The organism is Pseudotabrizicola sediminis (assembly GCF_004745575.1).
Classification (GTDB): Bacteria; Pseudomonadota; Alphaproteobacteria; order Rhodobacterales; family Rhodobacteraceae; genus Pseudotabrizicola; species Pseudotabrizicola sediminis.
Map to the genome: position 1 here is coordinate 56,983 of NZ_RPEM01000011.1, position 46,609 is coordinate 103,591.

The window sequence follows — 46,609 nt, forward strand, 5'->3', positions numbered from 1 at the left end:
GCCGTCTGCGCCCCGGCATCTATGACCGGTTCGAGGCGGGCGCTTGGGTCTATGTCGGGGGGTGCGCCTGATGCGGTATCCGATAGCGTCCCACTTCGGCGTGATGGCACGGCCTTGTCATCGCCTATCAGCTGCCGCAGCGCCTATCTCCTTGGCATGGAATGCCAAGGAGGCCCTGATGAAACTGATCCCGATGACGATTGCCGCCCTGATGCTGGCCGCACCTGCCTTTGCGCTGGTGCCGATCAATCAGGAAAAGACCATCAACGACACGCTGCGCAGTGGGTTCATTGCCGACGCGATTGCCGACAATTGCCCGACGCTGCAACCGCGCCGGTTGCGCGCACTGAATGAGCTGTTGAAGCTGCGCGAGTATGCCTTGTCGCAGGGCTATAGCGCGACCGAGGTCCGCGCCTTTGTCGAAGACAAGACGGAAAAGGCGCGCGGCAAGGCCGAGGCGGCGACCTGGCTGGCCAGCAAGGGCGCTGTTCCGGGCAAGACGGACGCCTATTGCGCGGCGGGCGAGGCCGAGATTGCACGCGGCAGCCTTGTCGGCGCATTGCTGAGGTCAACCAGATGACCGGGGCAGAGAGATTCCGCCGGGCGCAGTGCCCGGCACAGAACACGGCGCTTGGGTGGGTGATCCACCCCGGTGTCACGATGGCTGCGGAGTAAGCAGATGACGAACCTGAAAAAGATCAGCATTGACGGCATCGAGGTCGAGGTGGATGGCGCGATGACCATCATCCAGGCGGCCGAGGTGGCAGGCGTGGAAATTCCGCGTTTCTGCTATCACGAACGTCTGACGATTGCGGGCAACTGCCGAATGTGTCTGGTCGAGGTTGTGGGCGGCCCGCCGAAACCGGCGGCCAGCTGCGCGATGCAGGTGCGCGACCTGCGCCCCGGCCCGAATGGCGAAACGCCGGTGGTGAAAACCAACAGCCCCATGGTCAAGAAAGCCCGCGAGGGCGTGATGGAATTTTTGCTGATCAACCACCCGCTGGATTGCCCGATCTGCGATCAGGGCGGCGAGTGTGATCTGCAGGATCAGGCCATGGCCTACGGCGTCGATTTCAGCCGCTACCGCGAGCCGAAGCGGGCGTCCGAGGATCTGAATCTTGGCCCGCTGGTCGCCACCACGATGACCCGTTGCATTTCCTGCACCCGCTGCGTGCGCTTTACGTCCGAAGTCGCGGGCATCACCCAGATGGGCCAGACCGGTCGGGGCGAGGATTCCGAGATCACCAGCTATCTGAACGAGACGCTGAACAGCAATCTGCAGGGCAATATCATTGACCTGTGCCCGGTTGGCGCGCTGACCTCGAAACCCTATGCGTTTACCGCCCGCCCGTGGGAGCTGACCAAGACGGAATCCATCGACGTGATGGATGCGCTTGGCAGCAACATCCGGATCGACACCAAGGGGCGCGAAGTGATGCGCATCCTGCCCCGCAACCATGACGGCGTGAATGAGGAGTGGATTTCCGACAAGACCCGCTTCATCTGGGACGGGCTTCGCCGCCAGCGGCTGGACACGCCTTATATCCGTGAAAACGGGCGCTTGCGCAAAGCGGGCTGGGGTGAGGCGCTGGCCGCTGCTGCCGCTGCGATGAAGGGCCGCAAGGTAGCAGCGATTGTCGGCGATCTGGCCCCGGTGGAGGCTGTGTTCAGCCTCAAGCACCTGGTCGAGGGTCTGGGTGGCCGCATTGAATGCCGTACAGATGGCGCGAAGCTGCCCTCGGGCAACCGTTCGGCCTATGTCGGCACGGCGGCGATTGAAGACATCGACACGGCGAAGGCGATCATCCTGATCGGCACCAATCCGCGTGACGAGGCGCCGGTGCTGAACGCCCGCATCCGCAAGGCATGGAGTGCCGGGGCCGATGTGACGCTGATCGGTGCGGCGGTCGATCTGACCTATGATTATGCCCATGCCGGTGATGACCGGGCCGCGCTGGTCAAGGCGGCGTCTGAGGCAGAGCAAACCGAAGGCGCAGTGGTGATCGTGGGGCAGGACGCCCTGAACGAGGCCGACGGTGAAGCGGTCCTGTCGCAGGCCATGAAGCTGGCAGAGGCGATGGGGGCCAAACTACTGGTGCTGCACACCGCTGCGGCCCGGGTTGGCGCGATGGATGTGAATGCGGTCACCGATGGCGGCATGAGTGCGGCTTTGGACGGCGCGCAGGTCGTTTACAACCTTGGCGCGGATGAGGTGGAAATCAAAGCCGGGCCTTTTGTGATCTATCAGGGCAGCCATGGCGACCGGGGGGCGCATCGTGCCGACCTGATCCTGCCGGGGGCTGCCTACACCGAAGAGGGCGGGCTGTTCGTCAACACCGAAGGCCGCCCGCAACTGGCGCTGCGCGCCGGGTTTGCGCCGGGCGAGGCCAAGGAAAACTGGGCGATCCTGCGGGCGCTGTCGGCAGAGCTGGGGGCGACCCAGCCATGGGACTCGCTGGCCGGATTGCGCCGGGCGCTGGTGGCGGCGCATCCGCATCTGGGGCAGGTCGATCAGGTTGCCGACAATGGCTGGACGCGCATTCCGCTGCGCGACCCGGCAAAGGCCAGCTTCCGCCTGCCGGTGCAGGATTTCTACCTGACCAACCCGATTGCGCGGTCATCGCAGGTGATGGCGGAAATGTCCGCGCTTGCCAAATCCCGCACTGAAACCCCGTTGGCAGCAGAGTAGACGATGCTCCACACGCCCATCCTTGCCAGCCTGACAGCCGCTTTTGTGGCCCTGTCGGCTTGTGCCGGGACCGCTCCCGTGGCACAGGGCGGCAGCAATCCCTCTTACCAGGGCATTCAGACCGTGCTGCTACAGGATGACATGGTCAGCTTTCGCGTCGCCCTGCAGGGCGCGCGCGGGAATGACGATGTCGAGGCTTATGGCCGCTGTGCCGCTGCACAATATGCGCTGATCCGCGGGTACGGCTTTGCGCGCCATGTGCGCACCACGGTGGCGCAGAGCGGAGAGATATGGCGGGGGGACGCGGTCTATCTGATCTCGGCCGCGCTGCCACCCGGGCTGAAAACGATCGATGCCGAAGTCGCGGTGCGCGATTGCGGGGCGCTCGGGATACCGACGATTTGAAGATGAGAGGCTGAGAATGTCTGACTTTCTGACAACGCCAATGGGCACGTTGGTTCTGATCGCGGCGCAAAGCCTGCTGATCGTGGGCTTCGTGATGATCAGCCTGTTGTTTCTGGTCTACGGCGACCGCAAGATCTGGGCCGCGGTCCAGATGCGACGCGGCCCCAACGTGGTGGGGGCCTTTGGCCTGCTGCAATCGGTGGCCGACGCGCTGAAATATGTGGTCAAAGAAATCGTGGTGCCGGCAGGGGCCGACCGCCCGGTGTTTTTCCTGGCACCCATGCTGTCCTTCGTGCTGGCGATTTTGGCGTGGTCCGTGATCCCGTTCAATGATGGCTGGATTCTGGCCGACATCAACGTGGCGATCCTGTTTGTCTTCGCGGTGTCGTCGCTGGAGGTGTACGGCGTGATCATGGGGGGCTGGGCGTCCAACTCCAAATATCCGTTCCTCGGGTCTTTGCGGTCGGCAGCGCAGATGATTTCCTACGAGGTGTCGCTGGGCCTGATCATCATTGGCATCATCATCTCGACGGGTTCGATGAACTTTTCGGCCATCGTTGCCGCGCAGGACGGGGCTTACGGGCTGTTTTCGTGGTACTGGCTGCCGCATCTGCCGATGGTTGTTTTGTTCTTCATCTCGGCCTTGGCCGAAACCAACCGCCCGCCGTTCGATTTGCCAGAGGCAGAGTCGGAACTGGTGGCCGGGTTCATGGTGGAATATTCCTCGACGCCCTACCTGTTGTTCATGGCCGGTGAATACATCGCCATCTTCCTGATGTGCGCGCTGATGAGCCTGCTGTTTTTCGGCGGCTGGCTGTCGCCCATTCCGGGGTTGCCTGATGGCTTCTTCTGGATGTTCATCAAGATGGCGTTCTTCTTCTTCCTGTTCGCCATGGTGAAAGCCATCGTGCCGCGCTATCGCTACGACCAGCTGATGCGGATCGGCTGGAAGGTGTTCCTGCCGCTGTCGCTAGGGTGGGTCGTGCTGGTGGCCTTCCTTGCAAAATTCGAAGTATTGGGCGGCGCCTGGGCCCGCTGGACGATTGGGGGCTGAGAATGGCAAACATCGACTGGAACCGCGCGACCCGGTATTTCCTGCTGCAGGATTTTCTCAAGGGGTTTGCTTTGGGGATGAAGTACTTTTTCGCGCCGAAAATGACTCTGAACTATCCGCATGAAAAGGGGCCGCTGTCGCCCCGCTTCCGTGGCGAACACGCGCTGCGCCGCTATCCGAATGGTGAGGAACGCTGCATCGCCTGCAAGCTGTGCGAGGCGGTGTGTCCCGCGCAGGCCATCACCATCGACGCCGAGCCGCGTGAAGACGGCAGCCGCCGCACCACGCGCTATGACATCGACATGACCAAATGCATCTATTGCGGTTTCTGTCAGGAAGCCTGTCCGGTGGATGCCATTGTCGAAGGCCCGAATTTCGAATTCAGCACCGAAACCCGTGAGGAGCTGTTCTACGACAAGGAAAAGCTGCTTGATAACGGCGCGCGTTGGGAGTCGGAGATTGCCCGCAATCTCGAACTCGACGCGCCCTACAGGTGATCGCCATGACCGAAGCCTACACCAAGATGCTGCAACAGATGATGGAGCAGGGGCAGAAGATGGCAAGCGCCTTCATGCCCGGCATGGACACCATCGACCCCAAGGCCTTTGAAAAACTGTTCCCGGCGATGCCGAAGGAACTGCTGGAAATGTGGTTCGGCAAGACCTTCAACCCCGAAGGTCTGGACGCCCGCACCCGGTTTCTGGTGACCATTGCCGCCCAGACCGTGCTTGGCCCGATCGGCGAGCCGCAATTGCGGATGACCATCAAGAACGGCCTCGCCGCCGGGGCCAAACAGCGCGAGATCGCGGAAGTGATCTGGCAGATGAGCATGTTCGGTGGGTTGCCCGCCACGCAAAAGGCGCTGGAAATTGCCCAGAGCGTCTTTGCCGAGACCGAGGAGAGTGACACATGACTGTCGCGGATTACGCCTTTTATGCCTTTGCCATCGTTGTGGTGGCGGCGGGGCTGATGGTGACCATCAGCCGGAACCCGGTGCATTCGGTGCTGTGGCTGATCCTGGCCTTTCTGTCGTCAGCCGGGCTGTTCGTGCTGCTGGGGGCGGAGTTTGTGGCGATGCTGCTGATCATCGTCTATGTCGGCGCGGTGGCGGTGCTGTTCCTGTTCGTGGTGATGATGCTCGACATCGACTTTGCAGCACTCAAGGGCGAAATCGCGCGATATATGCCGCTGGGTCTGCTGATCGGCGTGGTGCTTTTGATGCAATTGTCGCTGGGCATCGGGGCCTGGGTGCAGGCTGAAGGCGCTTTGGGGCTGCGGCAGGCGGTTGCGCCTGCGATGGAGCAGGTGGAAAACACCCGCGCGCTGGGGCTGCTGATCTATGACAAGTACCTGCTGCTGTTCCAGTTGTCGGGGTTGATCCTGCTGGTTGCGATGATCGGGGCCATCCTGCTGACGCTGCGTCACCGCAAGGACGTGAAACGCCAGAACGTGCTGCACCAGATGTGGCGCGATCCGGCAGTGGCGATGGAGCTGAAAGATGTGAAGCCGGGGCAGGGCCTATAAGGGCGCTGTGCCGGGGCTGGTGGGGGCACAGCACCCACCCTACGGAACGATAAAACGGGCGCGAAAGTCGCCTACGAGGGAACGGAACATGGTTGGTCTGGAACATTACCTGACAGTCGCGGCGGCTTTGTTCGTCATCGGCATCTTCGGCATCTTCCTCAACCGGAAGAATGTGATCGTCATCCTGATGTCGATCGAACTGATGCTGCTGGCGGTTAACATCAACATGGTCGCGTTTTCAAGCTATCTGGGCGATCTGGTGGGGCAGATTTTCACCATGTTCATCCTGACCGTGGCGGCGGCCGAGGCGGCGATTGGCCTTGCGATCCTGGTGGTGTTCTTCCGAAACCGCGGAACGATCGACGTCGAAGACGTCAACGTGATGAAAGGCTGACCCCATGGCAACGATCATCCTTCTTGCGCCCTTGGTCGGCGCGCTGATCTGCGGCTTTGGCTGGCGCATCATCGGCGAACGGGCCGGGCAGATCATCGCCACGGCGCTGGTGTTTCTGGCGGCTTTCCTGTCCTGGATCATCTTCCTGACCTTTGATGGCGAGATGTACCGCGTGGTGCTGCTGCGCTGGATTGAATCCGGGTCTTTGGGCAGCGAATGGGCCATCCGGGTGGACCGGCTGACCGCGATCATGCTGGTTGTGGTGAACTCGGTTTCGGCCCTCGTGCACCTCTATTCCTTCGGCTACATGGCGCATGACGACAACTGGACCGAGCGTGAGCATTACCGGGCGCGGTTTTTTGCGTATCTCTCGTTCTTCACCTTTGCCATGCTGATGCTGGTGACATCTGACAACCTTGTGCAGATGTTCTTCGGTTGGGAAGGTGTGGGCGTGGCCTCTTACCTGCTGATCGGGTTCTACTACAAAAAACCGAGCGCGAATGCCGCTGCCATCAAGGCCTTTGTGGTCAACCGCGTCGGTGACTTCGGATTTGCCCTTGGTATCATGGCGCTGTTCTTCCTGACCGACTCGGTCCGTTTTGATGAGGTGTTTGCTGCGGCTCCGGCCCTTGCAGACACCAGCATCCGGTTTCTCTGGGCCGACTGGAATGCGGCGAACCTGATCGGGGTGTTGCTGTTCATCGGTGCCATGGGCAAGTCGGCGCAGCTTTTCCTGCACACCTGGCTGCCCGACGCGATGGAAGGCCCGACCCCGGTGTCGGCGCTGATCCACGCGGCGACCATGGTGACGGCGGGGGTGTTTCTGGTCTGCCGCATGTCGCCGGTGTACGAATATGCGCCAAGCGCCATGGTGATGATCACCGTTCTGGGGGCTGCGACCGCCTTTGTCGCGGCCACGATTGGCCTTGTGCAGAACGATATCAAGCGCGTGATCGCCTATTCGACGATGTCGCAGTTGGGCTACATGTTTGTGGCCGCTGGCGTGGGCGTCTACTCGGTGGCGATGTTCCACCTGTTCACCCATGCATTTTTCAAAGCGATGCTGTTCCTTGGGGCCGGGTCCGTGATCCATGCCACGCATCATGAACAGGACATGCGCAACTACGGCGGCCTGCGCAAAAAGATTCCCTATACCTTTGCGGCGATGATGATCGGCACGCTGGCGATCACCGGCGTGGGCATTCCGCTGACCCACATCGGCTTTGCCGGTTTCCTGTCCAAGGATGCGGTGATCGAGTCTGCCTTTGTCGGCAATCAGGGTGCGTTCTGGCTGCTGGTGGTTGCTGCGGGGATGACCAGTTTCTATTCCTGGCGGCTGATGTTCCTGACGTTCTATGGCACCAACCGCGCAGGAACGGTGGGGCATGGCCACGGTCACGGTCACGGCCATGATGACCACCACCACGAACCGCATGAAAGCCCGACCATCATGCTGATCCCGCTGGGGGTTCTGGCGCTTGGTGCGGCGTTTTCGGGGATGATCTGGTACAGCGTGTTCTTCGGCGACGAAGACAAGGTGCGCGACTGGTTCGGGATGGACGCGGCGCATCATCAGGCGGAAGAGCCCGCCGTTGCCCCGGTTGCGGGTACGGCTGCCCCGGCCCCGGTACAGGGCGCTGGTGTTGCCACTGAAGCCGCACCGTCCGAGGGCGCTGTGATTGCGACCGACGCCGCCCCGGCAGAGGACATCCATGTCGCCCGCGTCGCGCCAAAAGGTGCCATCTTTATCGGCCCGGAAAACACCGTTCTGCATGATGCGCATTATGTGCCGAAATGGGTGAAGGTCAGTCCCTTCATCGCCATGGTCCTGGGCTTTGCCTTGTCCTGGCTGTTCTACATCAAGAACCCGTCACTGCCCGGCCGTCTGGCTGCCAACCAGCGCCCGCTGTACCTGTTCTTGCTGAACAAATGGTACTTTGACGAGCTTTATGACTGGGTCTTCGTGCGTCCCGCCAAATGGCTGGGGGGCTTCCTGTGGAAGCGCGGCGATGGTGCGGTAATTGACGGGTCGATCAACGGCGTGGCGATGGGGCTGATCCCCATGCTGACCCGCCTCGCCGGTCGGGCGCAGTCCGGCTATGTGTTTCACTATGCCTTCGCCATGGTGCTCGGGGTTGTCGCCCTGATCAGCTGGCTCACGCTGTCTGGCGCGCAGTAAGGGGGCGAAAGAGAACTTATGGACAACCTGCTTTCCATCATCACCTTCATCCCCGCAGTGGCCGCCGTCATCATGGCGTTGTTCCTGCGCGGTGATGACGCTGCTGCGCAACAGAATGCCAAATGGCTGGCCCTGCTGGCCACGGCAGCCACCTTCCTTGTGTCGCTGTTTCTTCTGGCCGGGTTTGACCCTGCCAATACCGGCATGCAGTTTGTCGAGGAATACGACTGGATCCTTGGCCTGCAATACAAGATGGGCGTCGACGGCATCTCGGTGCTGTTCGTGATGCTGACGACGTTCCTGATGCCGATCACCATCGCGTCGTGCTGGACCGTGCAAACCCGCGTCAAGGAATACATGATCGCTTTCCTGATGCTGGAAACCCTGATGCTGGGGGTGTTCTGCGCGCTGGATCTGGTGCTGTTCTACCTGTTCTTCGAGGCGGGTCTGATCCCGATGTTCCTGATCATCGGCATCTGGGGTGGCAAGGAACGCATCTATGCCGCGTTCAAGTTCTTCCTGTACACCTTCCTCGGCTCGGTGCTGATGCTGGTGGCGATGATCGCCATGTATTGGGATGCGGGCACGACCGATATTCCAACACTGCTGACCCACAACTTCACGTCAGAGACGTTCAGCCTGTTCGGCATCCCCATCATCGGCGGTCTGCAGACCATGCTGTTTCTGGCGTTCTTTGCCAGCTTTGCCGTCAAGATGCCGATGTGGCCGGTGCACACCTGGCTGCCCGACGCCCATGTGCAGGCACCGACCGCCGGGTCGGTGGTGCTGGCGGCGATCCTGCTGAAAATGGGGGGCTATGGCTTCTTGCGGTTTTCGCTGCCGATGTTCCCGGTTGGGTCGGATGTGATGGCGCCGCTGGTGCTGTGGATGTCGGCCATTGCCATTGTTTACACCTCTCTGGTGGCGCTTGCGCAGTCTGACATGAAAAAGCTGATCGCCTATTCGTCGGTGGCCCACATGGGCTATGTGACGATGGGGATCTTTGCCGCCAATCAGCAGGGCATTGACGGCGCGATCTTCCAGATGATCAGCCACGGTTTCATCTCGGGTGCGCTGTTCTTGTGCGTCGGCGTGATTTATGACCGGATGCACACGCGTGAGATTGACGCCTACGGCGGGCTGGTCAACAAGATGCCGGCCTATGCGATGATCTTCATGTTCTTCACCATGGCCAACGTGGGCCTGCCGGGCACGAGTGGTTTCGTCGGCGAATTCCTGGTGCTGGTGGGGATCTTCCAGGTCAACACCTGGGTCGCCGCCGTTGCCACCTCTGGCGTGATCCTGTCGGCGGCCTATGCGCTGTGGCTCTATCGCCGCGTCGTGATGGGAGAGCTGATCAAAGAGGCGCTCAAGTCGATCACCGACATGACCCGCCGCGAAAAGGCGATCTTTGCGCCGCTGGTGGTGATGACCCTGCTTCTTGGCATCTACCCGGCACTGGTCACCGATATTATCGGCCCCAGCGTCTCTGCCCTTGTGACCGATTATCAGGCCGCGATCCCCGCTTCGGGTGCATCGCAGCTTGCGCAGCAGTGAAGGAGCGGGGACCATGACCGCAGTCGATTTCAACACTATCCTGCCGGAATTCCTTCTGGCAGCCTTCGCGCTCGGGGCGCTGATGTTCGGGGCTTACGGCGGCAAGGACAAGACCGCCGCCACGCTGGTCTGGGCCACGTCAGGCCTGTTCATCGCCCTGGCGCTGTTCATCGGCTTTGGCACCACGGGCGAGCGGATGGCCTTTGGTGGCTTGTTTACCGATGACCCCTTTGCCCGCTTTGCCAAGGTGATCATCCTGGTCTCTGCCGCCTGCGTCATGCTGATGTCGCAAGACTATATGCAGCGCCGCGATCTGTTGCGCTTCGAGTTTCCCATTCTGGTGACCCTTGCCGTGATCGGCATGATGGTCATGGTCTCGGCAGGCGATCTGATGACGCTGTACATGGGCCTGGAGCTGCAGTCGCTGTCGCTGTACGTCGTGGCTGCCATGCGCCGCGACAGCACGAAATCGTCGGAAGCCGGTCTGAAATACTTTGTCCTTGGCGCGCTGTCGTCGGGCCTGTTCCTGTATGGCGCGTCGCTGGCCTATGGTTTTGCCGGCACCACGCAGTTTGCGGGCATCCTGTCGACGCTGGGTGGGGATACCCCTGCCGGTCTGACCATCGGTCTGGTGTTCATGCTGGCCGCGCTTGCCTTCAAGGTATCGGCTGCCCCGTTCCACATGTGGACGCCGGATGTGTACGAAGGCTCACCCACCCCGATCACCGCGTTTTTTGCCACCGCGCCCAAGGTCGCGGCCATGGCGCTGATCGCGCGGCTGGTGCATGACGCTTTTGGCGCCATTCCGGGGGAGTGGACGCAGGTGCTGGCCGCCCTTGCCGTGGTGTCTATGTTTCTTGGCGGCATCGCCGCGATCGGGCAGCGCGACATCAAGCGCCTGATGGCCTATTCCTCGATCGCCCATATGGGCTATGCGCTGGTCGGTCTTGCCTCCGGCACGGCCGAGGGGGTGCAGGCCATGCTGATCTACATGGCGATCTACGTCACCATGAACGTCGGCACCTTTGCCTTCATCCTGTCGATGGAACGCGATGGCCGCCCGATCACCGATATTCAGTCGCTGAACATGTTCTCCAAAAACGAACCGCTCAAGGCGCTTGCCCTGCTGGTGCTGATGTTCAGCCTTGCCGGTGTGCCGCCGATGCTGGGCTTTTTCGGCAAGTTCTATGTGCTGAAGGCGGCGGTCGATGCGGGCATGGTCTGGCTGGCGGTGGCGGGGGCTGTGGCCTCGGTCATTGGGGCGTTCTATTACCTGCGGATCGTGTTCTTCATCTACTTCGGCAAAGACGGCGAACCGGCGACCAGCAACATGGCCCCGGTGCAATGGGTGATGATGGTCGGCGTGGCGGTCATCATGGTGCTGGGCATCGTCAACCTGTTCGGGATCGAGCCTGTTGCGGCCCTCGCGGCCGAAGCCCTTGTCAGATAAGTCTTGGCCCGCAGGCGTCGGCCGCACCCTCCTGCCAGAGGTTGACAGCACCAACGCCGAGGCCTTTCGAAGGGCCCCGCAACTTGCGGGGCCCGAGTGGATTCTGGCTGCCACGCAGACCGCAGGGCGGGGCCGCCGCGCGCGGCCCTGGGCCAGCCCGCGCGGCAATTTCTATGCCACCTATGCGATGCACAGTGCCGAAGCGCCGCAAACACTGGCGTTGCGCAGCTTCGTCGCCGCCCTTGCCCTGCATGACGCGCTCAGCGTGGTGACCGGCACGCCGCAGGCGCTTGCGCTGAAATGGCCCAATGATGTGCTCTTGTCGGGCGGCAAGGTGGCGGGCATCCTGCTGGAATGCCAGAGCACAGGTCAACATGGGGTGGCGCAGGGCCGCCAGACCCTTGCCATCGGCATCGGCGTCAACCTGATCGGCCACCCGGATGTGGCGCAGGTCGAGGCAGGGGCCACCCCCCCGGTCTCGGTCCTGTCGGAAACCGGTCAGCGCCGTACCCCCGAGGCTTTTCTTGATGCGCTTGCTGCGGCCTATGCCCGGTGGGAAACCACCTTCACGACACAGGGCTTCGCCCCGATCCGCGCCGCCTGGCTGGCCCGTGCCGCCCGTCTGGGCGAACCCATCCGCGCCCGCACCGGCACTCATGACCGGCACGGCATTTTTGACAGCATCGACGACCGTGGCAATCTGATCCTGCGCACGCCGCAAACCACCCTTGCCATCCCCGCTGCCGAGGTGTTCTTCTGAACCTTGACGTCATCTCCTGTTCCCAAATATCCCACGGGGGTCCGGGGGTGTGAAACCCCCGGTCCTGCCGCCTCCGCAAGACCAAACGCCCGGAACCACGCGCATGCTCCTCGCCATCGACTGCGGCAATACCAACACCGTGTTTTCTGTCTGGGATGGCGTGCGCTTCATCGCAACCTGGCGGATCGCGACAGATCACACCCGCACGGCGGATGAGTATTTCGTCTGGCTGTCATCGCTGATGGTGATGACCAAAACCGAAGCGACCATCTCGCAAGCCATCATCTCCTCCACCGTGCCGCGCGTGGTGTTCAACCTGCGGGTGCTGTGCGACCGCTATTTCGGCTGCCGTCCGCTGGTGGTGGGCAAGCCGGAGTGTCGGCTGCCGGTGCCGCCGCGGGTGGATCAGGGCACGACCGTCGGCCCCGACCGGTTGGTCAACACCGCAGGTGCGCATGACCGGCATGGCGGGGATCTGATCGTGGTCGATTTCGGCACCGCGACCACCTTTGATGTGGTCGATACCGATGGGGCTTACGTCGGCGGTGTCATCGCGCCCGGCGTGAACCTGAGCCTGGAGGCGCTGCATATGGCCGCCGCTGCCCTGCCGCATATTGATGTGGCCAAACCGGCCAAAGCCATCGGCACGAATACGGTGGCCTGTATGCAATCCGGGGTGTATTGGGGGTATATCGGGCTGGTCGAAGGCATCGTGCGTGAAGTGCGCCGCGAACGCGACCGTCCCACCAAAGTTATCGCAACCGGGGGGCTGGCCTCCTTGTTCGCACAAGGCACCGATTTATTTCACAAGATCGAGGATGATCTGACCATGCATGGCCTCGTCCTGATCCACGACTTCAACAAGGAAACTGCATGTCTGTGAACCGTCTGATCTATCTTCCCCTCGGTGGCGCGGGTGAGATCGGGATGAACTGCTATGTCTATGGCTACGGCCCGGAAGGGCGCGAGCGTCTGATCGTCGTCGACCTTGGGGTGACCTTCCCCGATATGGATGGCAGCCCCGGTGTCGACCTGATCATGGCCGATATCTCCTGGCTTGAGGCGCGGGCCGACCGGATTGATGGCATCTTCATCACCCACGCGCATGAAGACCACATCGGTGCGCTTGGCCTGCTGTGGCCAAAGCTGAAATCCCGCGTCTATGCCCGCCGCTTCACCGCAAACATCGGCAAGCTGAAGCTGGACGAGATGGGCCTGCCGCTGGATGTCATCACCACGGTCGATCCGCGCCCGGCGGTGGTGCAGGCCGGCCCGTTCGAGGTGCAGTTCGTGCCCGTCAGCCATTCGATCCCCGAGGCGAGTGCGCTGGTGATCGACACGCCTGCCGGCCGCATCTTCCATTCTGGCGACTTCAAGATCGACCACAACCCGATCGTGGGCGAGCCATGGGATGACGAGGCGATCAAGGCCATCGGCGAAGAGCGCCCGGTAAAGGTGCTCATGTGCGATTCGACCAATGTGTTTTCCACCCATCCGGGCCGGTCGGAATCCACCCTCGGCACGGCCTTGCGCGAGTTGATCTCGTCGCGCGGCGGGATGGTGGTGGCGACCACATTCGGGTCGAACGTCGCGCGGTTGAAAACGCTGGCAGAGGCTGCGCGCGCGTCTGACCGCTCGATCTGCGTGCTGGGCCGGTCGATGCGGCGGATGCTGTCGGTGTCGGAGGAAACCGGCGTGCTGACCGGCTTTCCGCGTCTGGTCTCGCCGGAAGAGGCCCTGGACATTCCGCGGGGCAACCTGATGCTGCTGGTCACCGGCAGCCAGGGCGAACGGCGTGCCGCCTCGGCGCAGCTGTCACGCGGCAAGTATCTTGGGCTGCAGATGAAAGAGGGGGATACCTTCCTGTTTTCGTCGAAGGTCATTCCCGGAAACGAACGCGGCGTGCTGAAAATCATGAACGCGTTCTCGGAAATGGGTGTTGATGTCGTGGATGATTGCAACGGCCTGTATCACGTGTCGGGCCATGCCAACCGCCCCGATCTGGAGCATGTGCACCGCCTGCTGCTGCCCGACATGCTGATCCCGATGCATGGCGAACACCGCCACCTGCGCGAACATGTCAAGATCGCGACTGCGGCGGGAATCGCCGCCGAAGTTGCCACCAATGGCATGATGATGGACCTGACCGGCGAGGTGCCGACGGTGGTCGAATACATCGAAACCGGTCGGTTGTATCTGGATGGCAATGTGCTGATCGGGTCGATGGATGGCGTGGTGCGCGACCGGATCCGCATGGCGCTGAACGGGCATGCCATGGTCACGGTCATTCTGGACGAGGCGGACGAGCCGCTGGGGGAAGCTTGGGTGGAACTGTCGGGCCTGCCCGCTGTGGGTCGCGGAGAGCGCAATCTGGCCGAAACGCTGGAAACCGATCTGTCGGCCTATCTTGAAACCGCCGGGGCCAAGGTGCTGCGCGATGATGCAAAGCTGGACGAGGCGCTGCGCCGGATCGTGCGTCAGGTGTCGATGGAAGAAATCGGCAAGAAGCCGGAAGTGACGGTGGTGGTCAGCCGGTTGCAGGCCGAATAGGCCGGCAGCCTGCGGCACCACACAGAAAAAGGCCCTGCATCGCTGCAGGGCCTTTGTTTATCGTGATGATGCAAAAGGCGCTCTGCCTCAGCCATCCGTGCCGGTGGCTGGTTCATCTTCGGCATCATCCGCAGTGACAGCGGTGATCTTGAAGCTGCGCAGAATGAAATCGGGCACATGATCGCCCATGCCGACAACCGAATGCTCGCGCCTGTCACGCCCGCCATCGCGACGATCATCGCGGCGGTCGTCACGACGGTCACGCGAGGGCGGCGCGTCTTCCCGGCGGTCGCTGCGGCGCTCTTCGCGGGGTGGCGCTTCACTGCGACGCTCTTCCCGCGCGGGGGCGTCATCGCGACGTTCAGACCGACGCTCGTCGCGGCGTGGGGCAGGTGCTGCCGGGGCTTCGGCAACCACGTCCACGGCGACGGCCACGGGCTGTGCAATCGGCTCCATGCTGGCGGGGGCGGCACTTTCGTCGCGCTTGGGCTTGCGGTTGCGGTCGCGCTCACGCGGTTTGCCGCGCCCTTCGCCGCGCGCTTCGCGCGGCTTGTCAGAGGATGATTCGTCCAAGCCAGTCAGCGCCCCTTCGGGCACCACGCCGCGCGGGATCGGCTGTTTCACCAGCGATTCGATGGCCGACAGGTATTTGTCGTCGTTCGGCACGGCGATGGTATAGGCCTTGCCCAGACGCCCGGCGCGGCCGGTGCGGCCGATGCGGTGCACGTAATCTTCGGGGTGTGACGGCACGTCGAAGTTGAACACATGGCTGACCGCCGGAATGTCCAGGCCGCGCGCGGCCACGTCAGACGCCACCAACAGGTGCAACGACCCATCGCGGAAGGCATCCAGCGTCTTCATTCGCTGCGACTGTTCCAGATCGCCATGGATCGGGGCGGCGTTGAAGCCATGCGCCTTCAACGACTTGGCGACCACATCCACATCCATCTTGCGGTTGCAGAAGATGATGGCGTTGGTGCAGCTTTCGCCTTCACCCTTGATCAGGCTGCGGAGCACCGCGCGCTTTTCGGTAAAGCTGCGGTCGCGGCGGGTGGGGGTGAACTGGATCAGCGCCTGTTCGATGGTGGTCGAGGCAGAATTCTGCCGCTCGACCTGCACCCGGGCCGGGTTGGTCAGGAAAGTGTTGGTGATCCGCTCGATCTCGGGTGCCATGGTGGCGCTGAAGAATAGCGTCTGGCGGCTGAACGGGGTCAGCTGGAAAATACGCTCGATATCGGGGATAAAGCCCATGTCGAGCATGCGGTCGGCTTCATCGACGACCATGATCTCGACGCCGGTCAGCAGCAGTTTGCCCCGCTCGAAATGGTCCAAGAGGCGGCCCGGTGTGGCGATCAGCACATCGACGCCGCGGTCGATAAGCTTGTCCTGCTCGCCAAAGCTCACGCCACCAATCAGCAGCGCCTTGGTCAGTTTGGTGTGCTTGGCATAGGTGTCGAAGTTTTCGGCGACCTGGGCGGCCAGCTCGCGCGTGGGGCACAGCACAAGGCTGCGCGGCATCCGCGCACGGGCCCGGCCACGGCCAAGCCGGGTGATCATCGGCAGCGTGAAGCTGGCGGTTTTCCCGGTGCCGGTCTGGGCGATTCCCAACACGTCGCGCCCTTCAAGCGCGAAGGGGATCGCCTGTTCCTGAATGGGGGTAGGGGTTTCATAGCCGGTATCAATAACGGCTTGCAGAACGCGCGGGTCCAGCGCGAGGTCAGAGAATTTTAGCATCAGCGTCCTTTGGATGTGGGATCGGCCCACAAATCATGAAAAGGGACGCATGCAATCCGGCGCCCCGGCAATGGCCCGCCGTATGCGAGCTCGTCATCCTTTAACGCAAAACCCGCCTCAGGTCAATGTGGCGGTTTTTAAGGCAGCCGACGCAACCAAAACCCTGATTTTGCGTTAATGGGCCACGCGCGATTAGCACCAACCGCCCGCGCATGCTACGCTTGATCTGCGCCACGGGCGCACAGCCGATTGAAAGGGCCCTTATGCTGATCCGTTATGGTTATGATTTCACCCTGTTCTGCGCGGTGGAAACCCCGGTTGTGACCATGGTCAGCGCCCGCCCCGAGCGGAGCGGTGACATGGAGCGGCCCGAGGTGCACACCCGGTCCCCCGACGTGCCGGAAGAGGTGTATACCGACAGCTTTGGCAACATCTGTCGCCGGTTCACCGCACCTGCCGGTACAATACGCCTGCAGGGTGAAGGATTCATGTATGACAGTGGTGCGCATGATCCCGTCACCCCCGACGCGGTCGAGCATCCGGTGTCAGACCTGCCGGATGAGGCGCTGATGTATCTGCTGTCCTCGCGCTATTGCGAGGTGGACAAGCTGAGCCAGGTCGCCTGGGACCAGTTCGGCCATCTGGCTCCGGGATGGAGCAAGGTGCAGGCAATCTGTGATTACGTCCACAGTCAGATCCGGTTCAACTATGCCGATGCCCGCAACAACCGGACCGCCTTTGACGCTTGGCAAGAGGGCAGGGGCGTGTGCCGTGATTTCGCCCATCTGGCGATCACGCTGTGCCGTGCGATGAACATTCCGGCGCGCTATGTGAACGGCCAGTTGGGCGATTTCGGCATTCCCTATACCGCCGACCCGATGGATTACGCGGCGTGGATGGAGGTCTATCTGGGCGGGGCATGGCACACCTTTGATCCACGCAACAACAAGCGGCGGATCGGGCGCATCGTGATCGCCTATGGGCGTGACGCGGTGGATGTGCCGATGATCACTTCTTTCGGGCCGCATGAGCTGCGGAACTTCAAGGTGATCACCGATGAGGTGACCGACAGCAACATGTCGCAGACCGCGGCGCAGTAGGGGGGCATCTGCCCCCCGTCTTTACACCATCATTTCCTTGGTCGCGGTCAGCCGCAGTTCGGGGTAGTCGCGCACAACGCGGTCGATATCCCACTGCAACCGGGTCAGAAACACCACGTCGCCATCGTGATCGGTCGCCATGTGTTGCTTGTTGATGTTGGTCATGCGTTCAACCTCGGCCTTCGGCCCCTGCACCCAACGGGCGGAGGAGAACTGGCTGCCCTCGAACCGGACGGGAAGGGAATATTCCGCCTCGATCCGGCTGGCCAGCACGTCGAACTGCAGCGCACCCACGACACCAACGATAAAGCCCGATCCGATCATCGGCTTGAACACCTTGGCGGCCCCTTCTTCGGCGAATTGCATCAGCGCCTTTTCCAGGTGCTTGGCCTTCATCGGATCGCCCGCGCGCACGCCTTGCAGCAGTTCGGGGGCAAAGGAGGGGATGCCGGTAAAGCGCAGCGCCTCGCCTTCTGTCAGTGCATCGCCGATGCGCAATTGCCCGTGGTTCGGGATGCCGATGATATCGCCGGCCCAGGCCTCTTCGGCCAGTTCGCGGTCTGCGGCGAGGAACATCACCGGGTTGGCAATCGCCATCTGTTTCTTGCTGCGCACATGGGTCAGCTTCATGCCACGCTCGAAATGCCCCGATGCAAGACGCACAAAAGCCACGCGGTCGCGGTGCTTTGGGTCCATGTTGGCCTGCACCTTGAACACCACGCCGGTCACGGCGGTTTCTTCCGGGGCGACCTTGCGGGTGGCGGTGGGTTGCGGTTGCGGTTCTGGGCCGAATTTGCCGATGCCGTCCATCAGTTCCTTGACGCCGAAGGAGTTGATGGCCGACCCGAACCAGATCGGGGTCATCGAGCCATTGAGCAGCGCTTCGCGGTCAAAGGCGGGCAGCAGTTCCTTTGCCATCTCCAGCTCTTCGCGCAGCTTCGCAAGCGCTTCCGCAGGCACATGCTCGGCCAGAAGCGGATCGTCCAGCCCGTTGATCTGAATGGTCTCCGCCACCCGGTTGCGGTCGGCGCGGTCCATCAGTTCCAACCGGTCATTCAGGATATCATAACATCCCAGAAAATCGCGCCCCGACCCGATGGGCCATGAGGCGGGCGACACATCGATGGCCAGATTTTCCTGAATCTCGTCGATGATCTCGAACGTATCGCGCGCTTCACGGTCCATCTTGTTGCAAAACGTCAGGATCGGCAGGTCGCGCAACCGGCACACTTCGAACAGCTTGCGGGTCTGGCTTTCCACGCCCTTGGCCCCGTCGATCACCATCACGGCGGCATCAACGGCGGTCAGCGTGCGGTAGGTGTCTTCGGAGAAATCCGAGTGGCCGGGGGTGTCGACCAGATTGAAGCGGAACTCGCGGAAATCGAAGGACATGGCGGAGGCCGAAACCGAAATCCCGCGCTCCTGCTCCATCTTGATGAAGTCAGACCTTGTGCGCCGCGCCTCGCCCTTGGCGCGGACTTGCCCGGCCATCTGGATCGCGCCGCCAAACAGCAGGAACTTTTCGGTCAGCGTGGTTTTGCCGGCATCGGGGTGGGCGATGATGGCGAAGGTGCGCCTGCGGGCGATCTCGGGCGGAAGGGAGGGGCGATTGTTCAACATGACCGCGCGTTTATCGCAAAGCGAGGCGCCCGTCCATTGCCTGCGAGGGTCAGGGGCAGCTACTTGTCCTCGCTCCCACGGCGGCGCGGGGAATATAGGGCGGCACGTCCCACCTCATCCAGAAACTGGCGGCTGGCCTCGGTTCCGAAATGCTGCACTTGGGCAAGTCCGGGAAAGCGGGCCTTCACATCTTCGGCCATGCCTTCGGGAAGGCGCGACAGGGTGGCGTCATTGACCATCAGGCTTTCGGCAGGCACCCCTTCGGCATAGATGATCTCGTGCTGGTCAAACACCAGCGAGAAATAATCGACAAAGCCGCCGACACGCTGGAAGACCCGTTCATCATCCACCAGATGCCGGGCCTGCACCAGAAGCTCTGACGTTTGCAGCCCGGCCCGTCGCTGCCGCTGATAGAGGAAAATCCGGTGGTGCGGGCTGACGATCAGATCACCGGCATTGCCCAAAGTGCCCGAGGTGATCACCACCGGCGCAAAGGCCCCTTGTGCCCGCAGCGTGGCGCGGCCCAGCCAGCGCACCGGCTGCGGGCCGTGGTCGCGGGTCAGCACCTTGTCGCCGGGGCGCAAAGCCTCGATCGGTTGCTGGCGGCCATCGGCAAGGGTGATCATGGTGCCGCGCGCAAAAGAGACACAGAGCAGATCGGCCAGCCGCGCCGCCTCGGGAGCCGCGTCGATGGCAACCAGCGTATAATCGGCAGCAGCCGACATCGGCGACATTGGCAGCACCACGCGGGTGCCGCTGTCAAGCTGCATCAGCAAAAGGTCGATCTTGTCGCCATCGGGTGCGATCAGCGTATAGCGCGCCTCTAGCCGCAAACCGTCACCGGGCGGGCCGATCTGGCTGCCCGGTGCCACGCATTGACCGCCTTCGGCAGGCGACAGGATCAGCCGCAGGGGCTGTGCATCGGCCTCCAGCGCGTAGATGTCGCCTTCGCATACGTCTTGCGGGCCGGCCAGCCCGTCACCGCTGTTCACCCCGTGAATCACATAGATGCTATCGGCCAGAAACACCTGACAGGCATGGCCGGGAAGCGGGGAAGGGTCGGGGAAAGCGGGGGTCATGCTGTGCCGGTCCGTTGTGTCAGTCGATGGCTGCCCCCACAGGCCACAGCCCTTGGCTTAGCCCGAAGCGCCCCCTTGCGTCAACGCGTCACCGGCTGCTAGGCACAAGGCAACAACCATTGAGAGGGGGCGGATATGGATCTGGGGATCAAGGGCAAGCGGGCACTGGTATGCGCGGGATCAAAAGGGCTGGGGCGTGGCTGCGCCGAGGCTCTGGCCGCCGCCGGGGTCGACCTGGTGCTGAACGCGCGCGGGGCCGAGGCGCTGGAGGCGACCGCCGCCGCCATCCGTGCCGCGCATGGGGTGACGGTGACCACCGTTGCCGCCGACATCACGACGGAAGCTGGCCGCGCTGAGGTGCTGAAGGCGGCCGGGGCGGTCGATATTCTGGTGACCAACGCCGGTGGCCCGCCGCCGGGCGTGTGGAGCGACTGGACCCGCGATGATTTCATCAAGGCGCTGGACGCCAATATGCTGACGCCGATCGCGCTGATGACAGCCCTGTTGCCGGGCATGATCGAGGCGGGCTGGGGCCGGGTGATCAACATAACCAGCCAGTCGGTGAAGGCACCGATTGCACAGCTGGGCCTGTCGAACGCCGCCCGCACCGGGCTGACCGGATATGTCGCGGGCACCGCGCGGCAGGTGGCCCCGCAGGGGGTGACGATCAACAATCTGCTGCCGGGCATTCATGATACCGACCGGGCAACCGCGCTGGACGCAGGCGTGATGAAAGCCGAAGGAATTTCGGCAGACGAGGCCCGCGCCCGCCGCGCCGCCACCATCCCGGCGCGCCGCTATGGCACCGCTGCCGAATTCGGCGCGGCCTGCGCATTTTTGTGCTCGGTCCACGCCGGGTTCATTGTGGGCCAGAACATCCTGCTGGACGGTGGCGCCACCAACGCCACCATCTGAGCGGGCGGACCGGTCTGATCTGATGGAGCGCGCAAGCGCGCGCGTTTTTTGTCTCGTCACGCAGCTGCGCCGCGTCTCCTCGGGGGGGCTCCGGCGGGGGTATTTGAGGACAGGCAATGGGCCGGGGCCTGCTCTTGCATGGGCAGCAGTGGGCTGTTAGGGCACGTTGACGGAAACGCCAGGATACCATGCTGCCCACACCGCCCCGCCTTGTTGTCGATCATCTGAGCCGGTTCTTTGCGGGGCGGGCGGTGGTGGATGATGTCTGTCTGGAAGTGGCGGCGGGGCAGGTGACTTGCCTTTTGGGGCCATCGGGCTGCGGCAAATCCACCACCTTGCGGATGATCGCCGGGGTGGACCGGCCAGACGGCGGGCGCATCCTGATCGACGGGACCGAGGTGGCGGGGCCGGGGCGGCATGTGCCGCCCGAGCATCGTTCGGTCGGGCTGATGTTTCAGGATTTCGCGCTGTTCCCGCATCTGACCGTCACCGAAAACGTAGCCTTCGGGTTGAAGGGCGACCGTGCGGCGCGGATGCGGCGGGTGGACGAATTGCTGGAGCGGGTGACGCTGAGCGGGTTCGGCAAAAAGCATCCGCATGAGCTGTCGGGCGGCGAGCAGCAGCGGGTGGCCTTGGCGCGGGCACTTGCGCCACGGCCAAAGGTCATGCTGATGGACGAGCCGTTTTCGGGGTTGGACAACCGCTTGCGCGACGGGATCCGAGACACCACGCTGGATATTCTGAAGGATGAGGGTACCGCCGTGGTGCTTGTCACCCATGAGCCGGATGAGGCGATGCGGATGGCCGATGAGATTGCGCTGATGCGCGGCGGGCGCATCATGCAAAGCGGCGCGCCCTACAACATCTACAACACGCCGGTGGACAAGGCGGCGGCGGCGTTTTTCAGCGATATCAACGTGATCCGCGGCACGTCGCGCGGGGCGCTGACGGAAACGCCGTTTGGGGCCTTTCTGACGCCGGGGCAGGCGGATGGCGCGGCGGTGGATATCGTGATCCGGCCGCAGCACCTGAAGATCGACTTCGACCGTGCGGGGCGCGGCCCCAGCCCGACGCCGCTGGAAGGCACCCCAGCCAGTGGCACGGTGATCCGCGCGCGCTATCTGGGGCGCGAAAGTCTGGTGGAGTTCCGCATGGCGTTCGACGGATCGACCCTGACGGCAAGTGTGCCGGGGGTGTTCCTGCCAAAGCCCGGCACCACGCTGTGGCTGATGATCCGGCGCGACAAGTGTTTCGTGTTTCCCGCGAAATAGCGGCGGTCAACTGTCGTCTGCCATCAGCCTGCGGTAATCGGCAAGGCTGCGGCCCGGCTCTTCGGCAAAGGTCTCTCCGGTCTCGGCAAGCGCCATGATCCGGTCGACGCGAAAGCTGCGAAAACCGTGGCGCTGGTCGCACCACGCCGCCAAAGTCCAGACCCGCCCGGTCAGATCCAGCGCCAGCGGGCGGATGTCGCGGTGGGTTTCCCGCCCTTGTGCGTCAATATAGGTCAGGGTCAGACGCTCCCGGGCCTTGATCGCGCGGCGCAGCAAGGGCACATGCGCCGGGGCGCGGTTGGCCTCTTTGCCGGTGAACACGAACAGATCATCATCGCCGGCCTCGGGCGGGGCCGGGGTGACGCTGGCGATCTTGGTCGCCAGCATGCGTGCCGCCCGCGCCAGTGCCGGATCGGCCCCGTCGGCCACCAGCCGCACGCCCGCCCGCAGGGCATCGAGTTCCGCCCCGGTCAGGATCATCGGCGGCAGGGTGATGGGCGCGCGCAGGATATACCCCACACCCCGCTCGCCCTCGACCGGCAGGCCAGAGGCCATCAGCGTTGCCATGTCGCGCCAGATCGTGCGCACCGACACGCCCAGAGTACCGGCCATTTCGCCCGCGCGGTGCAGCCGCCCGTCGCGCAGGATCTGGATCAGGTCGAACAGGCGGTCGGTGCGGCGCATGGGGTCGGTCCTGCTGGGGGCAACTGACATATAGCTGTCAGGTATCTGCGGGGAAAGCCCCGGTGTGGCCGCTGAATCAGGCTAGGAACCGAAGGCTTGCAGGGGTAGGGATGACAGCAGGCGACAGGGGGCGACATGCCGCCCCGGTCAGCAGGAGGATTTGACATGCTGAACAACATCGGCCTTCCCGGCCTTCTTCTTATCGCGGTTGTGGTGCTGGTCCTGTTCGGGCGCGGCAAGATCTCGTCCCTGATGGGTGAGGTCGGCAAGGGCATCACCGCCTTCAAGAAAGGGGTGAAGGACAGCTCGGAAGAGATTGAAAACACATCCAACACGCCGCCCGTGACGCCGGTGCGCGACGTGACGCCCGAGACGGAACGGGACAAGGTCTGACCCGCCCGGCCTGCATCAGCGGAACCGTCTGACCAAAAAGGAAGCCCCGCGCCATGTTCGACCTCGGCATGTCCGAATTGCTTGTCATCGGGATCGTCGCGCTGATCGTGATCGGCCCCAAGGATCTGCCCGGGCTGTTCCGCAGTCTTGGCCAGTTCACCGGCAAGATGCGCGGCATGGCCCGCGAGTTTTCGCGCGCGATGGAAGCGGCGGCGGATGAGTCCGGCGTCAAGGATGTGGCCCGCGATCTGAAAAACGTTACCTCAGCCAAGTCGATGGGGCTTGAGGCAGTGAAGGATGCGGCATCCAAGTTTGAAAAATGGGACCCACTGAAGAATGCGGCCCGTCCCAGCGTGGTGACACCAAAGCCTGATCTGCAGCCTGATCCGCAGGCCGTGCCTCCGGCAGTTCCGCCCTCTGCCCCCGCGATGGGGCCAGAGACACAGGCGCTTGTGGCGGCCAAGGCCGAACGTCAGGCGATCGTGAAAGACGCCGCCGAGAAACTGAAAGCCGCCAAACCGAAAAGAGCAGCGGCCCCGGACCCCGCGCCAGCCCCGGAACCGGGCAAGAAACCCCGCGCGCCGCGCAAACCGAAATCCGACAAGATCCCCAAGGCCGAAGCATGACCAAGTCAGACGAGATCGACGACAGTTCTGCCCCCCTGATCGAGCATCTGGCCGAATTGCGCAACCGCCTGATCTGGGCGGTGTCTGCCTTTATCGTGGCGATGGTGCTGTGCTTTCTGGTGGCCGAGCCGATCCTGGGCTTCCTGCTGCGCCCGATTGAAGACGCGATGCGGGCCTTGGGCAACCCCAACCCGATCATGCAATACACCGCGCCGCAGGAGTATTTCTTTACCCTTATCCATATCTCTGTGGTGGCGGGTCTGGCTTTGTCGTTTCCGGTCATCGCCTACCAGCTCTGGCGGTTTGTGGCACCTGGCCTTTACCGCAATGAAAAGAACGCGTTTCTGCCGTTCCTGATCGCCTCACCGGTGCTGTTCATTCTGGGGGCGGTGTTTTCGCATTACATCGTGACACCGCTGGCGATGAGCTTCTTTCTGGGCTTTGCCGATGCCACTTCGGTGGTCTCGGCCCTGTTGCCGGCGATTTCGGATGCCCCCATCGCCGATGTGCCGGTGGCGACCCCGTTGACCGATGCGGTGGAACGTCAGGGTATCGACATCGTGTTTCAGGGCAAGGTGAATGAAACGCTGGATATCTCGCTCAAGCTGATCATCGCCTTTGGCCTGTGCTTTCAGCTGCCGGTGCTGCTGACGCTGATGGGCAAGGCGGGGCTGGTGTCTTCGGCCGGTCTGGCGGGTACGCGCAAATATGCGGTGGTGATGATCCTGCTGACCGCAGCCCTTGTGACGCCGCCCGATATCATGAGCCAGCTGATCCTGTTTCTGGCGGTCTATCCGCTGTACGAGGTGTCGATCTTCCTGATCCGCAGGATCGAGAAAAAGCGCGAGGCTGAACTGCGCGCGCAAGGGCTGTGGGAAGACCCTGAGGCGGATGAGGAAGACCACAAGGCATGACGACAGACACGCTGGCCCGCATCGCTGCCGCATTGGAACGGCTGGCCCCGGCCCCGCAACCGGCCCCGGATTTCACCGCCGCTGACGCATTTGCGTGGCACACCGACCCCGACCGGCTGGAGCCTGTGGCGCGGGTGGCGCGGGTGGATCTGTCGCTGCTGATCGGGGTGAACCGCGCGCGCGATACGCTTTTGGACAACACCCGCCATTTTGCGCGCGGCTTGCCCGCCAACAATGCGCTGCTGTGGGGCGCGCGTGGCATGGGGAAATCATCCTTGGTCAAGGCGATCCATGCGGCGGTGCTGGCCGAAGGGCTGCCGCTGAAAATCGTGGAACTCTCGCGTGAGGATCTGCCCTCGGTACAGCGCCTGCTGGCCCTGCTGCGCGCATCGGATGCGCGGTTTATCCTGTTCTGCGATGACCTGTCTTTCAGCCACGACGACCAGCATTACAAATCCCTCAAAGCCGTGCTCGATGGGGGCATGATGGGCCGGCCTGACAATGTGCTGCTTTATGCCACGTCAAACCGCCGCCACCTGATGCCGCGCGACATGATCGAAAATGAACGCTCAACCGCGATCAGTCCGTCCGAGGCGGTGGAGGAGAAGGTCTCGCTGTCTGACCGTTTCGGCCTCTGGCTCGGGTTTCACCCTTGCTCTCAGGATGATTACCTTGAAATGATCCGGGGCTACTGCGCCGCTTACGGCGTATCGGTTCCCGAAGACCGGCTGCGGGCCGAGGCAATCGAATGGCAAGCCACACGCGGCGCGCGCTCGGGCCGGGTGGCCTGGCAGTTCTTCTGCGACCTCGCCGCGCGCGAAGACATCCGGTTCTGAACGCGGTAATCCCGCGCTCTTTGCTCATGTTCTGGCTCTGAATATCCCCGCCGGAGGCTCCGACGGGGATGACTGGCGTGCCTATTGCAGGAAGGCGACCGGATCGGTGCTGTCCACCCCGCGCCGCACTTCGAAATGCAGGAAGGACGGTGTTCCGGCGCGCACCTTGGCGATGTTCTGGCCGCGACTGACCGTATCGCCCTTCTTCACAGTGATCGCGTCCACCCCGGCATAGACCGTCAGCAGATTGTCGGCATGGCGCACCACGATGATCGGGGTCTGCGCCGTGTCGGTGGTGATCGCGGCGACGGTGCCGGCAGCGGCAGCCTTGACGGGCGTGCCGGCGGCGGCAGAAATGTCGATCCCATCGTTGCGCCCCTTGGCATAGGGCCGGATGATCGAGCCTTGCACCGGCATCTGCATCCGGGTCGACGTCGTGGCCTGCGATCCCAGCTGGGGCGAGGCGGGGGTGTCTTTGGGTTTGGCTGCGGCAGGGGCGGTCTGTTCGGCTGGCAGCGGCCGGGTGGCCGAGGGCGGTGTCGGCGTGGCTGAACCGGCCCCGGGCGGGGAAACGGCCTGTGTGGTGGCGGGCGGCGTGGCACTGGCCACCGGGATGATCAGGTACTGCCCTTCACGCACGTCAAGGTTCGGTCCCAGCCCGTTCCATTCCCCCAGTGCCTTTGCCGAGATGTTGTAGCTGCGCGCGATGGAAAACGCGGTTTCCCCGCGCCGCACCTGATGCCGCACGGGTTCGCCCCCGGTGGCCGGGCGCGTGGTCGCGGGCGGGGTCGGTGTGCCGACCCGGTCGAGCGCGGTGGTGGCAATGCTGGAGACATCGACAGGCGAAGGGGCCACGCCTGTGCCGACAGACATGCCGCCATCGGCCACACGGCGCGGCAGGGCCACGATCTCGCCCTCGCGCAGCAGGTCGGTCGGCATGATCGCGTTGTATTGCGCCAGTTCCTGCGCGCCGATGCCGACACGCGCGGCAACCGAAGCCACCGTATCGCCGCGCCGCGCCACGGCTACCTGATAACCGGGGTAAGAGATCACGCCGCGCCCATCGGGCGCAGGCCGCCGTTCCGTCGCGCTCAGGGCGGCATCCGCCGTGGTTAGCACGCCGGGGCCATTGCGCATGTCCCAGTCCATCCCGTCAAACGGGTTGCCGCCGGTTGTGGGCGTGCAGGCAGACAGCGCGGCAAGCGCGCCGCCCAGCCACAGAATGTGCAGGCGGGGGCCAGTCGGGGCCGGGAAAGTGCGGGTCATGCTCTGCCTCATTTGCTTGTCAGACGGTGTGCCCCGCCCTTTGTTACGCCGCTTAATCTGCGCCAAGACCTTCGATCAGCGGTACGAAACGCACCGGGCGCAGTTCTTCATAGTCATAGCCGCTGATGCCGCGGGTCACTTTGATCAGGCTTTGCACCGTATCGGACTGTCCGACCGGAAGCACCATGATACCCCCAACCTTGAGCTGCGCCAAGAGGGGGCCGGGCGGGTCTTCGGCGGCGGCGGTCACGATTATGCGGTCAAACGGGGCCTGATCGGGCAGACCATGGCTGCCATCGGCGGTAAAGGCGGTGATATTGACCAGCCCGAGGCTTTGGAACACGCCCTGCGCCTCGCGAACCAGACGGCGATGCCGGTCCACTGTATAGATGCGCCGCGCCAGATGCGCCAGGATTGCCGCCTGATAGCCCGACCCGGTGCCGATTTCGAGCACGGTATCACGCGGCTGCACGTTCAGCGCCTGGGTCATCAGCCCCACCACCGATGGCTGGCTGATGGTCTGGCCGCAGGCAATCGGCAGCGGCATGTCATCATAAGCGCGGTCGGCGAAATGGCCGCGCACGAACAGGCCACGGTCCACCCGTTCCATCGCCGTCAGCACGCGGGCATCGGTGACGCCCCTTGATCGCAGCCCAAACAAAAAGCGCATCTTGCGTTCGGCGTCCGACTCCTCCGGGCCGCCGTGTCCCATCATGCCAGCTGCGCTTCCAGCCGCGCCAGCAGGTCATGCGCGGTCAGATCCGCGCGCATCGGGGTGATGGAAATCCACCCGTCAAGGTTCACTGCCGCATCGGTGCCGGGCAGGGTGGCGGTGTGCTGCGGCCCACCCTTGATCCACAGATAGCGCCGCCCGGTGGGGGAGATCTGCGGCTCGCACGAAAACGACGTGTCACGGCGAAAGCCGATGGCCGCCACCTTGGTGCCTTGCACCTTGTCGGCGCCACAGGGCGGGAAGTTCACGTTGTAGAACACCCGGAAATCATCCTGCGTCCAGATACCCTTGTCCAGCAGCAGCCGCACGACCGCAGCCCCGTGCACGACCGCCGCCTGAAACGGCGTGTCCAGATCTTCGGTGCCGCGCCCCATATATTGCGACAGGGCAATGGCCGGAATACCCTGCAACGCCGCCTCCATCGCGCCGCCGATGGTACCGGAATAAAGCGTGTTTTCCGCCGCGTTGTTGCCCCGGTTCACGCCCGACAGCACCAGATCAGGCTTGGCCCCATCGAGCACATCATAGATCGCCGCCAGCACACAATCGGCCGGGCTGCCTTCGGCCGCATAGCGCCGGTCGGACAGGCGCGCGATCATCATAGGGTGCGAATAGCTGATGCAATGGCCGACGCCCGATTGCTCAAACGCCGGGGCGACGGTCCAGACCTCACCTTCCGGCCCCGCAATCTGTTGCGCGATAGCGGTCAGAACCTCCAGCCCCGGAGCGTTGATGCCGTCGTCATTTGTGATCAGAATGCGCATGAAATGGTCCTTTCCCCCTGCTTAGACGAGGCAGGCACAGGCGGCAAGCACTTGCGCCTGCTTTGCTTGACTTCCGCCTGCCGGCATTGTCCGCTGGCCACAACGAAAGGCAGTTTGCATGGATTTGACCCCACAGGACATCACCGGTCTGACCCGGTTCCGCCACGATCTGCACCGCCACCCCGAGGTATCGGGGTTTGAGGCGCAGACGGCGCAGCGGGTGCAGGCGGCGCTTGCCCCCTTGGGCCCCGATCAGGTGGTGACGGGGCTGGGCGGGCATGGCGTGGCGGCGGTGTTTCGTGGCGACACCCCCGGCCCGACCGTGATGATCCGCGCGGAACTGGATGCGTTGCCGATCCTGCAAAACCCCGGCGCGGCCCATCGGTCCCTGACCGATGGCGTGGCGCATCTGTGCGGGCATGACGGGCATATGGCGATCCTGCTGGGGGTTGCGCGCGGGCTGTCGCGGCACAGACCGGCCAGCGGTCGGGCGATCTTGATGTTCCAGCCCGCCGAGGAAGACGGCTCGGGCGCCGCCGCCGTGCTGGCCGACCCTGCCTTCGCCCCGCTGCGCCCCGACTGGGCCTTTGCGCTGCACAACATGCCAGGTCTGCCGCTGGGGCAGGTGCAGGTGTCGGCGGGGCCGATGAACTGTGCCTCTTGCGGGTTGCGCCTGCGGCTGATGGGGCGCACCGCCCATGCCGCCACGCCCGATACCGGGCTTTCCCCCACAGCGGCGCTGTTCGATCTGATCCCCGCTCTGCAGGCGCTTGGGCCGGGCGGCGCACTGACGCCCGGCTTCCGGCTGGTGACGCTGACCCATGCCCGCCTTGGCACCCCCAGCTTTGGCATCGCTCCGGGTGAGGGCGAGGTGTGGGTCACCCTGCGCAGCCTGACTGATGCCGATATGACCGGCCTGAAGGCACAGGCGCAGGATCTGGCGCATCGGCAGGCCGCGAAACACGGGTTGCAGCTTGACCTGTCCTGGCATGATGATTTCGCCGCCTGCCACAACGATCCGCAGGCGGTGGCGCAGATAGAGGCGGCGCTGACCGACGCCGCCATTCCCTTTGGCCCTACCGACGGCCCGATGCGCCCGTCTGAGGATTTCGGTCGCTTCGCGGGCAGCGGCGCGCGCTGTGCCATGTTCCTGCTGGGCGCGGGTGAGGATAGCCCGGCCCTGCATGACCCCGGCTATGATTTTCCTGACACGCTCATTGCTCCGGGAGTTTCAGCCTTCACGGCCATTCTGCGCCGCATTCTGGGCTGAACGGTGCTAATGCGCACAATTTCCGCGCGGCCATAGGCGAAGACGCAAAGGGGTATCAGGTCTACCTAAGGGACAAAGGAGACCTTCATGAGCTGGAACCCCGTCCTTGACCCGTCCATCCCGATCGGCGACGCCGTGGATGCCATTGAAACCGTGATCGTCCCGCGCGCCCGTGATCTGGGCGGGTTCGAGGTGCGCCGCGCGCTGCCCTCGGCCAAGCGGCAGATGGTGGGGCCGTTCATTTTCTTCGACCAGATGGGCCCGGCAGAGTTTCTGACCGGCAAGGGCATCGACGTGCGCCCGCATCCGCATATCGGCCTTGGCACCGTCACCTATCTGATGAAGGGGCGAATCCATCACCGCGACAGCATCGGTACCAATTCCTGGATCGAACCCGGCGAGGTGAACTGGATGCTGGCGGGGCAGGGGATTACCCATTCGGAACGGCAGGACGGCGCGATCCGTGATGCGCCGCATGACCTGTTCGGGTTGCAGACCTGGCTGGCGCTGCCGAAGGCGATGGAGGATGATCCGGCCTCTTTCGTCCACGCCGTCAAGGCGGAACTGCCGGTGCTGGAGGGCGAGGGGAAACAGGTGCGGCTGATCCTTGGCTCGGCTTACGGTGCACGCGCGCCGATCCCTACGGGCATCGAGGTGTTCTATGCCGATGCCGATCTGGCTCCGGGGGCCGCTATTCCGCTGCCTGATGATCATGAGGATCGCGGGGTCTACATTCTGTCGGGCGATGTTACGGTGGGCGGGCATAGCTTTGAGACCGGCCGCATGCTGGTGTTCCGCCCCGGTGACCGGATCTCGGTCAAGGCGGGGGACCGGGGCGCGCGGGTGATGCTGCTGGGCGGGGCCACCATGGACGGGCCACGGCATATCTGGTGGAATTTTGTGGCCTCCAGCAAGGACCGCATTGATGCCGCGCGCGAGGCGTGGCGGGCGGGCGACTGGGCGCATGGGCGGTTCAGGCTGCCGCCTGATGATGCGGGCGAATTCATCCCGGCCCCCGATCATTAGGGCCGCGCGAAAAAAGCTGTGGTTTGCGTCCGGTCCCGCTTGACGCCCCCTGCGACTGCCCCTAAAAGCCCCCCTACGGCGCGGGGGTGACCCTTTGCCGGACGGAATGTGCGGTTGTAGCTCAGTTGGTTAGAGTACCGGCCTGTCACGCCGGGGGTCGCGGGTTCGAGCCCCGTCAACCGCGCCATTCCTGCCTTGAAAAGGCCCCTGCGGCAGCAGGGGCCTTTTGGCTTTCGGGGCGTGGAAGCCCACTGCGCTTCAGAGGGCAGATGTATGTGAAATCAGATGCTTCGGGCGATGAACCTGATGCGGCGTTGAAGGTGTCACCTCGCCCGGCTTGGCCGCTTTTGGTGTGGTGATGCGGGCCCGGCACTGCCCCACTTTCCTGCTTGACGCCCCCGGTCGGCGGTTATATTGCCGGTGCATCGCGCGGTTGTAGCTCAGTTGGTTAGAGTACCGGCCTGTCACGCCGGGGGTCGCGGGTTCGAGCCCCGTCAACCGCGCCACTTTCCTTTTCCTACCGACGGACAACGTCTGCNCTTTCCTTTTCCTACCGACGGACAACGTCTGCACCGGACCGGTGCGGGCGTTTTTGTCTGTTCGGCCCCGCACCGACCCCACAAGGGGGGCGACGGGCATGGGCCTGCGGCGCAGGCATACCGGATCAGTCGGCGCTGCGGGGCGCGGTGACGCCATCCGGGCACATGCCGCCGTCGGGGAAGAACCGGGGGAAGGTGGTTTTCAGGGCCGAATCCAGATCGTCCATCGTGACCGGCAGGCCCAGATCGACAAGGCTGGTCACGCCGGAATTGCGGATGCCGCAGGGCACGATGCCAGAAAAATGCGACAGGTCCGGCTCTACGTTGATCGAAATGCCGTGAAAGCTGACCCAGCGGCGCAGTTTGACGCCGATGGCGGCGATCTTGTCTTCGGGCACGGTACCGTCTGTGCCACGCCGGTCCGGCCTTGGCACCCAGACGCCGACGCGGCCGGGGCGGACCTCTCCGGTCAGGTTGAATTCGGCAAGGGTCGCAATCACCCAGTTTTCCATGGCGCGCACAAAGCAGCGCACATCGCGACCGCGCGCACCTACGTTCAGCATCACATAGACCACCCGCTGCCCCGGTCCGTGATAGGTGTATTGCCCGCCGCGCCCCACGGCGTGGACAGGAAATCGGTCCGGATCGGTCAAGTCTTCGGCCTTCGCGCTGGTGCCCGCCGTGTATAGCGGCGGGTGCTCCAGCAGCCAGATCGCCTCGGGCGCGTCGCCGCTGGCGATGGCTTCGGCCCGGGCTTCCATCGCGGCGAGAGTCGGAAGATAGGGGGATAGTCCGGGAAAATTCTGCCATTCGGGCATGAAGGTGCCTTTGGGTAAGGAAAAGAGGACTAGGCATATCGCGGGATCGTGATAGCCTTTTGCCCAATTGAAATTGAGTCTGCCATTTAAGGAGAGATGTGATGAAGTTGAAAGGAATTGCAACCGCCGGGATCATTGCGGCCTTGGGCCTGGCGCCAGCAGGCCAGGTTCAGGCCGATGCGGGCGACGCCATTGCAGGCGCACTGATCGGTGGGATCATCGGGCATGCCATCGCCAATGACCAGAACAAACGCCGCGTGACCACGCAGCGGCGGTCTACCAAATCGACGATATCTTCCGCGCAGCGCGAGGCCAACCGCGAGGTGCAGACCGCGCTGAACCATTTCGGCTATCCGGTCGGTGCGCCGGACGGGGCGATCGGGCCGCGCAGCCGCGGGGCGATTTCCAGCTATCAGGCGACGCTGGGCTATCCGCCCACCGGGCAACTGACCGAATATGAGCGCACCGTGCTGGTCAGCGCCTATCACCGCGCGATTGCGGGTGGGCCGATGGTGGCACAGGCGGCCGCAACGCATCCGATGGGCATGCGCGGCCTGCTCTTGATGCAACGCGACGAGATGGCAGGGATTCCGCCCGCGATGGTGGCGGCCCCTTCGGCGCCGGTGGCCCCGATGATCCCCGCCATGCCGGTGCTGGTGACGCCCGCCGCCCCGCCGGCGGTGATGGCCGCCACGCCTGCGCTGCCATCGCTGATGCCAGAGGCCCCGGCCACCGTGGCCGCCGCCCCGGCGCTGCCCAGTTTCATGGGCTCGGGTACGCCGCAGGTGTCGCTGGCCAGCCAGTGCAACAAGATCAGCCTGATGACCAACACCAACGGCGGTTATGTGACCGAAGCCAGCATGACCGACCCGACCTTCGCGCTTGGGGAACAATTCTGTCTGGCGCGCACCTATGCCATGGCCACCGGCGAAGAGCTGGCGGGCAAGGTGGCGGGCTTTACGCCCGCACAGATTTCCGAACAATGCGCCGGATTTGGCCCGGTATTGGCCGAGCATGTGGCGGGCCTGTCGATGAAAACCCGCGATGAGGTGCTGACAGGCGTCAAGAGCTTCATCATGGGGTCGGGCATGTCGCCGGCGCAACTGTCGGGCACGGCGAAGGTCTGCCTTGGCGTGGGCTACACCACCGATGCGATGGATGTGGCTGTCGGATCGGCGCTGCTGCTGACCGCGATGGGCGAGGCGGGCTATGCCGAGCTGCTGGGCCACCATCTGAGCCAGGGCTTTGGCGCCACCATGCGCCCCGAACTGGCGCTGGACTGGTATGACATGGGGCTGACGGCGATCGGGCAGGGGCAGGCGGTGTTCGCGCCGGGCCTTGGCGGCGACCGGGGCGCGGTGATCCGCAAGGCGGCCTATACGGCGGCAGGGCGCGCGGGCGATCTGGCCCCGGCGGTGCCTGCGGGTCTGCCGCAGTTTGCGCTGGTGCCGGACGCCGCGCCGGCAGCACCGGTAGAGCAAGTGGCGGCAAACACCGATGCGGCCCCGATGGCGGGGCCGCGGGTGGTGTCGGCGGCCAAGCTCTTGTCGCTGCTGCCGGGCAACTGACCGGCTGACATCGGGGCCAGACCGGTCGGGCCTGAAAAAGACCGGCCCACAGAAAGCGGGGGAGGGGCGTAAAATCCCCCTTCCCTTCGCAGCGGACCTTCGGTAAAAGCCCGCCATCCAGGTCGTGTCTGCGGATGTGGCGGAATTGGTAGACGCGCAGCGTTGAGGTCGCTGTTCTTTAATCGGAGTGAAAGTTCGAGTCTTTTCATCCGCACCACGTCCTGGCAAAATCCAAAGAAGGCGCCCCTGATCCGGGCGCCTTTTGGATTTTATGGCGCGCTGTCGCGCCGTCCGGCCTGTTGTCGCCGCGATTTGCTGCCGATCTGCCGGGCATACCGCCCGCGATCTGCCTGCCAACTGCCGCAAGAGGCGGCGAAAGCGGCGCAATATGACTGATTTTCCCGCATATCCTGTGACATGCCTGAAAATGTGACAAGCTGGTTGCATTGCGGGGCGGCATTGGCTTTAGTCATCCTAACAAGTGCAGAAAATCTGCCGGACCATATGGGGAGACCAGCGCGGTGAGCGAAAGCCACAGGGACGCATTTGTTGCCTTTGACCGGGTGCAAAAAAGCTATGACGGCGTCAGCCTTGTCGTCAAAGATCTGAACCTCGACATCGCCAAGGGCGAGTTTCTGACCATGCTCGGGCCGTCAGGCTCGGGCAAGACCACCTGTCTGATGATGCTGGCGGGATTCGAAACCGCCACCAATGGCGAGATCCGGTTGGATGGCACCAACATCAACGCGGTGCCGCCGCACAAGCGCGGCATCGGTATGGTGTTTCAGAACTACGCGCTGTTCCCGCATATGACGGTGGGCGAGAATCTGGCCTTTCCGCTGGAAGTGCGCGGGATGGGCAAATCGGACCGCGACGCCAAGGTGCAGCGCGCACTGGACATGGTGCAGATGGGGGCCTTTGCCAACCGGCGCCCGGCGCAACTGTCCGGTGGACAGCAGCAACGAATCGCGCTGGCGCGGGCATTGGTGTTCGACCCCAAGTTGGTGCTGATGGACGAACCCCTGGGCGCGCTGGACAAACAGCTGCGCGAGCATATGCAGTTTGAAATCAAGCATCTGCACGAAAGCCTTGGCATCACCGTGGTCTATGTCACCCATGATCAGGGCGAGGCCTTGACGATGTCTGACCGCATCGCCGTGTTCAACGATGGCCGCATCCAGCAACTGGCGCCGCCCGCCGATCTGTATGAACGCCCCGACAACAGCTTTGTCGCGGGCTTTATCGGTGAAAACAACAAGCTGCCCGGCACTCTGGAAGAGCTGACGGGCGACAAGGCGCTGGTGCGGCTGGCGACGGGCGAGGTGATTGATGCCACCGCTGTCAACGTCACCCAGAAGGGGCAGGCGACGCTGGTGTCGATCCGCCCGGAACGGGTGGAATTCAAGCCCGAGATGATGCCACCCGGCGCCCATATGATCGGGGCCGATGTGCTGGAGGTTATCTATATGGGCGACATCCTACGCGCCCGCCTGCGCGTGGCGGGGTCGGATGACTTTGTGATGAAGATGCGCAACACCCAAGGCCAGACCCGTCTGGCCCCGGGACAACAGATCAAGGTCGGCTGGCATCCGCAGGATGCCCGCGCGCTTGACCCGGTCTGACGACATCCCCGGCATAAGGGGGCGCCGCACAGTGCGGCCAACACCAACGACAACCAATATGGGAGACTGCCAATGAAGAAACTTCTTGTTCTATCCACCGCCCTTTCCGGCTTTGGCCTTGCCGCTTCGGCGCAGGAAATTGCCGTAATGTCCTGGGGCGGTGCTTATGCGACCAGCCAGATCGAAGCCTATCACAAGCCCTTCACCGCCGAGACCGGCATCACCGTGGTCAGCGTCGATGCCGACAACCCGGCAGCGCCCATCAAGGCGCAGGTCGAGGCGGGCAACGTCACCATCGACGTGGTCGATCTGGAATATGCCGATGCTGTGCGCATGTGCGACGAGGGCCTGCTGGAAGTGCTCGACCCGGCCATCCTTACCCCCGGTGCCGATGGCACCCCGGCCACCGATGACTTCCTGCCCGGCGCCGTGACCGACTGTTTCGTTGCCACCATCGTGTTCTCGACCAACTTTGCCTATGACGCGACCAAGTTCCCGGAAAACCCGCCGACCACGATTGCGGATTTCTTTGACACCGCCACCTATCCGGGCAAGCGCGGCATGCGCAAAGGCGCCAAGGTCAATCTTGAAATGGCGCTGATGGCCGATGGGGTTGCGGCCGATGAGGTCTATGCCATGCTGGAAACGCCGGAAGGCGTGGAGCGTGCCTTTGCCAAGCTGGGCACCATCAAAGCCGACATGATCTGGTGGGAGGCTGGCGCACAGCCACCGCAACTGCTGGCCGATGGCGAGGTGGTGATGACCACCGGTTACAACGGTCGCTTCTTCTCGGCCGCCGTCACCGAAGGCAAGCCCTTCGTGCAGGTGTTTGACGGGCAGGTCTACGAATATGACGGCTACGCCATTCCGAAAGGCGCGCCGAACATGGAAGCGGCGCTGCAGTTCCTGACCTATTCGACCACAACGCAGGCGCTGGCCGATCAGGCCAAGTGGATCGCCTACGGTCCGGCGCGTGTGTCCTCTGGCCCGCTGGTCGGGTTGTTCATGGATGGCAAGACTGAAATGGGCCCCAACATGCCCACCTCTGCCGATAACCTGACCAATGCGCTGCCGTCGTCCTATGAGTTCTGGGTCGACCGCGACACCGAGCTGAACGAGCGGTTCAATGCCTGGCTGACGGCGAACTGATCTGATCTGATCCGGGGCGACGCTGTGCCGTCGCCCCGGATTTTTGCCAAGGGGGTGACTGATGGCTGACATATCTGCTTCTGATGTGGGATTGCTGAAGACCAGCGATGGCCGTCCGCTCAAATCGGCGCTTGCCACCGCGCAACAGCGCTCCAAACGGCGGGCCTTTCTGCTGGTTCTGCCGCTCCTGGCCTTCATCATCATCACCTTCATCATCCCCATCGGGCAGCTGCTGCATCAGGCGGTCTATAATGACGGGTTTTCCGCCAACATGCCGCGCACCACGGCCTGGTTCGTCGAAAACCCGCCTGGCACCGTGCCGGACGATATTGCATTTGAGGCCCTGGCACTTGACCTGAAAGACGCCGCTGCCGCGCGCACCGTCGGCGTGGTCGGCACCCGGGTGAATTACGAAATGTCGGGGACAAGATCGCTGTTCACCTCGACCGCGCGGGGGGCGGCCCGGCTCGAGCCGCCGTACCGCGAGGCGCTGCTGGAGGCGGATGCGAAATGGGCCGACCCCAACCTGTGGGGCACCATGCGGCAGGTGTCGGATGCCTATAGCGCCAATTTCTTCCTTGCCGCGTTGGATATGACCCGCGATGTGAACGGCAAGATCGTGCCGATGCCCGAAGAGCGGCAGATCTATGTCAGCCTGTTCGTCAAGACCTTCCTGTTGGCCGGGCTGATCACATTCACCTGTTTTCTGCTGGGGTTTCCGATTGCCCATCTGCTGGCGACGCTGCCGATGAAATGGTCCAACCTGCTGATGATTTTGGTGCTGCTGCCGTTCTGGACCTCGCTTCTGGTGCGGACCACCAGCTGGATGGTGCTGTTGCAGCAACAGGGTGTGGTGAACAATACCATGGTGGCGCTGGGGATCATCAGCGATGATGGCCGGATCCAGATGATTTACAACCAGATGGGCACGATCATTGCGATGACGCATATCCTGCTGCCGTTCATGATCCTGCCGCTGTATTCGGTGATGCGCCCGATTCCGCCGACCTATGTGCGGGCAGCGCGGTCGCTGGGGGCCACAAGCTGGACCGCGTTCCGCCGGGTGTATCTGCCGCAGACCCTGCCGGGGGTGGGGGCCGGGTCGTTGCTCGTTTTCATTCTGGCGGTGGGATATTACATCACGCCGGCGCTGGTCGGCGGGGCGAGCGGCCAGCTGATTTCCAACCTGATCGCGTTCCATATGCAAAGCAGTCTGAACTGGTCTCTGGCATCGGCGCTTGCGGCGCTGCTGTTGGGGGCGGTGCTGGTGCTGTACTGGATTTACGACCGGCTGGTCGGCATCGACAACCTGAAGTTGGGGTAAACGATATGGCACTTCCCATCTACGCATCGCCGCTGGAGCGGGTCTGGCATTACACGCGGCTGGTGATCTGCGCGCTGATCTTTCTGTTCCTGATCGCGCCGATCCTGATCATCATGCCGCTGTCGTTCAACGCCGAGCCCTACTTTACCTTTACTGAAAAGATGCTGGCCTTTGATCCGTCTGGCTACTCCTTGCGCTGGTATGACCTGTTGCTGACGCAGCCATCCATCCCAAATGATGTTCCGCGTGACGGTGCGTGGTGGGCGCAGGTCTGGCGCGAAAGCGCCTGGGTCAGGGCTGCGAAGAATTCGGTCATCATTGGGTTTTTCGCCACCATCGTGGCCACGGTGCTGGGCACGATTGCGGCTTTGGGACTGTCGCGGCCGGAAATGCCCTATCGGCGGCTGATCATGGCGATCCTGATCTCGCCGATGATTGTGCCGATCATTATCACGGCGACGGGGTTGTTCTTTTTCTACTCCAGCCCGTGCGCGCTGATCGGCTGGACGGGCCTTTCGCAATATTGCGGGCGGCTGACCAGCAGCTATACCGGCGTGGTGCTGGCCCATGCCACGCTGGGCATTCCCTTTGTCATCATCACCGTGACCGCAACGCTGATCGGGTTCGACCAGTCGCTGAACCGTGCTGCGGCCAGCTTGGGCGCACCGCCCACGACCACGTTCTTCAAGGTGACCATGCCGCTGATCCTGCCCGGTGTGATTTCGGGCGCGCTGTTTGCCTTTGTCACCTCGTTCGACGAGGTGGTGGTGGTGCTGTTCGTGGCGGCCCATGACCAGCAGACCATCCCGCGCCAGATGTGGAACGGTATCCGCGAACAGATCAGCCCGGCGATCTTGTCGGTGGCGACCATACTGGTGGTGATTTCCATCGGCATGCTGGCCACGCTGGAGATCTTGCGGCGCCGGTCGGAACGGCTACGTGGGGTCACGCCGCACTGAGGGGGTTAGGGCGGGTGGTTAAACGCGATGGCCCCGGGCCTTACGGCAAGATCGCCAGCCACATCCAGACCGAGCCGATCGACATGGCGGTGGCGATCAGCACGGCGGAGGCATTCACGCGCTTTGCCACGCCATACATGTGCGCGAACAGATAGGCGTTGACGCCGGGGGCCATGGCCGCCGTCACCACGGCCGATCGCAGGCTGGCGGTGTCAAGGCTGAACACCTGCGTGCCCAGCACCCAAGTCACCCCCGGATGCACGAACAGTGACACCACGCAGACCATGGCGATGGTGGCGCGGTCGCCTTCTGGTTTGTAGCGGAACAGCACCCCACCCAACCCGAACAGGGCGGCGGGAATGGCGGCGCGGGTCATCAGATCCACCCCCGCCCAGAACGCCCCCGGCAATGGCAGGCCGGTCAGGTTGACGATGAACCCCAGCGTGATGCCGATCACCAGCGGTTGCGTAAACACCGCCTGACCGATCTGGCGCGACAGCGCCGCCGCCGACAACCCCTGTCCACGCGTGCGGGCCCATTCCATCAGCCCGATGCCAAAGCCGTATAGCATGGGTGAGTGGACAGAGATGATGGCAAAGTTGCCCTGCAAGGCCGCGACCCCGTAGGCGCGTTCGGTGATCGGCAGGCCCAAAAGCAGCGAGTTGGAAAACAACCCGGCAAAGCCGATGGCAACGGAATCGGTCAGCGGGCGGCGGAACAGCCAGCGCGCGCCGGCAAAGCACAGCGCAAAGCCGGTAAAGGCACCCACATAGAACGACACCAGCAAGCCGGTGTTGTAGGCACCCGACAGATCCAGCGTGGCGATAGAGCGGAACAGCAGGCAGGGCACCGCAAAATTCTGCGCAAAGCGCATCAGCCCGTCGACCGCCGAGTCGGAAAACAGTCCAAAGCGCGCCGCGGCATAGCCAAAGCCGATCACCATGAAAACCGGCAGAATCACGTCCAGCAGCGCCGTCATGCGGCGATCTCGATCACCATCCCATCGAACGCGGGGCGGATGTGGGGGGGCAATTCCCCCAGCAGCGTCGCGTGATCCAGATCATTGTGCATGTTGGTCAGCACCGCGCGCGCGGGTTGCGCGCGGGCGATCCAGCCCAGCGTCATCTCCAGATGGGCATGGGTCGGGTGCGGCTTGCGGCGCAGCGCATCGACCACCCAGACCTGCAAGCCGTCCAGCAGCGGCCAGTGCCGGTCGGGGATCGCCACCGCGTCCGGCAGATAGGCAAGGCCGCCGATGCGGAAGCCCTGCGCATCCATGCTGCCATGTTCGCACAGAAAGGGGGTCAGCGTCAGATCACCCCCGGCACCGGGCACCGTGAAGGCCACATCATCGGTGATGCTGTTCAGGTCGAGGATCGGCGGATAGGGACTGCCCGGCGGTTGTACAAAGGCATAGCCAAAGCGCGCGACCAGCGCGTCTTGCGTCGGGCCGTCGGCCCAGACCGGAAGGCGACGGCCAGTGTTGTAGACCACCTGCCGCAGATCATCGACGCCATGGGTGTGGTCGGCATGGGCATGGGTAAAGACCACAGCGTCCAGCACGCCCACCCCCGCCGCGAGCAGTTGCGCATGCATGTCGGGCGACGTGTCGATCAGCACCCGCGTGATGCCAGCGGCCCCGATGCGTTCCACCAGCATCGAACAGCGGGTGCGGCGGTTCCTGGGGTTGGACGGATCACACGCGCCCCAGTCCGGTGCCTGAACTCCAAGGCGGGGAACCCCGCCCGAAGAGCCGCAGCCCAGAATGGTAAAGCGCAGGCGGTCTGTCATGCCGGTTGGTCCGACAGGCGGGCGCGGGGGAACAACCGGTCGAAATTCGCGGTGGTCTGCGCGGCAAAGTCGGCCTCTGACATGTCAAACAGCCCGGCCCCGACCGATGCGGTATAGCTTGTATAGGCCGGCTCATTACGCCGCCCGCGATGCGGCGGCGGCGCCAGATAGGGGCTGTCGGTTTCCAGCAGGATACGGTCCACCGGGGCTGCGGCAAAGATGCGGCGCAGATCATCACTGCGCGGAAAGGCAGCGATGCCCGACATCGAAAGGTAAAACCCCAGCTCCAGCGCGGCCCGCGCCAAAGCCTCCCCGCTGGAAAAGCAGTGCATCACGCACGAATAGGGCCGGTCACGGAACATCTCGGTCAGGATGGCCGCCATATCGTCATCTGCCCCGCGCGCATGGATGATCAGCGGCAGTCCGGTTTCCTGTGCGGCGGTGATGTGCAGGCGCAGGCTTTGCTGCTGCACGGCCTTGGTTTCGACGGTGTAGTGGTAATCGAGGCCGGTCTCGCCGATGCCGACAAACTTCGGATGCTGCGTCAGGGCAACCATCTGATCGACGGTGATCAGCGGTTCCTCATGCGCGCGCATCGGGTGGACCCCGGCGGCATAGAACAGCGAAGGGTGCGCCTCGGCCAGCGCGCGGACCGCTGGTTCCTTGTCCATCCGGGTGCAGATCGTGACCATGCGCTGCACGCCCGCTGCGTGGGCGCGGGCGATGACCTGATCCAGCTCGCCTTCGAAATCGGGGAAATCGAGGTGGCAGTGGCTGTCCACGATATGGATGGCTCGTCTTGTCGGCATTCTGAGCTTACCTTTGGGCGAGCTGTGCCGCCGTCTCGTCAATTTTGAGCAAGCTATCCATCAGAAGCGCGGCAGGGTCAAGGTTGACCGCCTTGCCCCGGCGTGCGCGCAAGGACAGGGTTTGTGCGAGGTCCGCCCAAGCCCGCGCGGCTTGCTCACTTGGGGCCAGTCGGGCGAACAGATCGCCTTCACCGCGCGCGGCCTCGGGGGGCAGTTGGCGCAGGGTGCCGGCGCGGGCCAGCCGGGCCAGAAACAGATCGAGCAGGGTGACGATCAGGTCAAACCGTTCCTCCGACCCCTTGCCCGCACCGGTTTCGGCCAATGCCAGCGCGCGCGGGCGGTCCAGCCGGGGCAGGGTGGTGAACAGCTGGGTCAGGCTGGCATAGGTTTTCAACCCGTCCAGATTGGTCAGCCGGAATGCCTCTCCGACCGAGCCACCGGCCAGCTCACCCAAGGCCTGCACATCATCCGGGTCCACCGCACCGCCCGCCTGTTCCAAGGCGCGCGCAAGCGGTTCGGGTGTCAGGGCGGTCAGCCGCAGCTCGCGGCACCGTGACCGGATGGTGGGCAGCAACCGGTGCGGCTGATGCGCTATGACAAGGAAGGTCACACCCGAGGGGGGTTCTTCGAGCAGTTTCAGCAGGGCATTGGCGGCACCGGTGTTCAGGTCATCCGCCGCGTCGATGATCGCCACCCGGCGACCGCCATCCGCCGCCGACAGGGCAAAGAACGACTTCATGCGGCGCACCTCATCCACGCGGATATCGGCGGACAGCGCGGTTTCCTTGTCATTGGCACCCCGACGCAGCAGGAACAGGCGCGGTTCGGCCAGTTGCAGCATGCGCCGCGCGACGGGGGCGTCGGCGGGGATGTCCATCGACTCGGGCGGCGGGGCGGCGAACATGCCGCCATCCTCTTCCGGCGTGGCCAGAAGGAACCGCGCCACGCGCCAGGCAAGTGTGGCCTTGCCCACGCCCTTCGGCCCGGTGATCAGCCAGCCATGGTGCAACCGGCCCGAAGTGAAGGCATTCAGGAACGCGCTTTCCGCCTGCTCATGCCCATAGAGCCGCACTGTTTCGCGCGGGTGGGGGGCACCTTCGATCCGGTCTGGTTCGGGCAGATCAGCGGCGGCCATCAACGGCCCCCGATCGCCGCGAGCGACAGCGCCAGCACATCGGCGGCCACCGCATCGGGCGTGCGCGCGCCGTCGATCACGCGGAACCGGTCGTGGCGGGCGGCCAGCGCCAGAAACCCTGCACGGGCGCGGGTCTGGAAGGCCAGCCCCATGTCTTCAAACCGCATCTCGGACCCGGCGCGGGCGGTGGCGCGGGCCAGCCCCTCGGCAGGGTCCAGATCGACCAGCAGGGTCAGGTCCGGTTCCACCCCGATCATCAGGTCGTGCAGCGTATCGACGGTGGCGGTCAGATCGCCCCGGGTGATGCCCTGAAAGATGCGCGTTGAATCGGCAAACCGGTCGGTGATCACCACATCGCCGCGTGCCAGCGCCGGGCGAATGGTCTTTTCCAGATGGTCGCGGCGGGCGGCGGTGAACAGCAGGATCTCTGTCTCGGGTGACCAGCGGTCGGTCGCACCTTCCAGCACCAGACGGCGGATTTCCTCGGCCCCCGCGCTGCCACCCGGTTCGCGGGTCAGGGTCACGCCATGCCCCGCGGCGCGCAAAGCATCTGCCAGCAGGCGCGCCTGCGTGGATTTGCCCGACCCGTCGATGCCTTCAAGACTGATGAAAATCCCTGCCATGGCCCCGCCTATCAGGAGGCGGGGGTCTCGTCGAGATAGCGCGCGCGCAAGGCATCGACCGCCGTCATCAGCCGTTTGCCAAAGCCGCCGCGCGCGACATCGGCTTCGACCACCAGGGGCACGCGGGCATCGGGCAGGTTGGGGATATGGATGATCAACTCACCCACCTGCGTGCCAGCGGTCAGCGGCGCCTTCAGCGGGCCGGTATAGACCACCTCGGCCGTGGTGCTTTCCTGCACCAATGCGGGCACCAGCAGGCGCACATCGGCGGCTGGCACCAGACCAACGCGGTCCGCCGATCCCATCCAGACCGGCACCTCGGCCACGCGCTGCCCGGCGGTTACCAGTGTTTTTTCGGCAAACTGGCGAAAGGCCCAGGACACGATGCGTTCGGCTTCTTCCGCCCGTTCGCGTTCGCTGGTCAACCCGGTGATCACGAAAATCACCCGCCGATTGCCCTGCGCCGCTGATCCGGCCAGACCATAGCCCGCCTCGGAGGTGTGGCCGGTTTTCAGCCCGTCAGAGCCCACCCCCAGCGCCAGCAGCGGATTGCGGTTGTTGGCATTGGCCGGCGCGCGGTTCTTGTAGTCAAAGGTGGTCTCGGCAAAGATCGTGTAGAGTTCGGGGAAATCCACGATCAGCCGTTTGGACAGGATGCCCAGATCGCGCATCGACATCACATGACCGGCGGCGGGCCAGCCCGAGGAATTCTTGAACACCGAATTCTGCATCCCCAAAGCCCGTGCGCGTTGGGTCATCTGGTCGGCAAAGGCCTCCTCCGTACCCGCCAGCCCTTCGGCGACCACGACACAGGCGTCATTGCCGGAATTGACGATCATGCCATGGATCAGATCGCTGACCGTGGGCCGGTCGGATTCCTGCAAGAACATGGTGGACCCACCCATCGCCGCCGCGCGGGACGACACCGGGAACTGGGTTTCCATCGTCACCCGGCCATCGCGCAGCGCTTCGAACAGCATGTTGATGGTCATCAGTTTCGACATGCTGGCGGGCGGCAGCGCCTGATCGGCGTTCTTGTCCATCAGCACGGTCTGGGTCGTGACATCATAGACCCAGGCGGCGGTGGCCTGGGTTTCAAACGCCTGTGCCACCGGGGCCGTGATCAGCAGGAACAACGTCAGGGCCGGGGCCAGAACGGCGCGGAAAAGGCTGTGGGGGCGGCGGCTTCGGATGCACATCGGATTGCCTCGGCTTAGCGGTTCAGGAAATAGGCATCGGGAAAGCCCGCGCCCTTGACGCGGGTCAGGGCCGCCGCATCGCCGGTGGTGGTCACCGACCATAGCGGTTTGCCCTTGCTTTCCTCACGCCGGACAGAGCCTTGCAGCCCGGCTGCGGTGAGCGAGGCGACGGCGCGGGTGGCATTGGCCTCGACCGAGAAGATCCCGATCTGGATGGTGCGCCCGCCCGTGGCCGGGGCGGCAGCCGCCGGGGCAGGGGCCGATGCGCCGACAACCGGTGCGACAGGGGTTGGCGACACGGGCGCTGCCTCGGCCCGGTCAATCGCCGCTGCGACCCCGGCGATCGGGTCAAGCGACTGGGTTTCCACCGTTTCCGACGAATCCAGAATTGGTTTGCTGGCATCGGGGGTGACCGTTGCTTCTTCACGGCGCAGCGCGATCACGCTGACATCGGCCGGGGCCCCCGCCAGCACACCAAGCGCGGCTGCAGCATCGGACGAGATCTGCAGCTTCGGCCCGGGATTTTCGATCTCGCGCCGAAACAGCGCGCCGATGACGAACTTGCCATTGGCGGTGTTGCGGATGATCACCCGTTCGGGGTCTTTCGCATCGGGCGAGGCGACCCAGACGCCACCCAAGGACGGGCGGCCATCCCACAGCGCCTTGTCCGTGGTCTGGAACACCTCGGGCGCTTCAACATCGCGGTCGATCAGCCGGGTGGAGGTTGACGCCGCAGGCGTGGCCCCATCCGCAGTGGCGGCCCCCCGGAACGGATTTGCGCCATCGACGCAAGCGGCCAGTGCCGTGCTTGCGACTGTCATCAGGATAAGCGCCCTGATCCGTGCCTGTGCCATGTCTTGCCCCCGATGCCGCAGGTTTATCCTGCGCTTGTTTCCCTTGGTTGCGCCGTGCCGGTGCTGCCCTTGCCCGACGCACCGCCTGATTTGACAATATCATACCGCTGCACGCCCTGCGAGGAAAGGGTGTGTGGAACTTTCGGCACAGATCGACACGCACACTTGACCATTCGGCATCGCCCCGGCTTGAATTCACCGCAAAGGCCCGCTATCGGGGGGTCTGCTGGAAGTGTGGCCGAGTGGTTTAAGGCTCTAGTCTTGAAAACTAGCGTGCGGGGAACCGTACCGTGGGTTCGAATCCCACCGCTTCCGCCATTTCTTAAATTAATCTATTGATTTTCAACGTATTTTCGGCAACGAAGTGAATTCGTCCCTACTATCGGCCCTAACCGTGGCTTTAGGGGAAGCAGCCCTGTATTGCGAATTGTTGGAGGGTCTAGCCGAATTTCTCTACAGTCCATCCGGCTGGAAGAGGGCAACTTTTGGCGGCCCCAGCAATTTTGCGGACAGAGGGGCAAATCACAGCATGGTTCACCCTATGCATCGGTGACCGTAGTATGGTCGCCACTAGGTCGAATGGCCACCTGACTGTAGTGCAGCACAGTAGTTACAAAGGTTTAAAATTGTGGCCATTCGCGATACAACACAGATATACGTGTGGTCGCCATTCCGCCCAAGTGAAGTTAAAACGAGCGCGGGAAGCACTCGCCTTACTGCTTGCTAAACGAGATAACCCAAGCGACCGCGCACTGCAGGTTGATTTGCCCGCACTTCTGGTGACTGGCGTTGACTGGCCCTGAGGTGCGGCCCGTCAGAGCGGACGTTCGCGACAGTTGCATAATCTGGGTATGGCCGAGTGGCCGGCGAGCGGGACGAAGCTGCCCTTCATTTGTAAACGCAATGCTCTTTTGCAAAGCTAGTGGTCCACACCTGACACAAGTTACCCATTGAAGGAGCGTATCTGGCACGGGTCCAATATTTCCGAGTGATACTGTCAGATGACGGCCAAGAGCCCCAAGCAGCCGATCGGGAGTATGATGTCACCGTGTCGCAGCTTCCCCGAAGCAAGTGTTCATGGCATGCTTCCGAAAATGCCCCTCATGCTCCGCTGTCGACCGCCCTTCCACGGCTTAGGCAATTCAATAACGCAGCACAGGCATTTCAAGTATAAGAGGTTTCTTTTCGATGGCGCTTTCAGAATTGTACGCAAACACCGGAGCAACAGGCTTCACAATTGGCTTCTTCATGGACGCAGGGCCGCACCCGAGATCAGGTTATTTGGCCGCGCCTTTCTTCACGACGAATGACCCCATCAAGGCTCTGACAGACAAGGGATGCGATGTCCGGCTGATCATTCGGTTTTCACCGATTACAACGCCCCAAGTGAGCTACTCCCCAACTCTTGGACAGATTTCCGGCTGAT

44 protein-coding genes and 4 tRNA genes (1 of these 48 cut by a window edge) are annotated in these 46,609 nt (G+C 63.6%); 33 read left to right on the plus strand and 15 right to left on the minus strand.

What is annotated here, in order from left to right; translation table 11 throughout:
- The 15 genes from EEB11_RS15345 to EEB11_RS15415 form a co-directional block, all read left to right on the plus strand.
- Positions 1-71: the 3' end of a hypothetical protein gene (locus EEB11_RS15345; RefSeq protein ID WP_135432798.1), read on the plus strand. 190 nt of this gene lie to the left of the window's left edge; the window shows 71 of its 261 coding nt (coding positions 191-261); its start codon lies off the left edge, out of view; its stop codon occupies positions 69-71.
- 107 nt (positions 72-178) lie between these two features.
- Complete coding sequence (locus EEB11_RS15350) at positions 179-580, plus strand: DUF5333 domain-containing protein (protein WP_135432800.1); 402 nt, start codon at positions 179-181, stop codon at positions 578-580.
- A gap of 99 nt (positions 581-679) precedes the next feature.
- Complete coding sequence (gene nuoG / locus EEB11_RS15355) at positions 680-2,689, plus strand: NADH-quinone oxidoreductase subunit NuoG (RefSeq protein ID WP_135432802.1); 2,010 nt, start codon at positions 680-682, stop codon at positions 2,687-2,689.
- A gap of 3 nt (positions 2,690-2,692) precedes the next feature.
- On the plus strand, positions 2,693-3,094 hold the full coding sequence (locus EEB11_RS15360) for a YNQ4 family lipoprotein (RefSeq protein ID WP_135432804.1): 402 nt from the start codon (positions 2,693-2,695) through the stop codon (positions 3,092-3,094).
- Between the two features lie 16 nt (positions 3,095-3,110).
- Positions 3,111-4,148, plus strand: coding sequence for an NADH-quinone oxidoreductase subunit NuoH (gene nuoH, locus EEB11_RS15365; RefSeq protein ID WP_135432806.1), 1,038 nt, complete (start codon positions 3,111-3,113; stop codon positions 4,146-4,148).
- 2 nt (positions 4,149-4,150) lie between these two features.
- A complete protein-coding gene (nuoI, locus tag EEB11_RS15370; protein ID WP_135432808.1) occupies positions 4,151-4,645 on the plus strand; it encodes an NADH-quinone oxidoreductase subunit NuoI in 495 nt (164 codons plus the stop codon).
- Between the two features lie 5 nt (positions 4,646-4,650).
- Positions 4,651-5,061: a carboxymuconolactone decarboxylase family protein gene (locus tag EEB11_RS15375; RefSeq protein WP_135432810.1), complete on the plus strand. Its 411-nt coding sequence runs from the start codon at positions 4,651-4,653 to the stop codon at positions 5,059-5,061.
- Entirely contained in the window at positions 5,058-5,672 is a 615-nt protein-coding gene (locus EEB11_RS15380) for an NADH-quinone oxidoreductase subunit J (RefSeq protein ID WP_135432812.1), read from the plus strand. The genes EEB11_RS15375 and EEB11_RS15380 overlap by 4 nt, the downstream gene beginning before the upstream one ends.
- 88 nt (positions 5,673-5,760) lie before the next feature.
- On the plus strand, positions 5,761-6,066 hold the full coding sequence (gene nuoK, locus EEB11_RS15385; RefSeq protein WP_135432814.1) for an NADH-quinone oxidoreductase subunit NuoK: 306 nt from the start codon (positions 5,761-5,763) through the stop codon (positions 6,064-6,066).
- A gap of 4 nt (positions 6,067-6,070) precedes the next feature.
- Positions 6,071-8,245, plus strand: coding sequence for an NADH-quinone oxidoreductase subunit L (gene nuoL, locus EEB11_RS15390; RefSeq protein WP_135432816.1), 2,175 nt, complete (start codon positions 6,071-6,073; stop codon positions 8,243-8,245).
- Positions 8,246-8,263: 18 nt separating this feature from the next.
- The gene (locus tag EEB11_RS15395) at positions 8,264-9,802 is read left to right on the plus strand and encodes an NADH-quinone oxidoreductase subunit M (RefSeq protein ID WP_135432818.1); all 1,539 of its coding nucleotides are present in this window, start codon (positions 8,264-8,266) and stop codon (positions 9,800-9,802) included.
- 13 nt (positions 9,803-9,815) lie between these two features.
- A complete protein-coding gene (nuoN, locus tag EEB11_RS15400) occupies positions 9,816-11,252 on the plus strand; it encodes an NADH-quinone oxidoreductase subunit NuoN (RefSeq protein ID WP_135432820.1) in 1,437 nt (478 codons plus the stop codon).
- A complete protein-coding gene (locus EEB11_RS15405; RefSeq protein ID WP_135432822.1) occupies positions 11,242-12,012 on the plus strand; it encodes a biotin--[acetyl-CoA-carboxylase] ligase in 771 nt (256 codons plus the stop codon). Before nuoN ends, EEB11_RS15405 begins: the two co-directional genes overlap by 11 nt.
- Before the next feature lie 103 nt (positions 12,013-12,115).
- On the plus strand, positions 12,116-12,895 hold the full coding sequence (locus tag EEB11_RS15410; RefSeq protein WP_135432824.1) for a type III pantothenate kinase: 780 nt from the start codon (positions 12,116-12,118) through the stop codon (positions 12,893-12,895).
- A complete protein-coding gene (locus EEB11_RS15415; protein WP_135432826.1) occupies positions 12,886-14,562 on the plus strand; it encodes a ribonuclease J in 1,677 nt (558 codons plus the stop codon). Before EEB11_RS15410 ends, EEB11_RS15415 begins: the two co-directional genes overlap by 10 nt.
- A gap of 87 nt (positions 14,563-14,649) precedes the next feature.
- Here the strand turns inward: EEB11_RS15415 and EEB11_RS15420 are convergent, their stop codons facing one another.
- On the minus strand, positions 14,650-16,296 hold the full coding sequence (locus EEB11_RS15420; protein WP_135432828.1) for a DEAD/DEAH box helicase: 1,647 nt from the start codon (positions 16,294-16,296) through the stop codon (positions 14,650-14,652).
- A 263-nt stretch (positions 16,297-16,559) separates the two neighbouring features.
- Between EEB11_RS15420 and EEB11_RS15425 the strand changes: the two genes are divergently transcribed.
- Entirely contained in the window at positions 16,560-17,396 is an 837-nt protein-coding gene (locus EEB11_RS15425) for a transglutaminase-like domain-containing protein (RefSeq protein ID WP_135432830.1), read from the plus strand.
- Positions 17,397-17,417: 21 nt separating this feature from the next.
- On the opposite strand, the gene EEB11_RS15430 is transcribed toward EEB11_RS15425, so the two are convergent.
- Together EEB11_RS15430 and EEB11_RS15435 are read right to left on the minus strand one after the other, a co-directional pair.
- Complete coding sequence (locus EEB11_RS15430; RefSeq protein WP_135432832.1) at positions 17,418-19,016, minus strand: peptide chain release factor 3; 1,599 nt, start codon at positions 19,014-19,016, stop codon at positions 17,418-17,420.
- A 59-nt stretch (positions 19,017-19,075) separates the two neighbouring features.
- Positions 19,076-20,095, minus strand: a complete 1,020-nt coding sequence (locus EEB11_RS15435) for a Hint domain-containing protein (protein WP_135432834.1) — start codon at positions 20,093-20,095, stop codon at positions 19,076-19,078.
- 135 nt (positions 20,096-20,230) lie between these two features.
- Here EEB11_RS15435 and EEB11_RS15440 point away from each other — a divergent pair, with 135 nt between their 5' ends.
- Both EEB11_RS15440 and EEB11_RS15445 read left to right on the plus strand, forming a co-directional pair.
- Positions 20,231-21,010, plus strand: a complete 780-nt coding sequence (locus EEB11_RS15440; RefSeq protein WP_135432836.1) for an SDR family oxidoreductase — start codon at positions 20,231-20,233, stop codon at positions 21,008-21,010.
- Positions 21,011-21,198: 188 nt separating this feature from the next.
- Complete coding sequence (locus EEB11_RS15445) at positions 21,199-22,281, plus strand: ABC transporter ATP-binding protein (protein ID WP_135432838.1); 1,083 nt, start codon at positions 21,199-21,201, stop codon at positions 22,279-22,281.
- Positions 22,282-22,287: 6 nt separating this feature from the next.
- On the opposite strand, the gene EEB11_RS15450 is transcribed toward EEB11_RS15445, so the two are convergent.
- A complete protein-coding gene (locus tag EEB11_RS15450) occupies positions 22,288-22,965 on the minus strand; it encodes a helix-turn-helix transcriptional regulator (RefSeq protein ID WP_135432840.1) in 678 nt (225 codons plus the stop codon).
- Between the two features lie 165 nt (positions 22,966-23,130).
- On the opposite strand from EEB11_RS15450, the gene EEB11_RS15455 reads away from it, so the two are divergent.
- The 4 genes from EEB11_RS15455 to EEB11_RS15470 are packed head-to-tail and all read left to right on the plus strand — an operon-like array spanning position 23,131 to position 25,734.
- On the plus strand, positions 23,131-23,358 hold the full coding sequence (locus EEB11_RS15455) for a twin-arginine translocase TatA/TatE family subunit (protein WP_135432842.1): 228 nt from the start codon (positions 23,131-23,133) through the stop codon (positions 23,356-23,358).
- A 53-nt stretch (positions 23,359-23,411) separates the two neighbouring features.
- Positions 23,412-23,984, plus strand: coding sequence for a Sec-independent protein translocase protein TatB (tatB, locus tag EEB11_RS15460; protein WP_135432844.1), 573 nt, complete (start codon positions 23,412-23,414; stop codon positions 23,982-23,984).
- Positions 23,981-24,898, plus strand: a complete 918-nt coding sequence (tatC, locus tag EEB11_RS15465) for a twin-arginine translocase subunit TatC (protein WP_135432846.1) — start codon at positions 23,981-23,983, stop codon at positions 24,896-24,898. The genes tatB and tatC overlap by 4 nt, the downstream gene beginning before the upstream one ends.
- Positions 24,895-25,734, plus strand: coding sequence for an ATP-binding protein (locus tag EEB11_RS15470; protein ID WP_135432848.1), 840 nt, complete (start codon positions 24,895-24,897; stop codon positions 25,732-25,734). The genes tatC and EEB11_RS15470 overlap by 4 nt, the downstream gene beginning before the upstream one ends.
- An 81-nt stretch (positions 25,735-25,815) precedes the next feature.
- Here EEB11_RS15470 and EEB11_RS15475 read toward each other — a convergent pair whose 3' ends face one another.
- Genes EEB11_RS15475 through surE form a run of 3 tightly spaced genes read right to left on the minus strand, consistent with a single transcriptional unit; the run spans position 25,816 to position 28,497 of the window.
- Positions 25,816-27,000 carry a M23 family metallopeptidase gene (locus EEB11_RS15475; protein ID WP_135432850.1) on the minus strand — a complete coding sequence of 395 codons (1,185 nt, stop codon included), beginning with the start codon at positions 26,998-27,000 and terminating at the stop codon, positions 25,816-25,818.
- A 52-nt stretch (positions 27,001-27,052) separates the two neighbouring features.
- Positions 27,053-27,712 (minus strand): protein-L-isoaspartate(D-aspartate) O-methyltransferase, encoded by a 660-nt coding sequence (locus tag EEB11_RS15480; RefSeq protein ID WP_135432894.1) that lies wholly within the window; start codon positions 27,710-27,712, stop codon positions 27,053-27,055.
- A complete protein-coding gene (gene surE, locus EEB11_RS15485) occupies positions 27,712-28,497 on the minus strand; it encodes a 5'/3'-nucleotidase SurE (RefSeq protein ID WP_135432852.1) in 786 nt (261 codons plus the stop codon). Before surE ends, EEB11_RS15480 begins: the two co-directional genes overlap by 1 nt.
- Positions 28,498-28,615: 118 nt before the next feature.
- Here surE and EEB11_RS15490 point away from each other — a divergent pair, with 118 nt between their 5' ends.
- The 4 genes from EEB11_RS15490 (at position 28,616) to EEB11_RS15505 (ending at position 31,299) form a co-directional block, all read left to right on the plus strand.
- Positions 28,616-29,767, plus strand: a complete 1,152-nt coding sequence (locus tag EEB11_RS15490) for an amidohydrolase (RefSeq protein ID WP_135432854.1) — start codon at positions 28,616-28,618, stop codon at positions 29,765-29,767.
- 87 nt (positions 29,768-29,854) lie between these two features.
- Positions 29,855-30,793, plus strand: a complete 939-nt coding sequence (locus EEB11_RS15495; protein ID WP_135432856.1) for a pirin family protein — start codon at positions 29,855-29,857, stop codon at positions 30,791-30,793.
- A 110-nt stretch (positions 30,794-30,903) separates the two neighbouring features.
- Positions 30,904-30,980, plus strand: a tRNA-Asp gene (locus EEB11_RS15500).
- A gap of 242 nt (positions 30,981-31,222) precedes the next feature.
- A tRNA-Asp gene (locus EEB11_RS15505) sits at positions 31,223-31,299 on the plus strand.
- A 158-nt stretch (positions 31,300-31,457) separates the two neighbouring features.
- Here EEB11_RS15505 and lipB read toward each other — a convergent pair.
- On the minus strand, positions 31,458-32,150 hold the full coding sequence (gene lipB, locus EEB11_RS15510; RefSeq protein WP_135432858.1) for a lipoyl(octanoyl) transferase LipB: 693 nt from the start codon (positions 32,148-32,150) through the stop codon (positions 31,458-31,460).
- A 101-nt stretch (positions 32,151-32,251) separates the two neighbouring features.
- Between lipB and EEB11_RS15515 the strand changes: the two genes are divergently transcribed.
- The 6 genes from EEB11_RS15515 (at position 32,252) to EEB11_RS15540 (ending at position 38,772) form a co-directional block, all read left to right on the plus strand.
- Entirely contained in the window at positions 32,252-33,718 is a 1,467-nt protein-coding gene (locus tag EEB11_RS15515; protein WP_135432860.1) for a peptidoglycan-binding domain-containing protein, read from the plus strand.
- A gap of 130 nt (positions 33,719-33,848) precedes the next feature.
- Positions 33,849-33,935 (plus strand) — tRNA-Leu (locus EEB11_RS15520).
- A gap of 304 nt (positions 33,936-34,239) precedes the next feature.
- Positions 34,240-35,340, plus strand: coding sequence for an ABC transporter ATP-binding protein (locus EEB11_RS15525; protein ID WP_135432862.1), 1,101 nt, complete (start codon positions 34,240-34,242; stop codon positions 35,338-35,340).
- A gap of 72 nt (positions 35,341-35,412) precedes the next feature.
- Entirely contained in the window at positions 35,413-36,489 is a 1,077-nt protein-coding gene (locus EEB11_RS15530; protein WP_135432864.1) for an ABC transporter substrate-binding protein, read from the plus strand.
- Between the two features lie 61 nt (positions 36,490-36,550).
- Positions 36,551-37,813 (plus strand): ABC transporter permease, encoded by a 1,263-nt coding sequence (locus tag EEB11_RS15535; RefSeq protein ID WP_135432866.1) that lies wholly within the window; start codon positions 36,551-36,553, stop codon positions 37,811-37,813.
- 5 nt (positions 37,814-37,818) lie between these two features.
- Positions 37,819-38,772, plus strand: a complete 954-nt coding sequence (locus tag EEB11_RS15540) for an ABC transporter permease (protein WP_135432868.1) — start codon at positions 37,819-37,821, stop codon at positions 38,770-38,772.
- 40 nt (positions 38,773-38,812) lie between these two features.
- Here the strand turns inward: EEB11_RS15540 and EEB11_RS15545 are convergent, their stop codons facing one another.
- The 7 genes from EEB11_RS15545 to EEB11_RS15575 are packed head-to-tail and all read right to left on the minus strand — an operon-like array spanning position 38,813 to position 45,150.
- Positions 38,813-39,751: an AEC family transporter gene (locus EEB11_RS15545; protein WP_135432870.1), complete on the minus strand. Its 939-nt coding sequence runs from the start codon at positions 39,749-39,751 to the stop codon at positions 38,813-38,815.
- On the minus strand, positions 39,748-40,563 hold the full coding sequence (locus EEB11_RS15550; protein ID WP_135432872.1) for an MBL fold metallo-hydrolase: 816 nt from the start codon (positions 40,561-40,563) through the stop codon (positions 39,748-39,750). The genes EEB11_RS15545 and EEB11_RS15550 overlap by 4 nt, the downstream gene beginning before the upstream one ends.
- Positions 40,560-41,372: a TatD family hydrolase gene (locus EEB11_RS15555; protein ID WP_135432874.1), complete on the minus strand. Its 813-nt coding sequence runs from the start codon at positions 41,370-41,372 to the stop codon at positions 40,560-40,562. Before EEB11_RS15555 ends, EEB11_RS15550 begins: the two co-directional genes overlap by 4 nt.
- A gap of 7 nt (positions 41,373-41,379) precedes the next feature.
- Positions 41,380-42,507: a DNA polymerase III subunit delta' gene (locus EEB11_RS15560; protein WP_135432876.1), complete on the minus strand. Its 1,128-nt coding sequence runs from the start codon at positions 42,505-42,507 to the stop codon at positions 41,380-41,382.
- Positions 42,507-43,130 carry a dTMP kinase gene (gene tmk, locus EEB11_RS15565; protein WP_135432878.1) on the minus strand — a complete coding sequence of 208 codons (624 nt, stop codon included), beginning with the start codon at positions 43,128-43,130 and terminating at the stop codon, positions 42,507-42,509. Before tmk ends, EEB11_RS15560 begins: the two co-directional genes overlap by 1 nt.
- Positions 43,131-43,141: 11 nt before the next feature.
- A complete protein-coding gene (locus EEB11_RS15570; RefSeq protein ID WP_135432880.1) occupies positions 43,142-44,329 on the minus strand; it encodes a D-alanyl-D-alanine carboxypeptidase family protein in 1,188 nt (395 codons plus the stop codon).
- 14 nt (positions 44,330-44,343) lie between these two features.
- Entirely contained in the window at positions 44,344-45,150 is an 807-nt protein-coding gene (locus EEB11_RS15575) for an SPOR domain-containing protein (RefSeq protein ID WP_245298936.1), read from the minus strand.
- A 261-nt stretch (positions 45,151-45,411) separates the two neighbouring features.
- Here EEB11_RS15575 and EEB11_RS15580 point away from each other — a divergent pair.
- Positions 45,412-45,501, plus strand: a tRNA-Ser gene (locus EEB11_RS15580).
- Positions 45,502-46,609: the final 1,108 nt, after the last annotated feature.

Coding starts and splice junctions, on each gene's coding strand:
- nuoH (WP_135432806.1), top strand. CDS start 3,111: ATGTCTGACTTTCTGACAACGCCAATGGGCACGTTGGTTCTGATCGCG.
- EEB11_RS15350 (WP_135432800.1), top strand. CDS start 179: ATGAAACTGATCCCGATGACGATTGCCGCCCTGATGCTGGCCGCACCT.
- nuoI (WP_135432808.1), top strand. CDS start 4,151: ATGGCAAACATCGACTGGAACCGCGCGACCCGGTATTTCCTGCTGCAG.
- nuoK (WP_135432814.1), top strand. CDS start 5,761: ATGGTTGGTCTGGAACATTACCTGACAGTCGCGGCGGCTTTGTTCGTC.
- EEB11_RS15360 (WP_135432804.1), top strand. CDS start 2,693: ATGCTCCACACGCCCATCCTTGCCAGCCTGACAGCCGCTTTTGTGGCC.
- EEB11_RS15550 (WP_135432872.1), bottom strand. CDS start 40,563: ATGACAGACCGCCTGCGCTTTACCATTCTGGGCTGCGGCTCTTCGGGC.
- EEB11_RS15555 (WP_135432874.1), bottom strand. CDS start 41,372: ATGCCGACAAGACGAGCCATCCATATCGTGGACAGCCACTGCCACCTC.
- tmk (WP_135432878.1), bottom strand. CDS start 43,130: ATGGCAGGGATTTTCATCAGTCTTGAAGGCATCGACGGGTCGGGCAAA.
- EEB11_RS15410 (WP_135432824.1), top strand. CDS start 12,116: ATGCTCCTCGCCATCGACTGCGGCAATACCAACACCGTGTTTTCTGTC.
- EEB11_RS15435 (WP_135432834.1), bottom strand. CDS start 20,095: ATGACCCCCGCTTTCCCCGACCCTTCCCCGCTTCCCGGCCATGCCTGT.
- EEB11_RS15575 (WP_245298936.1), bottom strand. CDS start 45,150: ATGACAGTCGCAAGCACGGCACTGGCCGCTTGCGTCGATGGCGCAAAT.
- EEB11_RS15470 (WP_135432848.1), top strand. CDS start 24,895: ATGACGACAGACACGCTGGCCCGCATCGCTGCCGCATTGGAACGGCTG.
- EEB11_RS15445 (WP_135432838.1), top strand. CDS start 21,199: ATGCTGCCCACACCGCCCCGCCTTGTTGTCGATCATCTGAGCCGGTTC.
- nuoL (WP_135432816.1), top strand. CDS start 6,071: ATGGCAACGATCATCCTTCTTGCGCCCTTGGTCGGCGCGCTGATCTGC.
- nuoN (WP_135432820.1), top strand. CDS start 9,816: ATGACCGCAGTCGATTTCAACACTATCCTGCCGGAATTCCTTCTGGCA.
- EEB11_RS15570 (WP_135432880.1), bottom strand. CDS start 44,329: ATGTGCATCCGAAGCCGCCGCCCCCACAGCCTTTTCCGCGCCGTTCTG.
- EEB11_RS15540 (WP_135432868.1), top strand. CDS start 37,819: ATGGCACTTCCCATCTACGCATCGCCGCTGGAGCGGGTCTGGCATTAC.
- EEB11_RS15475 (WP_135432850.1), bottom strand. CDS start 27,000: ATGACCCGCACTTTCCCGGCCCCGACTGGCCCCCGCCTGCACATTCTG.
- EEB11_RS15545 (WP_135432870.1), bottom strand. CDS start 39,751: ATGACGGCGCTGCTGGACGTGATTCTGCCGGTTTTCATGGTGATCGGC.
- EEB11_RS15450 (WP_135432840.1), bottom strand. CDS start 22,965: ATGCGCCGCACCGACCGCCTGTTCGACCTGATCCAGATCCTGCGCGAC.
- EEB11_RS15490 (WP_135432854.1), top strand. CDS start 28,616: ATGGATTTGACCCCACAGGACATCACCGGTCTGACCCGGTTCCGCCAC.
- EEB11_RS15430 (WP_135432832.1), bottom strand. CDS start 19,016: ATGTTGAACAATCGCCCCTCCCTTCCGCCCGAGATCGCCCGCAGGCGC.
- surE (WP_135432852.1), bottom strand. CDS start 28,497: ATGCGCATTCTGATCACAAATGACGACGGCATCAACGCTCCGGGGCTG.
- EEB11_RS15375 (WP_135432810.1), top strand. CDS start 4,651: ATGACCGAAGCCTACACCAAGATGCTGCAACAGATGATGGAGCAGGGG.
- EEB11_RS15380 (WP_135432812.1), top strand. CDS start 5,058: ATGACTGTCGCGGATTACGCCTTTTATGCCTTTGCCATCGTTGTGGTG.
- EEB11_RS15420 (WP_135432828.1), bottom strand. CDS start 16,296: ATGCTAAAATTCTCTGACCTCGCGCTGGACCCGCGCGTTCTGCAAGCC.
- lipB (WP_135432858.1), bottom strand. CDS start 32,150: ATGCCCGAATGGCAGAATTTTCCCGGACTATCCCCCTATCTTCCGACT.
- nuoG (WP_135432802.1), top strand. CDS start 680: ATGACGAACCTGAAAAAGATCAGCATTGACGGCATCGAGGTCGAGGTG.
- EEB11_RS15495 (WP_135432856.1), top strand. CDS start 29,855: ATGAGCTGGAACCCCGTCCTTGACCCGTCCATCCCGATCGGCGACGCC.
- EEB11_RS15425 (WP_135432830.1), top strand. CDS start 16,560: ATGCTGATCCGTTATGGTTATGATTTCACCCTGTTCTGCGCGGTGGAA.
- EEB11_RS15535 (WP_135432866.1), top strand. CDS start 36,551: ATGGCTGACATATCTGCTTCTGATGTGGGATTGCTGAAGACCAGCGAT.
- EEB11_RS15440 (WP_135432836.1), top strand. CDS start 20,231: ATGGATCTGGGGATCAAGGGCAAGCGGGCACTGGTATGCGCGGGATCA.
- EEB11_RS15395 (WP_135432818.1), top strand. CDS start 8,264: ATGGACAACCTGCTTTCCATCATCACCTTCATCCCCGCAGTGGCCGCC.
- EEB11_RS15560 (WP_135432876.1), bottom strand. CDS start 42,507: ATGGCCGCCGCTGATCTGCCCGAACCAGACCGGATCGAAGGTGCCCCC.
- EEB11_RS15530 (WP_135432864.1), top strand. CDS start 35,413: ATGAAGAAACTTCTTGTTCTATCCACCGCCCTTTCCGGCTTTGGCCTT.
- EEB11_RS15415 (WP_135432826.1), top strand. CDS start 12,886: ATGTCTGTGAACCGTCTGATCTATCTTCCCCTCGGTGGCGCGGGTGAG.
- EEB11_RS15515 (WP_135432860.1), top strand. CDS start 32,252: ATGAAGTTGAAAGGAATTGCAACCGCCGGGATCATTGCGGCCTTGGGC.
- EEB11_RS15455 (WP_135432842.1), top strand. CDS start 23,131: ATGCTGAACAACATCGGCCTTCCCGGCCTTCTTCTTATCGCGGTTGTG.
- EEB11_RS15480 (WP_135432894.1), bottom strand. CDS start 27,712: ATGGGACACGGCGGCCCGGAGGAGTCGGACGCCGAACGCAAGATGCGC.
- tatB (WP_135432844.1), top strand. CDS start 23,412: ATGTTCGACCTCGGCATGTCCGAATTGCTTGTCATCGGGATCGTCGCG.
- tatC (WP_135432846.1), top strand. CDS start 23,981: ATGACCAAGTCAGACGAGATCGACGACAGTTCTGCCCCCCTGATCGAG.